Origin of the sequence: Gilliamella sp. Lep-s35, from assembly GCF_009795845.1 — a bacterium.
Classification (GTDB): domain Bacteria; phylum Pseudomonadota; class Gammaproteobacteria; order Enterobacterales; family Orbaceae; genus Gilliamella.
The window spans coordinates 1-47,881 of record NZ_WTEX01000018.1 but is presented as its reverse complement, the minus strand read 5'-3'; the positions used below and the strand labels follow the sequence as shown (position 1 = coordinate 47,881).

Sequence of the window (47,881 nt, the reverse complement as noted above, 5' to 3'; positions counted from 1 at the left end):
TAATTTATTTAATAAAATCCAAATTAAAAATCCTGTTTATGGTTTAAATAAAAAATAAACCCCGAATTATATCGAGGTTTGTCATTAATCTGAAGTGGCACTAGCCTTTTTTATTTCTTAGGCAATAAATTGTCTAAATAAGCTTTAGCATCTTGATCACCTTGCTCACTAGCTTTAGTAAACCAATAGACGGCGCGCTCTTGATCTTTATCAACGCCTTCGCCTTCTAGATATTTGATACCTAAATTATACTGAGCATCAACACTTCCTTGCTTTGCCGCTTTTAAATACCATTCAATGGCTCTTTTTTCATCTTTATCAACACCACCACCGACATCATACATTACACCAATATTATATTGCGCATCAGCATTGCCAGCTTCAGCAGCTTTAGTAAACCAATATGCAGCTTGTGTATTGTCTGGTTTAATACCTGTACCTGTTACATACATAATAGCTAAATTATACATAGCTGGTACGTGTCCATGTTCTGCCGCCTGTGCATAAAAATTGCTAGCAGCTATATAATCTTGAGTCAAACCTTCGCCATTTTCAGACATTAGCCCTAAATAGTATTGAGCTTCAGGAATATTATCTTTAGCGGCTTTACTAAACCAATCAGCGGCAGTCATTCGATCTCGTTTTACACCATCACCAAAAAAATATATCATGCCAAGATTCAGATAAGCATCATAAATACCTTCGTCACCAGCTTGTTTAAAATAGTCAATAGCAGTTAAGGTATTTTTTTCTATACCTTTCCCTTCTTGATACATTAAAGCCAAATTATATTTTGCCAAGGCATAATTTTGATCAGCTGCCAATTTAAAATATTTAACCGCTTCATTTAAATCTCGATGAGTGCCCAATCCACTTTGATACATAAATGCTAAGTTATTTTGCGCTTTGGCTAGTCCTTGTTCGGCGGCTTTTTTATACCAAAAAAAAGCACGAACATCACTTGCTTCAACACCTGCTCCTTGTTTATAGATACTTCCTAATGAGTACTGTGCTTCAGCGTTTCCTTTTTCTGCAGATAAACGTAAAGAAGGGAGCAATGAATCTAATTCTTGCAACTGTAATTGCGTGTTGTTTGGTTGCGCCTTATAATTTGTAGCTATTACACTATAAGAAATGGATAACAATAATACTAATAGAATTTGGATTTTTTTCATATTTGTTTAATTATAATGATATTAGTAATAATTATACATAATTGCAACAAAAGGGAATAGTTTTGTTTAATGTTTATCCTTTTGAAATTATGTTTTTATATCAAATTTTGTAATTTTTCCTCTAATTAACAATGCACTATAAACCAAGCTTTTCCCAAATCTCATCAATACGGTCGACGATTTTGGAATCTTTTTTAATTAATTTGCCCCATTCTCGATTAGTTTCGCCTGACCATTTATTAGTAGCATCTAGCCCCATTTTAGAACCTAAGCCTGAAATAGGCGAAGCAAAATCTAAATAGTCTATTGGAGTGTTATCAATAAATGTCGTATCTCGATGAGGATCCATACGAGTTGAAATAGCCCACATCACATCTTTCCAATCACGAGCATTAATATCATCATCACAAACAATTACAAATTTGGTATACATAAATTGCCGTAAATAAGACCAAACCCCCATCATAACCCGTTTAGCATGACCAGGGTATTGCTTTTTAATTGTAACAATCGCAATACGGTATGAACACCCTTCTGGCGGTAAATAAAAATCCACAATTTCAGGAAATTGTCTTTGTAAAATAGGAATAAATACTTCATTTAAAGCAAGCCCCATAACCGCAGGCTCATCTGGTGGCCTACCGGTATAAGTGGAATGATAAATCGCATCTTTACGGCGAGTTAAATGCGTCACGGTAAATACAGGGAATTGCTCGATTTCATTATAATAACCAGTGTGATCACCATATGGACCTTCTGATGCCAATTCATTAGGATCAATATAACCTTCAAGAACTATTTCTGCACTGGCTGGAACTTCTAAATCATTTGATAACGATTTAACTACTTCTGTTCGACTACCTCGTAATAACCCAGAAAAAGCATATTCGGATAACGTATCTGGCACAGGTGTCACTGCCCCTAAAATAGTTGCCGGATCAGCACCAATAGCAACACTAACAGGAAATCTTTCATTAGGATGAGCTTGTTGCCACTCAGCAAAATCAAGTGCACCGCCACGATGTGAAAGCCAACGCATAATTAACTTATTTTTTCCTAAACGTTGCAAACGATAAATGCCTAAATTTTGCCGATCTTTATAAGGACCTTTAGTTATCGTTAACCCCCAAGATAACAGTGGTGCCACATCATCAGGCCAGCAATGCATAATAGGTAAACGAGTTAAATCCACCTCATCATCTTTAAAAACCACCTCTTGGCAGGGCGCTGATGAACGGTGTTTAACTGGCATATTTAACACTTGTTTATATTTAGGTAATACATTAAAAAATTGTTTTATGCCTTTTGGAGGCTCTGGTTCACGCAAAAATGCCAATAACTCACCAATTTCACGCAAAGCTGAAGTATCTTCACGCCCCATTCCCATTGCAACACGTTTAGAGGTACCAAACAAATTGCATAAAACAGGCATATCATAACCAATTGGATTTTCGAATAATAAGGCAGGGCCTTCACGACGTAAAACACGATCAGCGATTTCAGTCATTTCAAGATAAGGATTAACAGGGAAAGTAATTCTTTTTAATTCACCTTGCTGCTCAAGATAATCTAAAAAATCTCTAAGATTTGAAAAATTCATTTATTATTACTCCCTGTTACTGATTGATTTTCAGCTAACTAGTCCAAAAATATCTTTTAATATTTACTCTTAACATCTCTTTGAATTTAACTAATCTTCATCAAAGTTTTCGCTATATATAGGTAGTTGCTTATTTTGATTACACTCAACAATTTTAGGCAACAAGGAATCAAATTGCTTTTGATCAAGATCAACAAAGCTATCTTGATCAACTTGATACAAAAGAAATTGCTCAGATTGATCATCAAACAAAAAAGAAGCTATCCAATCATTTCGATCATCGTTATTTTCATTAGCAAATATCTTAATGATACTGTTTTCTCGCTTTTCTGGTTGATTATGTAATTTATATTCAATTATCTTTTCAGCTATATTCGAATCGTACTCATCAAAAATAATATAATCATTTTGATTAGGTTGGCATTTTTTTACATTTACCTCAGCATGACTGGTTAAAACAAAACAACATAAACAAGACATAACAATCGCTGATAGACTCAATTTCATTTTCGGCCTCTCAATTAGATTTAATTAAATTATGAATTTTACCAATAGCTTCACTATTATTTGGTGATAAGGTAAGCTTGGCAGCGTCATGAATCGTTAGCCACTGATAAGCTAAATGTTCAGTAAGCATAGGCGTTATCTCATTAATAAGTGGCAAATAAAACCAATGTTCTTTATTTACCTTAACTTCTGGCGCATATTTATGTCTAAATTGTGGAAAGATTTCAAACTCAATAGAATGTTTTGCATCAATTAACTCAAGGTTTTGTTCAATAATATTAATGCCAGTTTCTTCGAAAACTTCACGAATCGCAGTTTGTTTTGGTAATTCATTAACTTCCATACTACCCGTTACTGATTGCCAAAAACAAGGATCATCTTGCCGTTGTAACATAAGGCAACGCCCTGTTGTCTGGCAGTATATTACTACCAGAACAGATTCAGGATTCTTAAATTTTTGCATCAAATATCACTACTTTTTACTGACTTCAATACCAAGTTCAGTTAATGCTGCCGCATTAGCTGGGCTTGGCGCATCAGTAAGTAAACAAGTTGCTGCGGTTGTTTTCGGGAATGCAATCACATCGCGAATATTATCAGTACCTGTTAGCAGCATTGTTAATCGATCTAAACCAAATGCTAATCCTGCATGAGGTGGTGTACCATATTTTAACGCATCAAGTAAAAAACCAAACTTTTCACGTTGTTCGTGTTCATTAATACCTAAAATAGAAAAAACAGCCTGTTGCATTTCGCTACGGTGAATACGAACCGAACCACCACCAACTTCATAACCATTAATCACCATATCATAAGCATTTGCAACTGCATTTTCAGGATTTTGGATAAGCTGTTCAGGTGTAAAGTCTTTCGGCGAAGTAAACGGATGATGCATAGCACTTAAACCTTCATCGGTTTCTTCAAACATAGGGAAATCGACAACCCAAAGCACAGCCCATTTACTTTCATCAGTCAAGCCCAAATCTTTACCCACTCTTAACCGCAACGCACCTAACGCATCACTAACAACCTTATAGCTATCGGCACCAAATAATAAAATATCGCCATCTTTTGCATTAGCACGATCAAGCAACGCTTCCATTTGCGACTCATTAAAGAATTTTGCAACAGGGCTTTGTACGCCTTCTAACCCTTTACTACGTTCGTTTACTTTAATCCACGCCATACCTTTAGCGCCATAAACAGAAATAAACTGAGTATATTCATCCAATTGTTTACGTGTTAATTGAGCGCCATTTGGAACACAAAGTAATGCTACACGTCCTTTTGGATCATTTGCTGGTGTTGAAAATACTTTAAAATCAACATCTTTAACTAAATCAGCCACATCAATAATTTCAAGCGGATTACGCAAATCAGGCTTATCACTACCATAACGGCGCATCGCCTCGGCAAAAGTCATAATAGGAAACTTACCTAAATCCACATTTTTAACATGTAACCAAAGTTCACGAATCATCTGTTCCATAATATCGCGCACTTGCTCGGCTGTCATAAATGACGTTTCGACATCAATTTGTGTAAATTCTGGTTGACGATCTGCTCGCAAATCTTCATCACGAAAACATTTTACAATTTGATAATAACGGTCAAAACCTGACATCATTAACAATTGTTTAAATAATTGAGGTGATTGTGGAAGCGCATAAAACTCACCTTTATGAATACGGCTTGGAACTAAATAATCTCGAGCTCCCTCAGGCGTTGCTTTGGTTAACATAGGGGTTTCGATATCCAAAAAGCCATGTTCGTTCATAAACGAACGAACAAACGCCGTAATTTTAGCTCGAGTTTTAAAAATAGCTGACATTTCAAGGCGACGTAAATCAATATAACGATATTTTAAACGCTGTTCTTCGCTATTATTTTGATTAAAATCAAGCGGTAAAACATCGCTACGATTAAATACCGTTAATTCTGTCGCCAATACTTCAACCTCGCCTGTGGCCATATCCTTATTGATTTGACCTTCAGGACGAGCTCTGACTTTACCTTTAATTTGGATACAAAATTCATTACGAAGTTCACCAGCAAGTTGATAGGCTTGTTGATAATCAGGATCGAAAAAAACTTGCACAATACCTTCACGATCACGCATATCAATAAAAATCATACCGCCTAAGTCTCGACGCTTATTGACCCAGCCACATAACGTAACTTCCTGATTAATATGACTTGCATTGAGTTGTCCGCAATAAATTGTTCTCATTAAAATACCCTGTAAACTATTAACAAAATGATAATTATTATAGAGCAATTTATCAGGGTATAAAGACCATGATTTAAAATAATTGTCATTTAATTTATTTATAGTTAGTTTTTGATAATAAATTTATTTTATGAAAGTTTTTATAAAATATAATTAAATTCAAAAAGATACTAATTACATCTTAATTTCATAAAAAAATAGCATCAGATTCCTCATTGAAAATGATGATGCGGCGTGTGATAATTATTGTTTAAATTAATTGATAATTAACCACGCCGTTTATTTCTATATTTGAAAGTGAATTACAGTTTACGGCTTTTTGGGAAATACGACGTCAACATTATTTAAATCTAGTTCGTATAAATCGATAGTATAAACCTCTAACTTTTCTAAACGAGTTTTATCTGATTCAGATGCTCTGTGTAGTCGAATTGCTCGATTAATGATTTCAATTTCTGTATTAGCTTCATTTAGTAAAGAGTCTCTAATAGTTACATTTTTTTGATTTTAAACTCTTGCATTTCTTCTTCATCTAATACCCATTTTTTGCCGTCCCATCTGCAAAATTCAAATGGTTCTAACAGTGTAAAACCATCTCCGAGATAAATTGTGGGTATTTTCCCTTCATTAGATGTAATGGGCTTTACTTTCAACTTCAATAATTCACCCGTTCGTACCACTGAAATTAACAACCAATTATGTTTTTTAGCTAATGACGTTTGTTCTATTCTTGAATATAAAAAACCACGCAGAGCAATAGAGTTACATTGCAAAGAAAAGGGTGTAACAAAACGGTACACCCTTACAAAAGGTGGTAATCAAGAAATGACTTATATTAGTGAGGCAAATTTATTTAGATTAATCATTAAAAGTAAACAAGAGAAAGCTGTTATTTTTGAAGAATGGGTCATGGAAGATTTATTATCAACAATCCGCAAGACTGGCAGTTACTCATTAACAATTAATAGTGAGCAACAACAAAATTGGCATTTGCTTTTAGGTGAGTACTGTCCGTATATAAAACCCGACCACTTATCAACCCTTTGGCAATGGCTTGCTCAACAATATTATCAAAAATCTGCTGATAAATTTCACTATCATTAAACCGACGGCGACGATTTTGGCTGAGTGCCTAGGCATCAATCACTTTTTCGGTTAAGCCCATTCCCAGAAACCAACGGTAAGCTAAATTGACCTGAATTTCCTGAACCAGACGACGCTCACTGGGGATACCAAAAAGATACCCCAATAGCATAATTTTAAACAGTCTGACCGGATCTTCTGCCGGACGACCGTTATTAGGCCAATAAAGTGGCGCTACCGCTTCTCGAATAAATTCAAAATCAATGACTTTAGCTATTTTACGAACAAGGCGATTTTGAGGGACAAGCGCATCTAACGAAATTTGCTCTATTTTTTCGGGTGTCGCTGGCGTTGGTTTTTTTAGCATAGAAGAATTCCTTTTAATAATGGACTCTTCTCTATTAGATCAAAGAACTCGCCAAAAAGCGAGTTCTTTGTCATCAATCTGAGCCCACTTTAGTGGGTTTTTTAATATCATTAAAATGACTGTACGCAAAGATCTTAAAGTGAACTTTAAGTTTGGAGCCTGTTTATTTCCATTCTGTATTCAATGAATTAAAACGGTTAGGAGAGTGGAACAAACCCAACCTTTTAGACAATATCAAGCAAATTAAAACAACCGAGCAAGAAATGACAACTTTACGACCGATCAAATTGATGCGGTACTTGTTGAATCGTCATTAAGTACCAATAAAGAATTGCTGTTAAAATGCACTATTATTGGTGTTTTAATGTATTGATTTATTTTTAATTTATTGCTTTTAAATATATCAGTCAAACATTGCCATTCAATCGCCACTAATATTATAAAAGTGGCGATTTTTATGTTAATTAGCCTTGAAAACGTTTTGCTTCAACAACATCGGGGAGTTGTTTGATTTTATTGAGTACTCGATTTAATGAGTCTTGGTCAAATATTTCCATATCGACATCGATTGTTGCTAGTTGTTGTTTCATATCTGAGCGACTAATTAGTCCTAGAACATTTACCTTTTCATTAGCCAAAACAGTAGTAATATCTCGTAATAAACCACTTCGATCGTTTGCAACAATTTGTACTACCATGGTGTAGCTTGAGTAGGTATTGCTGTTCCATACTGCATGGGTAATACGTTCAGGAGCATGATTTTTAAGCTCTTGCAACTGTTCACAATCAGCACGATGAATTGAGATTCCTCGTCCTTGGGTAACAAATCCTGCAATGGGATCACCAGGAATAGGGCGACAGCAATTTGCTATGGTGTACATTAAATTACCCACACCCTCAATAATAATTTCACTTCCTTTTTTATTATTAGTTTTATTGGTATTTTTAGTTTGTATGTTTGACTTTTGAGCAATTTGTTTTAATACCGCTTCGTCGGCTTCTTCAGCTGTCGGTTTATTAAATTGTGCATTGATGAAGTTAACTAATTGATTAATTCTTACATCACCACTACCAATACCAGCAAGCACTTCGTCAAACGAATGTGCGTTATATTTGTTGATTAGGATCTTTTCAACACTTTTTATACTAATATTTAAAGGTTCAAGCTCATGCTCTAAAATTTGTTGACCAGCGGCAATATTTTTATGTCGATCTTGTTTTTTAAACCAAGTTTGAATTTTAGCTCTGGCTCGGCTACTGTTAATAAATCCTGTGTTAGGATTTAGCCAATCGCGGCTTGGGTTAGGTTGTTTTTGAGTAATAACTTCGATTTGATCGCCCATTTTTAAGCGGTAGGTAAATGGTACAATTCGTCCACTAACTTTTGCACCAATACAACGGTGTCCAACATCACTGTGAATATGGTAAGCAAAATCAAGCGGAGTTGAATCTGCTGGTAAGTCAACCACATCACCTTTAGGCGTAAATACATAAACTCGGTCATCAAAAATTTGACTACGGACCGCTTCTTGGATTTCGCCGCTTTCTGACATTTCTTGTTGCCATGTTAATAATTTTCGCAGCCAAGAAATTCGCTGATCATAAGCGGTCATTTTATCCGTACTGCCTTCTTTATACTTCCAATGAGCGGCAACGCCAAGTTCAGCATCGTTGTGCATTTGTTCAGTACGGATTTGAATTTCAATTGTTTTATCTTGTGGACCATAAACAACCGTATGAATTGATTGATAACCATTCGGTTTAGGGTTGGCAACATAATCATCAAATTCTTTGGCGATATGTTTGTAATGACTGTGCACAATGCCTAATGCGTTATAACAATCTTCGATACTATCGCTGATAATACGCACAGCCCGAATATCATAGAGATCTTCGAACTTAAGGTGTTTATGTTCCATTTTTCGCCATATACTATAAATATGTTTAGGGCGACCATAAACTTCAGCACGAACGTGATCTTGGTTCATTAAATCTTGTAAATGATGAACAAATTGGTTGATATATAATTCACGATCTAGTCGTTTTTCATGTAATTTTTTAGCAATAAAATGATATTCGTTAGGATGTAAATAGCGGAAGCAAAAATCTTCTAGCTCCCATTTTAATTGCCCTATACCTAAGCGATTGGCTAAAGGTGCATAGATATTAAAACACTCTTTAGCCGCAAGCACTTGCTCTTCTTGCGGTGCATTGATTAAATTGCGCAAATAGGTAATACGTTCTGCCAATTTTATAATAACACTGCGAAAGTCATTTGCCATTGCCAGTAACATGCGGCGAATACTATCAATTTGTTCAGTGGTTGCACTGCCGTTACGAATTGCGCGTAGTTGACGAATTTCTTTCATTCTGACAATGCTTGAAATGATATGAGAAATTTCACGATCGAAATCTTCAGGAATATCTTCTCGACGAATTATTTTGCTATCAACAAAAGGAAGTAATAAAGCCGCACATAAGCTATTAATGTCCATATTAAGTGTTGCTAATATTTCGACCATTTCTATTGAATTTTGAAAACAATAGATTTGCTCTGGTGCACCTGCGCTACTTTCAAAACAAAAGTCCCAGACTTCTCTAAATTTTGTATAAGATGCGGGGTTAGTTAGTAATAACTCTTGTTTTGCCCATCGTTCAACATCAAACTGGGTAAGTGGATAATGTTCTTCGCTATGTTGGTGTGCGCCTCTAATCGATACCATAATTTATGTTCCTGATTTCGTTAACAACAACATTGATTCAATGTGCTTAGTTTGTGGAAACATATCTAAAATTGCAACTTGCTCAATTTGGTATCCTGCTTGGATAAGTTGTTTGCTATCTCGGGCTAGTGTTGCAGGATTACACGATATATAAACAATTTTTGAGGGAGCCAATTTTGCAATTTCTAGTGTTGCATTAAGTGCTCCTGCTCTTGCAGGATCTAATAATACCTTATCAAATTGTGATTGACACCATACTGAAAATTGTTGGTTATCATCTAAATTGCTAGTTAAAAAATTGGTTTCAGCACAAATTTTAGTGTTATTTAATAGAATATTTAATTTTGCTTTTGCAACCAGTGCATCAACCCCTTCAACTCCCGTTACAGTTTTACATAATGTTGCCATAGGTAATGAAAAATTACCCATACCACAAAAAAGATCTAAAACTTGATCTGTTGGCTTTAACGTTAGCCACTCAAGCGCCTGATTAATCATTTTTTGATTTATTTTACAATTTACTTGAATAAAATCGAGAGGGCTAAACGTTAATTTTAGGTTATTAATTAAATAAAAATGTTCAGTATTACCTGTAATATGCACTAATTCTTTGCCATGAAAATAAAGTGAAATATTGTTATCTTCGGCAAATTGTTTTAATAATTTACTATCATGTTCAGTTAATGGCATAGTGTGTCTTAAGACGATAATTATGCCACTATCGACTGAAATTAATTCAATATGACCAAGCGCTTTTTTCTGTTTGATGTGGTTTAGTACGCTTTGTAAAGGTGCTAGCAAGGAATCTAACTCAACAACTAATACAGGACAATGTTTAATATTGGTTATTTGGTTTGATTCAGCTTGACGAAACCCAATCACTAATTCGCCTTTTATAATATTAATCGAAAGCCTTGCTCGTCGACGATAATGATAAGGCTGATCGGCAATAATGTGTGTGGGATTTTGAGTAATATTGGTTAATGGTTGTCCTGTTTCTTTTTGTAACAGTTTGATTAATGCATCATACTTTGCTTGTTGTTGTAAATGCGGCGAAATATGTTGCAATTCACAACCGCCACATTTTTGATAATATTCACATTGTGGTTTGACTCGGTCTTTACTCAAATTATGATATTTAATAACTTTGGCTTTAGCATAATTTTTTTTATTTTCAGTTACTTCAACATCAATGGTTTCATTAGGCAAGGCAGATTTAACAAAAATTGTTTTACCATTATGATTAGCAACACCTTGCCCAAAAGTATCTAAGGATGAAACTGTTACTGTCAATTTTTGTGGTTTGAGCTTCTTTTTCTGTGGAGTGTAAAAATTAACCATATCCGTTTTTAACTTATGTTAAGCGCTTTAATAATTCTGTTTGAACATGCAAAGGAACTAAGTTTGAAACGTCACCACCATGGTAAGCGACATCCTTAACTATTGTTGATGAAATAAATCCCATTGCGATTGATGGCATTAAAAATATTGTATCTAAATCTGATTTTAACGCCCGATTCATTTCAGCCAATTGTCGTTCATATTCAAAATCATTTGTGGTGCGTACTCCACGAACGATAACCGTGGCATTATGCGCTAACGCAAAGTTAGCCATTAAATTGTTAAAACCGATAACTTCAACATTAAGTAAATGCTCAACAGCGGTTGAAGCTAAGTTAACACGTTTTTCTAATGTGAAAAGTGTATTTTTATTAGGATTTTCAGCAACGGCAATAATTAATCTAGGAAAGAGTAACGAAGCCCGAGTAATAAGGTCGATATGCCCATTAGTGATCGGATCGAACGTGCCAGGGAATATTGCGGTTAAAGCTTTACTTTTCATGAGTGATGTTATCCAGTAGGTTTGATTCTTATATGATACCTAATTTTATAAATGAATGTTAGTTTAACCTTATAAATTCCGCATTGTTTTGCTCTTAAATGCTTACTTTTTTGCAGGTGCAGGAAAACATCGTGTTGTTACATTTCATGATTAAAATCCCCTTCTAAAAACGCATAAGGTGTTTTTCCTAAAATTGCTTTATAGGTTTTAACGGTATTACAACAATTAATAAAGTGTTTAAGCTTCTGTTTTATCTCTTTTCAATCGCTAATATTGGCTGCTTATACCACATCTCAATTCAAACTCGCATCACGCTTTCGGTTTTTCCATTGGTTTGTGGACAGGTGATTTTTGTCGATTTTTAGTTGATATGCTGGTTATTACTCAGTTTATCTAAACAGATATTTTATTTAAATAAATAAAGACAGCGTCATTTTGTCAAAAAGTTTCAGGAGTGTACTACGTTTATGTAAAAAAACTAAAAAAATCAAATGAATGTGGAAAGGTAAATATTTTCTAGCTTTCTTTATGATATCAGCCCTTATCGTGTGTCTGTGATAGGGCGTTAATTTTGTTTTTTATGGATATTTATTACCGTAATTTCTCAAATTACGGTAAACAATGTGAGGAATTTCTACAGGTAAATTGATAAGTTGTTTGATGGCTATAAATCTGATTTGGTTGCAACCAACAACTTTCTTGTGGCCATTTAGGATGATGAGGGCTATCAGGTAAAAACTGCGTTTCTAACGCGATCCCTGCAAAGTTATCATATTCGCCGTTATGGCGATTTGGTGTATGTTGTAAAAAATTCCCTGTATATACTTGTAAAGATGGTTTGGTCGTTGTGATATTCATTGTCACTTTTTTATCAGATGAAACAAGCTTAGCGGCTATAGCTTGATTTTTATCCAATAAATAAGCATGATCGTAACCGCCTGTAATTTGTCGATCAAGACTTGCTAATAATCTATCAGATATTAGCCTTGGTTTACGTAAATCCATATCGTTTTTGGTGACACAAACTAAATCATTACTTGGTATGCCATTACTATCAACAGGTAAGTATAAGTTAGCATTAACTTGCAAGGTGTGGTTAAGAATATCTTTGCTAGTTTCTCCATCTAGATTAAAGTAAGCATGATTGGTTAAGTTAACAGGTGTTGTTTTGGTAGTTGTTGCTTTAAATTTGATAACGACTTTATTGTCATCAGTCAATTGATAGGTAACTTCAACATTAAGTTCACCAGGGAAACCTTGATCACCATCAGGTGATGTTAAAGTAAATGTGATTTGTTGATCAGATTGAGATTGAATGTGCCATAGTTGTTTATCAAAACCTAACTTGCCTCCATGTAACTGGTTTACACCTTGATTAGCCACAAGTGGGTAGTGTCTATTGTCAATATCAATTGTCGCGTTGGCAATACGGTTAGCGTATCGGCCAATTGTAGCACCTAAATAAGCATCTTGCTTTTCATATTGTTCGAAAGTTTGGCAACCCAGTAATACTTCACGGTTTTGTTCATCGACAGGCAATATACAAGAGAGCCACGTGGCTCCCCAGTTCGATAGTTTAATTTGCATACCGTGCTTGTTTGAAAGTGTGATTATCTGTTTTATAGGCATATCACGTTAGCTCCTTCACTTGGGTGGCAGATATAGAAGTCTTCTTTAATACCAAACTTTTTTACATAATTGTGGTTAACTATCGTTTTAACATCGTCAACTTTAGCTTTTGGCACTAAAGCGACCACACAACCACCAAAGCCACCACCAGTCATACGTACGCCACCTTGTTCACCAATAACATTGTGGATAATTTCAACAAGGTAATCAATAGCAGGTACAGTAATTTCGAAATCATCGCGCATAGAGTTGTGGCTTTGAGCCATTAGATTTGATAACAATTTGTAGTCACCATTAGCTAAAGCTTGAGCTGCTTTTATAGTCCGTTCGTTTTCAGTTATCACATGGCGAGCACGTTTATAAGCAATTGGATCGAGCGTACTTTCAATATGTTTTAAATCATCTAACGATGCATCACGTAGTGCTTTTACGCCGAGCGCCTTAGCTGCTGCCTCGCATTGCTTGCGTCGGGTATTATATTCGCTATCAACTAATCCGCGTTTGATATTAGAGTTAATAATCACAACTGCAAAATCTGTAGGAATTGAAACAGGTTTAACTTCTAATGATCGGCAGTCGATTAGCAATGCATGTTGAGCTTGCCCAAGGGCGGAGATCAGTTGATCCATAATACCGCAATTGCAACCAACAAATTGGTTTTCGGCTTCTTGACCGATCAATGCTAATTTAGTGCCATCTAATGGTAAATTATATAAAACCTGAAACATCTTTGCTACAGCAACTTCAAGTGATGCTGATGAGCTTAATCCTGCACCTTGAGGCACATTACCACTGATTGCCAAATCAACGCCGCAAATATTATTAGCATATTTTTTTAGGTGTTTTACTACGCCACGCACATAGTTTGCCCATTGATATTTGGCGTGTTTTTCAATAGGTAAGTCTAACGAAAATTCATCTTGTTGATTATCATAATCAACCGCAATAACTCGAACAAGATTATCTGAACGTTTGTGACAACTTATTATCGTTTGATAATCGATAGCACAAGGTAAAACAAAACCATCATTATAATCGGTATGCTCGCCAATCAAGTTTACACGACCGGGGGCTTGTATAAGTGTATCGGGTTTATAATCAAATTTAGATTCAAATGCTTGTGTCGTTGCTCTGATTAATGCGTTCATCTATTTATCCTTTTTGTCTTTATAATGCACATCACTAACGTTACGTAATCTTTCAGCTGCTTGCTCTGGGGTTAAATCTCTTTGTACTTCGGCTAACATTTCGTAACCTACCATAAATTTTTTTACTGTGGCGGAACGTAATAAAGGGGGATAAAAATGTGCATGTACTTGCCAATAATCATTTTTATCTTGCATAAATGGCGCACCATGCCAGCCCATAGAGTATGGGAAAGAGCAATGAAATAAATTATCGTAGCGACTCGTTAATTTTTTGAGCGCAATAGCTAAATCACTTTGTTGTTCGTCATTTAATTGGGTTAATTGTGGAATGTGAATTTTTGGTAATAATAAGGTTTCAAATGGCCATATTGCCCAAAAAGGAACAACGGCAAGCCAATACTTAGTTTCTACAACGATTCGCTCACGATTAATAAGTTCCTTTTCAGCATAATCAACCAATAAATTGCGATGGTATTTTTCAAAGTAATTACGCATATTTAGATCTTCACGCGCAATTTCATTCGGTAAAAAGCTATTAGCCCAAACTTGTCCATGTGGATGGGGGTTAGAGCATCCCATTGCTGATCCTTTGTTTTCAAATATTTGTACCCAAGGATAACGTTGACTAAGTTCTTGCAGTTGCTCGATCCAAGTTTTAATAACTCCTTCAATAGCGGCTAAATCAAGTTCTGGCAACGTTTTACTGTGATCAGGTGAAAAACAGATAACTCGGCTCGTTCCTTTTGCACTTTGCATTTGAAATAGTGGATCTGTACTTTGTGGTGATTCAGGCGTATCTTCTATTAATGCAGCAAAATCATTGGTAAAAACAAACGTTCCCGTGTAATTGGGATTGATATCACCTGTTACACGTTGATTACTTGGACACAAAAAACAGTTTGCATCGTAACTTGGTTTTTGTTCTTCGTTTAACGTTTCTTGTTGGCCTTGCCAAGGTCGTTTAGCTCGATGTGGTGAAACTAATACCCATTGGCCTGTTAGTGGGTTATAACGTCGATGAGGATGATCAACAGGGTCAAAATTAGCCATTTTTACCTCTTCTTTAATTTTGCTGAATTTATTGGTTTATATCATTTAATCAGGATAACCTTGAGGGTTATTTGATTGCCAATTCCATGAATCTTTTACCATATCATCAAGCGTGAGTTTGGTTTTCCACCCCAATTTTTGTTCCGCTTTTTTTGCATCAGCCCAAAAAGCGGGTAAATCCCCTTCACGCCTTGGCGCAAAATGCCAATTGAGTGGTTTTCCTGATGCTTTTTCAAAAGCGGTGATAACTTGTAATACGCTATAACCAACACCTGAGCCTAAATTGTAAATATGTACCCCATGTTGGTTATGATCGGCTTTGAGTGCTGCAATATGTCCATCAGCCAAATCAACAACATGGATAAAATCACGCACACAAGTACCATCCGTTGTTGGGTAGTCATTACCAAAAACGGCTAATGATTCACGTTTGCCAACAGCAACTTGAGTGATATATGGCATAAGGTTATTAGGAATACCTAGTGGATCTTCACCCATTAAACCACTTGGGTGAGCGCCAACAGGATTAAAATAACGAAGTAAAGTTAATGACCAATCAGGTTCAGCAACGGCTAAGTCCATAATACATTGTTCAACCATTAACTTACTTTTACCATACGGGCTAGTGGGTAAGCCTTGTGGTAAAGTTTCCACATAAGGAACTGGCGCAAGCTCACCATAAACCGTTGCTGATGAACTAAATACTAACTGTTTAACTCCAGCATTACGCATTGCCTTCATTAGTACAATACTGCCGTAAACATTATTTTCATAATATTCAAGTGGTTTGTGTACTGATTCGCCGACTGCTTTAAGGCCCGCAAAGTGAATAACTGCACTAATGCTATGTTCAGCAAATATTTTTGCTAATAATTGTGCGTCACAAACATCACCTTGATAAAAATCGACTTTTTTTCCTGTGATTGTTTGTATTCTATCTAATACCGAAGCCTTGCTGTTGAATAAATTATCAAGCACAATTGGCGTATAACCAGATTGAATTAATTGAACACATGTGTGACTACCTATATACCCACAACCACCAGTTACTAATATTTTCATAATAAAACCTTCATCTAATTCAATAATAGTTATAGTGAGTGTCTGCTAATCTTCAGACCTTTCACTGCTTTTATGTTTCCACAGATCCCATGGTCCACGCCCTGATAATGTGAAGGAAGAAATTAGAGTAAAACTAAATGCGATAAAACCAAGGACTAAATATGCTCCTTCAAAACCTATTTTAACATACATTAGGCCGGCAAATATGGACATAAACATAATCGATAGTTGTTTTGCAAAACAAAATGCAATTAAGTAAACAGTTGCAGATAAACGAATAGGGAAGTGTGTGGTAATATATTTAAATGCACCAACAAGTAGTAAAGGCGCTTCAAACATATGTAATGTTTTTAATATAACAACTTCGACTGCAGAGCTAGCAAATGCTGAGCCTGTGATACGAATAGACATAATCGTACCAGCAATGAGTAGGGTATTTTTACTGCCTATTTTCATGACAATCAGTGGTGCAAAAAACATTACTGTTGCATTTAAGAATTCGCCAAGTGTTGTGACATAGCCAAATGCTTCTCGACCCACTTGCTCACTAGAAAAAAATGAAGTAAAAAAGTTAGCAAACTGTTGATCAAATACATCATAAGTACAAGCAACCCCAATTATGTAAAGCATAAAAAACCAAGTTTTACGCATTTTAAGTAAATTAATAGCAAGTTTTAGATTAAATGGTTCAGGTTTGTTTAATCCCATTTGCTCAACAACTTCGGTCGTTGACGTTTTGGCAGGATCGGCAATTTTGACTAGAAATAGAAGAATCAATGCAAATCCAGAGCATAACCAATAAACAGCATTGACATTTTTAGAAATCATAATTCCAACAAATGAAGCACAAATTGCCCAACCAAAACAACCAAACATACGACTACGTCCAAACTCAAATCCACTGCGTCGACTTATTTTTTCAACTAGAGCTTCAATAGCAGGCGCTCCACCACTAAACACCATACCAAGATAAAGCCCACCAGCAATGGCGCCTAAAGTGACATTAAATTGAAGTAAAGGTCCTAAAACGAATATAAAAAATGGTCCAAATAATACAAGAAGTAGAGTGATAATCCAAAGAAGATGTTTTTTTAATCCTAATTTGTCAGAAATCAATCCAAACAAAGGTTGAAAAAAAAGCGCAAATAATGAAATAAATGAAAAAACGTATCCAGTATTTGCTTCATCTAGACCATTCATTTTTAACCAAACAGGAAAAAATGGGAAATATGCGCCCATAATAAAAAAGTAAAGAAAGAAGTAGATACTAAATACCCAATAATTCTTATTACTTAGTGATAATTTTATTTTTTGATTCATAATGAACTTCCTTTGTTAGGCTTTAAATGATTAACACACTCATTTAGAAATCGATTACATTCTTTTTAAGAATAGGAAAGTTATTTGTTAAAAGCGATAATAACATTAAAGAAGGTTGTAAAAAGTGATCTAGATAACACTTTATGAAATCGTTTACATTAAGTGTTATAATTGATTCTGTCAAAAACTTTCAGGAAAGGTATGTGTTTATGTATAATCTTAATCTTTTTATGATAATAACCATCATGATTTATGAGTGGTTTACTTAAAAAGAAGATTTAGGTTAATTAATTAGAATAGATTTTAGCCAATAAAACGCAATCTTTCTTAAAATCGATTACATTTCGTGTTTGTTTTATACTGAAACGGATACCTTTCCTGAAAGTTTTTAACAAAATTTTTGTTATTATAATCTTTGTTTGTTTATCGTTATTAGCTTATTCAATTTTAGGCGACATTGAATAATTTAACGATAATTAGTTAATTTTGAAAGATTTTATTCGTTCCTCAAAATCTGACCAACTATAATAACCCTCATTATTAATCGCTGCATTTTTCAGTTGTAGTTGATAATGCTGTGGTGGATTATCCGCGTTCAGTACTTGTCCGTTATGGAGTTGTTCAAAGCTTTGATAAATATATTCAGCTTTAAAAAAGTATTCTCCAGTAGATAAGTGTCTAAAACGTTGTAAAGCGACTTTTCCACCTATTGGTGTGCTTTCAAATTGCTTTGGTAGTTGATAAGTTTCAAACTCTAATGCCCCTAGCAATGATGCAATTGTACTATCGTGCCCTACAAGTAAGTTTACTGTATTATCTTGTTGCATAAGATTGTCTATAGTATTGATGATGGGCGTAGCAGAATGTTTTGCCAGTGTTTTAGTGTGGCATATTAAATTAATATATTGATTACGAAGCTGAACGATTTGTTGCCACTGGGCTAAGTCATTTATTCTTCCCCATGCAATATGTTCTTTAGGAAAAGCTGAATAATATTGTAATACAAAGGCATCAACCGCTGATGCGCCTATCGCTAGTGCGCCAAGTAATGCTGGCTCTTCATTTTTTTCCAGATGAAGCTTAAGCGGAATATCAGCTAATGGACATTGGTGTTTGGCATATAATGTTGAATGTCGATAATCTAAAATATCAGATAAAACTTCATAAGCGGGCGCTAAATTTTTAAAAATGGACTCAGCTTGATTGGTTTGTTCAATGTCATGTAATACCGCTTGTTTTAATTCTGGTGAATCATCCCGTAGGCTTGGATCAAAAATAGGATCCATCTTTTCGATTGGGTATTTATGGTTAATTGCAATATCATAACCAGCATAAGCACCAGCGATAATAAATTGTGCGGTTGCGACAGTTCTTTGTAGGCTATTAGCATAAACAAATATTTTTGGAGCAGTTACTGAAGGTTTTATGTTATGGGTTTCAAGCCATTGCGATAAATAGTGTCCAAAATAGACTTCTAAAGCACCTCCTCGCGTTGTTAAATAACCATAGGAATGTTGCCATTTAGGCCATTCAAATGGTGTTACTTGTTCAAGAAATTCAAGTGTATTTTGTAACGGTGTACGAATACCATGACGGCTTAATATAACAACTTTTTCTAATTGGTAGTGCTTGTTTATCATTTTTGAACCAACCTTATTTATGTAGATAATCTAAAATAAAACTACGCTACTTGAATAATCGATTATTTTTGCCAGTGTTAATGGGGTTGAGTTATAAGCTTCAACAGGGCGGCGGTAATAAATTAAATCAATTATTTCATTTTGTATAATGGTTCCTTAATGGATTGCTATTTATCCATTATTTTTTCATAAATTGCAAATCCCAAACACCATGACCAAGATTTTTCCCTCGTTTTTCAAATTTTGTAATTGGCCTATCATCTGGTCTAGGAATGTAATCTCCCGTTGGTGATAAATTTTCAAATCCTTCCGCTTGGGTTAAAACTTCTAACATATGTTCTGCGTAATGTTGCCAATCTGTTGCAAGATGCAAAATGCCACCTAATTTTAATTTTTGTCGAATTAACTGTACAAATTGGGGTTGAATAATGCGGCGCTTATTATGTCTTGCTTTATGCCAAGGATCAGGGAAAAAGATTTGTACTTTATCTAGTGAATGATTAGGAATCATATTTTCTAATACTTCTACAGCATCATGGCACATTACTTTTAAGTTTGATAATTGGTTTTCTTCAATTGCCATTAAACAAGCACCAACACCGGGCTTGTGCACTTCAATTCCTAAAAAAATTTTATTGGGTGCTTGTTTTGCCATTTCAACAAGCGAAGCTCCCATGCCAAAACCGATTTCTAGCACTATAGGTGTGTTTGTGTCAAAAGTAATGGGGGAATTTGCATTATATTCAATACCAAAGATAGGCCATAAATTGATTAATGCTTGCTCTTGCCCTTTGGTTAAACGTCCTTGCCTTAAAACAAAACTACGAATGGCTCTTTTGGTGTTGATATTTGGGTTATTAGTTTTTAATTGTTCATTCATTACATTATCTACTTTGCTTATGGAATTTCTACAGCTAATTGATAGTTTATTTGTTAGTTTACCCGATTTTAAGTTCACAACATATCAAAAATAATTTAGGAAATGAAAAAAGATAGTCAAGACTCAATTTACTGCACAGTAATTAGTTTTATTCAAACTTTCACTGCACAGTGAATTAGTTATTAAGGCTTAGTTTTATCTTTCAGTGCTTCATCTAATGTTGAATAGAACATCAGTTTATTAGAAATAGGAACTATTTTTGCACGAGCTAGTGTCTTTAGTGGTTGAAATTGTAACTCACAAATTGATAAATCAACATCTTCAGGTAGTTCATCAATAAAATGTATTAAAGCATTGAGCCCACCAGCATCAAGAATAGGTACAGCATCCCATTGTAGTACTATATGTCTATATCCATTAATCTTTTGATAGATTTCTAAAAATGTGCGTTCAGCAGCAGCAAAAAACAGTGGTCCATTAATGCGTAATGCTAAGATTTTATTATCGCTACGATTAAGTTCAACTAAGCGAGTCATGCGGGCAATACGACGCATAAATAAAATTGAGGCAAGTACAATCCCAAGTGTAATGGCAATCACCATATCAAATAGGACTGTTAACGACATGCAAATAAGCATAATTAAAATATCATCTTTAGGCGCGCATTTGATAATATAAATGACGCGTTGAACAGCACTCATATTCCATGCCACGATAAGTAATAATGCCGCCATAGCAGAAAGTGGGATAAATGATAATGCTGGTGCAAAGCAAATAAGAGCAAGTAAAACAACTAAAGAATGCAAAACAGCGGCAATAGGCGAAGTTGCACCTGCTTTGACATTTGCCGCCGACCGTGCAATAGCCGCTGTTGCTGAAATTCCACCAAAAAATGGTGCAATAATATTTCCTAAACCTTGACCAATAAGTTCACTATTTGAGTGATGTTTAGTGTGTGTCATTTCATCTAATACCACAGCACAAAGTAACGACTCAATTGCACATAACATTGCCATGGTCAGTGAAATTGGTAGTAAGGCAGTACATGTTGACCAATCCCAAGTAAACTCAGCATGCTGCCAAGGTAAAATAAACTCTGGTAGAACAGAGGGTATGCCATGACCTATCGTATTATCAGCTAGTGTATAGGTAAATCGTGAACCAATCGTTTCAATTTGATAGCCGAATTGATTAAAAATAAACATGGCAGCAATGCCAGCCATCAGTGCCGGTAAATGACCGGATATTTTAAGCCTAAGTTTTGGCCATACAATTAATACAATCAATGTTATTACGCCAACTATTGTGTCAGCAATATTAATGGTTGGTAGTGTTTGAGCGAGTTCAATAACTTTACTAATATAACTTTCTGGCATATGTTCAAGTGTTAGACCAAAAAAATCTTTTATTTGCATGGTCGCGATAGTGATAGCAATGCCTGAAGTAAAACCTAATACAACCGGTAATGGGATATATTCAATTAATCGACCTAATCGAATCAATCCCATTAATACAAGAAATATACCAGACAGTAATGTTGCAATAAATAACCCCGATAATCCATATTGTAATGACACAGGATATAAAATAACTACAAAGGCTGCTGTAGGCCCAGAAACACTAAACTTTGAACCACCTGTTAATGCAATTACAAATCCCGCTATAATTGCAGTATATAGGCCATGCTGAGGAGGTACACCACTAGCGATTGCCAGTGCCATTGCTAATGGTATTGCTATAATACCAACAGTTATTCCGGCAATTAAATCTTTGATAAAACGAGTAGTGTTGTAAGGGGTACTTATACATGCAGATATCAATGCACAGCTAATTTTAGTGTTAGAAAGGCCATATAATTTCATTTTTTAATCAATTAGGGGAAAATTATCTTAAGTGTCTAATAAGATAATCTTTTTTACAGAAAATAAAAGTGTGTTATGAAAATAAACCTCTTTTTATAGAATCTTTATGTAGATAAAGATTAATTACATTACTATCTAATAAATATAATTCATTTTTTTATTTTTTTATATGCAAAGTACAATACACAAATTTATTTATAAAATTAATATTGAAGATAAAAGCCGAGTAGATTCGTGGCGTTGCTAGCAATAAAACGTTATAATCAAGTTTTTATTTATCTAAAATCATATGGTCTAAAGATTGTGCAAATTTGTTAACAATCAAATGGTAATAAGTATATACTTAATTGCTTTTTAATTTATCAAAACACTATCTAGCTTTACAAGTAAAATATTTTGTTTAGTTAATAAGTTAAATAATTAAAATCAGTTAAGTATGTCAATAATACAAAAGTATGAGGTTTATTTTTTATGTTTTCTTGGTGGAGTAAAGTTTATTTTTTTCTTATCCAAATGCTGGTAAAACTTTTTGTTAAAAGTAAACCGATTCCTACTGATCCGATAACAGAATTAGACCTTGATATCGATAAACCCATTTTATATGTATTACCTTACAACTCTCAAATCGATTTGATGGTAATTCGGTCACTTTGTTTACAATTTAATTTACCCGATCCATTAATAGGTATCGACATCAACGGAAAAAACGTTCCAGCTTATATCTATATTGACAAAGGCCCTGGTATTTTTGCATCAAATCAACAAAAAAATAAAGCAATTGGTATTTTAAGAGATTATATTTCAGCACATCAACAAAATCATGATCTTGATATTCAAATGTTACCTGTTTCGGTCATGTTTGGGCGTCGACCTGATAAAGAAGGCAAAAAAAAGTTATCACTACAAGTGCTTGGTGCAACCAGTAAATTTTTAAAAATAATAACGTCAGGAAGAGACTGTTATACACGCTTTTCTCGTACTGTTTCGTTTAAAGATATCGATGTTGCAGAGCAAGATCTTTCAGTGTTAGCCCATAAGTTGGCACGAGTTGCGCGTATTCATTTTGCCAAACAACGTATGGCTTCAATTGGCCCTAAGCTGCCTGTTCGTCAAGCAATGCTCAATAATTTACTCAAAAAGCAAGTTATTTCAGAAGCCATACAAGAAGAAGCAAAAAGTAAAAATATCACTCTTGATAAAGCGAAAAAAAATGCATTAGCTAATTTAAACGAAATTGCCGCTAATTTTTCTTATCGTATGCTCAGAGTGACAGATTTTGTCCTTACTTGGGCCTGGCATCGACTTTATCAAGGACTAAAAGTGACCAATGCCGATCCTGTTCGTGAATTGGCACAAAATGGCCATGAAATTGTCTATGCACCTTGTCACCGTAGCCATATGGACTACTTATTATTATCTTATGTGCTTTATCGACAAGGTTTAGTTCCGCCACATATTGCTGCAGGTATTAACCTAAACTTTTGGCCTGCAGGTCCTATTTTTAGACGATTGGGTGCGTTTTTTATCCGCCGTTCGTTCCGAGGTAATAAACTCTACACTTCTGTTTTTCGTGAATATTTAGCCGAGTTATTCATTCGTGGTTATGCTGTTGAGTATTTTGTAGAAGGTGGGCGCTCGCGTACAGGTCGGTTACTCGATCCTAAAACGGGTATGTTAATGATGACCATTCAAACATTACTACGTGGTGATGCAAGACCTATTGCAATTGTTCCTGTTTATATTGGTTATGAACATGTATTAGAGGTCGCAACCTATGCTAACGAATTGCGTGGCGCAAAAAAAGAAAAAGAGAGTTTATGGCGTACTATCAAAGCATTTTTAAAACTCAAAAAATTAGGATTTGGTTATGTTAACTTTGGTCAACCTATTCCATTAAATCAATTTCTAAACCAACATGTTCCAGAATGGCGCGATGCTATCGAAGCAACAGGTACCCAACGTCCACAATGGTTAACACCAACAACCAACTTACTTGCTAAACAAATTATGGAGCATATCAATTCATCAGCAGCAATTAATGCAATGAACTTATGTTGTTCAATCTTATTAGCGGCTGATCAGCGAGCTTTAACCAAAGCCAGACTTTTAGAACATATTGATTACCTAATAAAATTATTAAATGCCATTCCGTATTCAAATTTAATTACTATTCCAGAGCAAACAGCAGAAGAATTATTTGAACATGCCAAAGATATGGGCAAATTCATTATTACTACTGATGAAGCGGGGGAAATGGTTGGTCTTACAAACGAACAAGCAGTATTAATGACTTATTATCGCAATAACATTCAGCATTTACTGATTATTCCTGCCATCATAGCCAGAATTATGCTCAAACATAACCCAATTTCACCTGATGAAGTTTTACAACAAGTAAAATTACTTTTCCCTTTAATTAAATCAGAGTTATTTGTTTATCATAATGAAGAACAACTTACTGAATATGTAAATAAAATTATTAATGCGTATGCTGAATTAAACTTTATCAACTATTCACACGATAAATTAACATTAAATAATTTAAAAATGTCCAGATTACAATTAATTGCGGCATCATCTAAAGATACTTTGCAACGTTATGCTATTGCGTTTTCTTTATTAAAAAAAGAACCAACAATTAGCCGTGCGATGCTAGAAAAAGAAGGTCGATTAATTGCTGAACGATTATCCGTTTTGCACGGCATTAATGCGCCTGAATTTTTTGATAAAGGTGTCTTTTCAACATTAGTTGCATCATTGCGTGAACAAGGTTATTTAGATGACCAAGGTGATGAAAACATACCCAAAATTGAAAAAATGAATGAAATACTTAAACCGCTTATTACTACAAGGATAATGCAGACTATAGATGAAATTAATCTGAGCGACTAAAGCAAAGTGCTAAAATTTGGCTGATATATACGGTTTAGTTAATAAGCTATTTTCAATAGAAGCGACTTTTATCCACTTTTGGGGAGAGGGCATTATAGATTACTAAAATAATAATTTGATTAATCAATTGTTTTTACTTAAAACCAATTGAGTATTGTGGATATATTGATAAAATAATTAAAAATCTTATTTGGTTTATTATGCAACTTCATTTAGTCGTTAATACATTTGGTTCCGATTTACAACGTCGTTATGGCGAAAAAATCTATAAACTTACTTTACATGGTGGCTTTAGCTGCCCTAATCGAGATGGTACTATTGGTCAAGGTGGTTGTACTTTTTGTAATGTTGCCTCAATCATTGATGAATCTATTCAGGTTAAATCAATTTCTGAGCAATTAACTTTGCAAGCCAAGCAAATGCAAAAATCTAAACGATACCTTGCTTACTTTCAGGCTTATACGAGCACCTACGCTGAGGTTGAAATTCTAAAAAATATGTATCAACAAGCCCTCAATAGTGCAGATATTGTTGGACTTTGTGTGGGTACTCGCCCTGATTGTGTTCCTGATGAAGCACTTGATTTGCTTGCGCATTATCAATCCAATGGCTATGAAGTTTGGTTAGAACTGGGTTTACAAACAGCCCATGATAAAACCTTACACGATATTAATCGAGGGCATACTTTTGATGATTACCAGCAAACCGTACAAAAAGCGCGCAAACTTGGTATTAAGGTTTGCACTCATTTAATTATTGGTTTACCGAAAGAAACCAAACAAGATAATTTCATAACCCTTGAGCGTGTGCTTGATAGTGGCGTGGACGGTTTAAAGCTGCATCCTTTACATATTGTTGAAGGTAGTATTATGGCAAAAGCGTGGCGGGCTGGGCGGCTTGCTGTATTGTCATTAGATGAATATGTTGATATTGCTGGCGATATCATTCGGCAAACTCCCGCAAATATTTTGTATCATCGCATATCAGCTAATGCCAGAAAACCAACTTTACTCGCTCCCGATTGGTGCGAAAACCACTGGCAATCGATGAATGCTGTTGATCACAATTTACGTCAGTTTGGCGCTCAAGGTAGTGCTATTGGTGATTGTTACTTTTTTAAATCATAATCGGATTTAGTGATTATGGAAAAAGCATCCTTTTCATTTATCTACTTCATTTTTTATTAATAGCTATCAATTTATTTTCAACTGATACCGATAAATATGGATGGGTGATTTTGATGGGGAAATACCACCAATCTTTGTCGGTTACCATTAGATAGAAAAATAGTAAAGATGTCTTAATTATCATCTCCATCTTAATTTTAGTCTATATGTAAAAACTCAAAGTTGTTACACTTCGTGATTAAAATAATTTTCTAAAAACTGATAAGGAATTTTCTTAGAAATAGAGTTATTTAATTACCAATTTAAGCTATAGCTAAAACTCAACAACCTATTATTTTTTTTTAAATTGGGCTACATTACCCTCTTTTTTATCATAGCGGTATTCGCCATGATTAAAAAGTAATGCCCAAATAAGGCATAATATAATGCTACTAACAACAATAGTTAAAATAGTTAAAAGGATTTTAGTTATATCAACATATTGAAATACATTTATATCCCATATTAATAATATTATCCCTAGTGACAACGTAAAAATAAAAGCAATAAGAAGACTGGCTAAAAATGTTTTCATTCTGTTATTCCTTAATTAAAGCTTATCAATATACTCTTTTTTCTTTGCATCATACTCCGCTTGAGTAATTACCCCGATATCTAACAATTGTTTTAATTTTGTTAACTTACTATATATATCATCGTTATCGATCTTTTCAAAGTCAGAAGAGCCTTGCTTATTATCAGTATCTGCTACATTTTGAGTGTAGATTTTTGATAATTCGGCACCTGCTACAAATTGAGCACCTAAACCTGCTATTCCCCCTTCATTTTTAGCCGCATCACGCATAGCTTGTAATTTTTCCATTTCAATATAACTTAAATTACCTTTGCTCGCGGCAATTGCATCGGCCGAAATGTCAGCTATTTTAGCAATTCTTTTTTCGGTTTCACTATCAAACTGAGAAGCCACAATACGAAAATCAGACAAAGTTAAACCTAACTTAACAAATTCATCAATTAAATGCATTTTAACATTTTCAGATAGTTCACTTAATTTTGAATCTATTTGCAAATAACTATATTGCACTTGAGCAAGTAAACTGGTTATTTCTTGAATAATACGATTTGAAATTAATTCTTTTGCTTCTTGAGTTGTATATTGATTACGTTGACCAATAATTTGTTGATAAAATTGTTGAATATTACCGATTGAAAAAGCATAGTTACCATTCATTTTAAGTTGAATTGGGAACTGATATTCTGGCTCTAAATACTTAATGGGTGATGCGGTACCCCATCCTTGATTAACGATATTGTTTTTTTTGAAAAAATAAATATAAAGTTTGTGTTCACTCTTAAAAGACTGCCTTATTTTTAGCATTGTTGTAATAAATGGATGGTTATCGGTTTTTAAATTATAGATACCAATGTCTTCAATTACATCGGCTATTTTACCTTCATAAACTAGCACTGCACCTTGCCCTGGAGCAACAATAAGCTTACTGGCATTGATAATTTGATCATTATTGCTAGCGGGAAACTGATACCACAATATATCAGTTGAATTGTCACGCCATTCTATAACCGAAGCTAATTGTTTTTTAAAAAAACTAAACATAATTACATTCATTCCTTATTACTGTCTAAAGACTTTGTATCTAAGATAAAATCTTGTTTACCATGATGATTTAATTGAATTAATTTATCTGCTGTCATCAATATAATGCGATCATTCAATATTTTTGCCTTAACGCTATTAAACGTTAAAGGAAAATTATAGCTCCAACGAATATCTGCATTTTTCGTATCTAATAATTGAATAACATAATTATCTTTCTTGACTGGTGATGTAGAAAAAGCAATTAGCACCGAATCACTATTATCATCGAGCAATTTAGGGAAGAAATAAACACGATCTGGGGTAAAATCTCGATATTTTAACGTTCTAGATGCTTTCTTTAGCCATGGTTCCAAAAGGACTTTTTCATAAGGCGTATCGCTGTTAATAATAACAATAGCTTGATTTTGTTTTGTATAGTAAAAATTTGACCATTTAAACCATGCCTCTTCACGTGGATAACCGGGTAAATACTGATACTCATATTGTATTAATCGACAATTTTCATCTGGGTAATCATCGCTTATTGTGCTAAAGCTAAAAGCTGTACGTACTGAGAAATTGGCAGGTAATGGCGTTGCTCCTGTTCTTGCTTTATAAAATTCATCATCTTTATAAAGTTTATCTATATTAGGGTAAAAATAAAAATGCTTCCCTTTATTGGTATACACATACAAACCGTCACCCCATTCTTTGCTTACAAATTTAATTTCTGCCAATCCTTGTGAAAACTCAGGTTGTTTTGCAAACATGGTATCATTAACATATTCAAAAATTTTATTATGCTTATTTAATCGATATAATTTTTGTTTATCAATCAACAATAAAAAATCATCGTTGTCCCATTTTCTTAATTCATAGGGAATAGGTTCTGAAAAATGACTTTTTTCATCAATAGGCAATTCAAATTGACCAACAAACTGATTTGCTTGGGTATCATAAATTTTAATGAAATGCTGTTCTTCTCTTCTTGAAAATGGATCGTCTTTTGATATTTTTAATTTACTTTTCATAATCAAATAAGGTGTATCTTTATACACAAAAATATCAATATTTTTATGAGTCCATTTTTCTTTATTAACCGTAGCTGGTGGATTTGTACGATTTTTATTTGATGTACTTTTTGCTGAATACGCTACGGGTTTAGATTCAAAAAAGCCTTCACTGCCTAAAACCTGCAAAACAGCTATAACGCCAAAAATCACCGTACAAAAAATCGCTGCACAAATTATAACTACAATATTGATTGTATTATTTTTTGACTGGATAGTTTTTGGGGGTTCAGATTGTTGATGATGAAAAACATGTACATCATTTTTATCAACAAAATAAACAGCACCACAACCTTCACACTGATATTTTTCATTGCCCAATGAACTATGTTTGATACTTCCACATTGTGGACATTTAATGGTTAATATATTTGAAGTCATTTTTAAAAATTAATTATATGATTGATTGTAAGTAATTTAGTTAGCTATATTATAAGCTATAGCCTTTTTTGTCGATAAAAAAGTAAAATCGTATAATTAAAACTCATTCTTTAAAAAATTCATAACGCGTTTAAGCTGGTGTTTTCTATCTTTTGTCGCACTAAATATTTGTTGATTATTCCACATCTCAATTCAAATTTCGTATTATTATTTTCATTATTTTAATCTCAAGACGGTATAGAATCCTGAATATTTTTTACAAAAATTGTATCAGCAACACTAATTTTTTGTTTGAAAATGTATGCTATTCCATCGCCGTTATTTTTGAAATATATGCTATAATGTCGCTTTATTTTTTAATCATAGAGAGTTTATTTTGCAGCAGTCGTTACAAGATTTTATTATTGATAAGATTGATGATCTAAAAGGCAAAGATATTGTTACCCTTGATGTTCGTGGCAAATCAAGCATTACTGATTATATGATTATTTGTACTGGCACTTCAAATCGTCATGTTTCCTCTATTGCTAACCATTTACTTGATGAAGCTAAAAAACAGGGGCATTTGGTATTAGGTAGTGAAGGAAAAACTGATGCCGATTGGGTTGTAGTTGATATGGATTCGGTGATTGTGCATATTATGCAAGAAGAGAGCCGTCAGCTTTACGAACTGGAAAAGCTTTGGAGTTAATGGCGTGAAAATTCAGCTTATTGCTGTTGGTACCAAGATGCCAAGTTGGGTTACAACAGCTTTTGATGATTATTGTGCTCGCTTTCCTAAAGATATGCCGTTAGAGCTTGTTGAGATCCCTGCAGGTAAGCGTACTAAAAATGCCGACATTGTACGAATTTTAGACAAAGAAGGCGAGTTGATGTTAAATGCCTGCGGTAAAAGTAATCGTATTGTGACACTCGATATTCCCGGTAAACCTTATACAACCCATAATTTAGCCGAGCAGTTAGAACGTTGGAAAGCCGATGGGCGAGATGTGAGTTTATTGATTGGTGGCCCTGAGGGGTTATCGCCTGCTTGTAAAGCGGCAGCCGAGCAGAGTTGGTCGCTGTCCCCGCTTACTCTTCCACACCCTTTAGTACGCGTGATTGTGGCTGAAAGCCTTTATCGAGCATGGAGTTTAACGACTAATCACCCTTATCATCGTGAATAATAACCTAAGGTAATCAAAATAGAATGAGCGCAATAATTTTAGATTTACAAATTGCTACCAAAGATTGCCAAAATCTGCCAACCGAGGCGCAAATTTTGCAATGGTTAGAGATTATTTTGCCACAATTTGTGGATAATGCCGAGCTAACTATTCGTATTGTTGATGAGCAAGAAAGTCAGCAATTAAATAATACCTATCGTCATAAAGATAAGCCAACCAATGTATTATCTTTTCCATTTGAGTCACCCATTGAAATTGATGTTCCTTTGCTTGGCGATTTGGTGATTTGTAAGCAAGTGGTTGAAGCGGAAGCAGATCAGCAACATAAATCATTAACTTCACACTGGGCACATATGATTGTGCATGGTTGTTTGCATCTATTGGGCTATGATCATATCCTTGACGACGAGGCCGAAGAAATGGAAAATATCGAAATTGATATTATGCAGCAGTTGGGGTTTGAAGATCCTTATCAACCCATTGATGAATAAAAATGTACGATAAGCCGTTTAGTTATATGCTATTTTGCAAACTTTTTTAGTAAGTAAATTAAGTAAACTAAGCCAAAAATAGTAAATTAATAATAAAGTAAGAAAGGAAAAGCACAAATGAGTGATGATAATCACCGGAGACCTAAAAAAGGGTTTGCATTATGGTTAAGTCAGTTATTTCATTCAGAACCAAAAGATAAAGAAGAACTGATCGAAGTGATCCGCGAAGCCGAAGAAAACGAGCTTATCGATCCCGATACGCTTGATATGATCGAAGGCGTTATGGATATTGCTGAACAACGCATTCGCGATATTATGATCCCCCGCTCTCAAATTGTTACCATTAAAGACAATTATTCACTTGATGAGTGTTTAGATATTATTTCTGAACATGGGCATTCCCGCTATCCTGTTATTAGTGAAGATCGCGATCATATTGAAGGGATTTTATTGGCAAAAGATCTGTTGATTTTTATTCGCCAAGGCGTCGATAATTTTGATTTGAAAAAAATCCTTAGACCAACCGTTGTTGTGCCTGAAAGTAAACGTGTTGATCATATGCTAAAAGAGTTTCGTATGCAGCGTTACCATATGGCAATGGCTATTGATGAGTTTGGCGGTGTGTCGGGGCTTGTGACTATCGAAGACATTTTAGAACTGATTGTTGGTGATATTGAAGATGAATATGACGAGGTTGAAGATCGTGATATCCGTCGCTTGTCCCCTTCGGTTTATACTGTTCGAGCACTTACACCCGTTGAAGATTTTAATGAAATCTTTGCCACTGATTTTAGTGATGATGAAATGGACACCATTGGCGGGCTTGTGATGCAGCATTTTGGTCGTTTACCTTTACGTGGCGAGAGTATTACAATTGATGGTTATCAATTTAAAGTAACCATTGCCGACAGAAGGCGTATTATTCAACTACATGTAACAATTCCTGATGGCGCAACAGCACCTAATTTAGAGTTACCTGAAAATGCTTAAGCCAATTTTATTAAGCTTGCTTTTAGGTGGTATAGCGGTTTTTAGCTATGCCCCTTTTCATATTTGGCCTTTAGCCTTTGTGTCGTTTGCTGGGCTATTATGGCTTATCGCCGATAAATCTAAAAAACAAGCCACGTTGCTTGGATTAAGTTGGGGTTTTGGCTACTTTTTAGCTGGCGTTCACTGGGTTTATATTAGTATTAAACAGTATGGAGAGTTACCGCCTTTTGTTGGCGTAATTATTCTGGGGCTTTTAGTTCTGTATTTGTCGATCTATCCAATGCTATTCGCCTTTTTATTGAGATTGACAAATCGGTTTGCTACGCCATTTTCGTTCAAACAGCTTGTGCTTGTAGCGCCAATTCTTTGGCAAGTGACCGAGTTTTTACGTGGCTATATTTTGACAGGTTTTGCTTGGTTACAATTAGGTTATAGTCAGCTTGATAGTCCTTTACGTGCTTATTTTTCTGTCTTTGGTATTGATGGTGTTAATTTAATTTTAGTGGTGTTATGTGGCTTGCTAGTTTATGGTATAAAATCCGCCACTGCAAAAATTCCTAAAAGGCACTCTTTTGGTGCATTTAATGCACTTATTACGATCTTTTTTGCACCAATTTCATTCAAAAATGTTGAATGGACAACCATCGATAACAGCCGTTCAGCTAATTTCGCCTTAATTCAAGGAAATATTTCACAGTCAATTCGTTGGACAAAAGAACAACTGAATAATACCTTACAGACCTATGCCAAGCTAACTCAAGATAACCTTGAAGAAAATAAGATCATTATATGGTCAGAAGCAAGCATTACCGATTACGAAATTAATCAGCAGTCTTTTTTACAACATTTGGATAATGAAGCCAGATCCCATAATGCTGAAATTGCTGTCGGTATTATTGATTATCGATTTGGTGAAGATGGTTATCAATCCAATGGTGATATCTATAATACACTATTAGTATTGGGTGAAAAGGAACCCTATCAATATCCGACAATAAATCGTTATCAAAAACACCATTTAGTGCCTTTTGGTGAATTTACACCACTAGAGTCAGTACTTGAGCCAATTGCTGAATTACTTAATGTTCCCATGTCATCAATGAAATCTGGCCAAGCAAAACAACCACAATTAGTTATAAAGGGCTTTAAATTTACGCCTGCTATTTGTTATGAAATTATTTTGTCAGATTTAATGCGACAAAAATTTACCCCTGATAGTGATTTTTTATTAACGGTGTCTAATGATGCATGGTTTGGCGATAGTATTGGTCCTAAACAGCATTTACAAATGGCACAAGCTAGAGCGCTTGAGTTTGGTCGGCCGTTAATTCGTAGTACTAATACAGGTATTACAGCCATTATTGATCAGCATGGAAATATTTTTAAACAATTGCCTCAATTCAAAACAGATGTTTTGTCAGCTTCTGTTTCACCAACAGTTGGGTTAACGCCTTATGCAAGATGGGGGAATATTCCTTACTTTGTTATTATGGCATTTATGTTTATCTCACTTTTTATAAAAAGACGTTCATAATTTATGATATTGGCATAATTTTTGCTTAAATATAATTAGGTTTAAGAAGTTTTAGTATAATCAATCATTAGCAAAAACACGCTGATTAGTGATTGTATCTAGCTCCGTGATAAATAGACAGTAAAAAGTACTTTTATGCAAAAAAATAAGTTATAATATACGGCCTTTGTAAAAATATTAAAATTATTTAATATGATACAAACTAAACAGTAGGAGATGAGTATGAACAAAAAGACAAAATTAACCAAATTAGTGTTATCATTTGCAATGTTAGGTCTAATGACTGGTTCAGCTATTGCAGAAGAGCTAAGCGGTACATTAGCCAAAATTAAAGATACAGGTGTTATTGTTGTTGGTCATCGAGAATCTTCGATTCCATTTTCCTATTATGGTGAAAAACAAGAAGTTATTGGTTATTCACAAGACTATTCTAATTTAATTGTTGATGCAGTTAAAAAAGAATTAAATTTGCCAAATCTTCAAGTAAAATATTTACCAATTACCTCTAAGACTCGTATTCAATTACTTAACAACTATACTTATGATTTCGAATGTGGTTCAACCACAAATAACCTTGAACGTCAAAAAACAGTTGATTTTTCAGACAGTATTTTTATTGTTGGTACGCGCTTCTTAGTCAAAGCAGATAGCAATATCAATAGTATTGAAGATTTAAAAGGCAAAAATGTGGTAACTACTGCTGGCACAACGTCAGAAATCCGTTTAAATCAAATCAACAATAAAGATAACCTAGGTATTCGTATCATTACGCCAAAAGATCATGGCGATGCATTCAATGCACTTGAAACGGGTCGCGCTGTGGCATTTTTAATGGATGATGCATTACTTGCTGGTGAACGTTCTCGTGCAATTAATCCTGCTGAATGGAAAATTATTGGTGAACCGCTTTCTTATGAATCTTATGGTTGTATGTTAAGAAAAGGCGATACTCAATTTAAACAATTAATGGATAAAACCATTGCTGATGCACAAAAGTCAGGAAAGGCATTAGAATCCTATAACAAATGGTTTACTCAACCTGTTCCGCCAAAAGGTGCAAATATGGGTCTTGAGATTTCACCAAAAATGGTTGAACTATTTGCCAATCCTAATGATAAAGCATTAGATTAGTACTTTTCTTGTCTTTCCATCCATGTACTGAATGTGACAGCATTTGGTACATGATCTAATTTAGCGAATTAAATATATTATGATTTTTGATTGGATACAATTTATTAAAGCATGCTGTATACGTGTTTTCGACTTCTTTGTAAACTTTAACTGGATGCTTTTTTTTGAACCAACTCCTTATGGTGATGGAATTTATTTAAACTGGCTTTTAGACGGTGTTATCGTCACGGCTTCATTAGCTTTTACTGCATGGATCATCGCTTTTGTACTAGGATCGCTTGTTGGGATATGTAGAACATTAGATAATAAATTTTTAAATAACTTTGCAGCAAGTTATATTCAGCTATTTCGTAATATTCCATTACTTGTACAAATGTTTTTGTGGTACATGATACTGCCTGTAATATTAAGTGGCCGTATAAAAGTTTGGTTTATATCTGATTTATCGCCCAATGTAAGCGCATTTATCACTGCGGCAATAGCACTAGGTTTGTTTACTTCAGCACGTATTGCTGAACAGGTAAGAACTGGCATTCAAACGTTACCAAAAGGTCAACGCTATGCCGCTATTGCTCTAGGTTTAACGAATCGACAAGCTTATATGTATGTTTTATTACCAAACGCTTATCGACGTATTATTCCACCATTAACATCAGAAATGACCAATATTATTAAAAACTCATCGGTCGCTTCAACAATTGGGTTAATTGATTTGATTGGTCAAATCGATCGTATCAATGAGTCAACTAATAGCATTATTGAAATATTGTTGGGTGTGACTATTACCTTTATGCTGATTAATTATTTGGTAATTACTGTGATGCGAATTGTTGAAAAGTACACTCGCTTACCTAACATGAGTCATGGAGGATAATATGCAGTTAATTAATTGGATTGCAAATATCCCTTCATTAGTATTAGATAATTATGAATTATTATTAAGTGGATTATGGCTAACAACTAAAATCACTTTCATCGCAGTTGCTTTTGGCATTGTTTGGGGAACCGTACTGGCGTTAATGCGCTTATCTAATATTAAAATATTAAATATTTTTGCAAAAAGTTATGTTACTTTATTTCGCTCAATACCTCTTTTATTAGTGTTATTATGGTTCTATTTAGCACTACCACAAGTGATTAAATATGTATTTAACTTACCACCTTATGCAGATGTACGTATTGCATCAGCGATGATTGCTTTTGCACTATTTGAAGCTGCCTATTATTCTGAAATCATTCGTGCGGGTATTAATGCCGTTGCAAAAGGACAATACCACGCTGCTTATGCACTAGGAATGACTAAAAGCCAAGCAATGCGTTTAATTATTTTACCGCAAGCGTTTAGATCAATGGTGCCATTATTATTAACCCAAGGTATTATCTTATTTCAAGATACGTCTTTAGTTTATGTTATGGGGTTAATAGATTTATTTGGCGCAAGTGTAACTCAAATTGGGGGCACCCAAGGCGGTACAGATAAATATTCAATGATTATTTTTGCAGCAGCAAGTTATTTTGTAATTTGTTTTACTGCTTCATGTTTAGTTAATTATTTTAAAAAAGGGATAAATCGATGATCTCCTTAGAAAATATATCAAAATGGTATGGACAATTTCAGGTATTAAAAAACTGCACCACGCGAGTTGGTAAAGGCGAAGTTGTTGTTGTGTGTGGTCCTTCAGGTTCAGGTAAATCAACACTGATAAAAACCGTTAATGCTTTAGAGCCTATTCAAAAAGGTAAAATTGTTATTAATGGTACAGAAATTACTAACAAGTCAACAAATTTAGCAAAATTACGTTCTAAAGTGGGCATGGTGTTTCAACACTTTGAACTGTTTCCACATTTAACTATTTTAAAAAATCTAACACTTGCACAAATTAAAGTGTTAGGTCGAACAGACGAAGAAGCTCGAGAAAAAGCGCTTAATCTTTTAGAGCGTGTTGGTTTACTTGCCCATGCAGATAAATACCCTGCTCAGCTCTCTGGTGGTCAACAACAACGTGTAGCGATCGCTCGTGCATTATGTATGGATCCTATTGTTATGTTGTTTGATGAACCAACCTCAGCACTCGATCCTGAAATGGTTAACGAAGTGTTAGATGTTATGGTAGAGCTCGCTTATGAAGGTATGACCATGATGGTTGTTCCCCATGAAATGGGCTTTGCTCGTAAAGTAGCCCACCGAGTTATCTTTATGGATGCGGGCGAAATCATTGAAGATACATCAAAAGAACAATTCTTCACCAATCCACAATCCGATCGTGCTAAAGACTTTTTAGCTAAAATCATCCACTAATAAAATAACAGGGCTTAACTGTCCTGTTTTTATTTGTTAAGCTTTAATATGCTTAATACAATACATTTAATGATTATTCTGTAATAAATTCACCAAACCACTGTGCCTTTGAGTTTGACTTTTGACTGCTTGTAATAAAATCGGTTCAGTGGCATAAATAGAAACTGTTTTTTTAGCGCGAGTAATAGCGGTATAAAGCAATGAACGATTTAGCAGTGGCGAATAATCAGTTGGCAGGATAATATTGACATGATCAAACTCTGAACCTTGCGATTTATGGATAGTCATGGCATACGCTGTTTCATGTTCAGGTAAGCGAAATGGTGAAAATCCTTTAATCGAACCGTCAGCAAATGGAAAATATACCCGCAATTTTGAGCTGTCATGCTCAGCCATTAATGTAATGCCAATATCGCCATTATAGAGCCCTAATGAAGTGCTATTACGCAAAATCATAATTGGTCGCCCAACATACCATGTTTCTTTGTTTTTTAATTGAATCAATTTATTTTTGGCTAATAGTAATTCAATTTGTTTGTTTAAACCTTCTACGCCAAAGTGGCCTTCTCTTACTGCGCAAAGTAAGCGGTATTGGGCAAATTTAGCTAAAACTGATGCGATATCGTTAATGCCAGTTTGTTTAATCGCATTTAAATAATGTTTATAGTGGTGAATGCTATCATGTAAAACATCTTCATAAACTTGTTGAGATGATAGCGGATGATATTGGATATCGTTTAGTGGCTGCTCATCTGTTAATAATTTTTTAACGGCATTTAAGCGCCCTTCTTTCACAGCATTAGCTAACAAACCAATGCCTGATGATTCGTTAAAACGGTAACTCTTTTGTAATAAACAAATACTGTCGGTAATTGTTGCTGTTTGTTCACAAGCTGGCACATTATAACCAGTTAATTGGCTTAGCTCTTTTGCCCTAGGTTGACTATAACCTTGAGTAATAAAAGTACAAAGGTCACCAAATACAGCTCCAGCTTCAACAGATGAAAGCTGATCTTTATCACCAAGCAGAATCAAGCGTGCTAAAATAGGTAACGCTTCAATCACTCTTGCCATCATGTTTAAATCAACCATAGAGGCTTCATCAATAACTAACACATCAATATGTAAAGGATTATTTTTGTTGTGCGTAAATGAGCTGTTATCAGCTTTTGCACCTAATAAACGGTGTAAGGTGATTGCTTCGGCCTTTAGGTTTAATGATGCAAAATTGAGTTGTTCTATTGTTCGACTCAGTGATTCTGTTAACCTTGATGCCGCTTTACCTGTTGGCGCTGCCGTCACAATTCGAGCATTAGGATTGGTTAATAAAACTCCTGCTAAAATCTTAGCTACAGTTGTTGTTTTACCTGTGCCAGGCCCACCCGAAATAATCGCTACTTTGCGTGTTAATGCCGCTGCAACAGCTACTTTTTGCCAATCAGTTTGAGATTGTTGCTGAGTAAAAAGCTGATTTAGTATAGTGCTTAAATCAGGATAATAACTTGGTTGTTCACTAAAAGTTGTATGATTAAAATATTGTGCGACATTCGTTTCGTCCAACCACATTCGTTGAAAATAAAGTTTATTTTCAATAAACACAAGGGGAGACAAGTTTGTGCCATCACTCACAACCTGATTATGGCTTGCTTGTTCAAGAGTGAGGCGCCAATCTTGTTCGTTTGGCGAGGCTAAAGCTAACCAAAGTGATGTATCAATAGCCGGAGGGGTTAAAAGTGTTAGATCAAGACAAACATGTCCCGATCTAACCTCTTTACTTAGTGATAGAACCAAAAAACTAAAACGTTTGGTAGTAATATCATCATTTAACATTGCTTTATTCGTCAAAAACGTTGCCAAATGAATATCTAGCAAACTAATTTGGCTATCTTGTTTAAATTGGTTTAACCACTCGTTTAACATATTTTATTTCTGTTATTCACTTATTTATAAACCAATTATATCGTTAACTTTATCTTTTGGATAAGTTAGTTTAAAACTTAAATTAAGATTTTTATTTTCGCTTGGGTTTAACTTAAATTCCCATATTAATTCGCCAGTTTCTTTATTATAGGTTGCACCATCATATCTAGCATCATCAAGTGAAACGGATTTATTAACTATTATCGGCAATTGATCATAAACAACAAGATCAATCGGTAATGTTTTGGCATTTTTTACGTCAATGGTGTAAGCATATTTTTGTGAAATATCATTACCAAATAACGATGGTTTTGATGTTTCATTAACATTACGATTACGCGCAATAAAGATATTTTTATCTTTTCCTAAAGAGATATCTAACGTCTCTTTTAAATCTTTAGTAGTAATAAAGCTTTCGCCAATATAATTACCATTAAAAAATACCGTTGACTTACCTGGTAAAAGGTTAAGTCTATCCCAATCAACAATTTGCGCTTGTAAGTACACACTGCTATCTAATTTAGGAATAGCAATATAATGATATTTTGCCTCCACTTCTTTATTTTGTAATGTAAGGATATTATTATTGCTATTGGATTTAATCGTATAAGGTAATTTAACCTCGAAGCGAGTATTAATATCTGATGTATTGGTTAATGCATTATCATTATTATCATCGATATAGACATCTGCATCAATATCGAAGGCAACTTTTGACTTTTTAGCGCTCATGTTACCATCATTTTTCAACAATCCGTTTTTTTGGGTATATATATCAATATACCAAGGAACTAAATTTGGGGCGATTACTCCTTCACTTGGATTCGAAGTCGATAAACTAAAATCAACATTTTGCCAATCTAAACCTGTATTTTGATAAATATCCGCTTTATAAGTTAACTGTAACGGCGAATTAATATCAGCAACACGCACATCATAAATTGGTGCCCAACCCGCTTTATTAGTAACATAGGACAAGGTAACAGGCAGAGTAATATCTTTATTAGAATAAACTTTTACGGTAATTGCATTTGTTGTATTTTTTGCTGATGCTTTCTGTTTATCGATCTTATCTTGGCATTGTAGTATCTGCTCATCTATCTGATCGACTTGTTTTTGTAGTTTGTTTTGTTCGTTTAATACTGTAACTAAATTAGTTTTAATAAAATCTAATGCACTTTGCATTCCATTTAAATCATCATTAGCACCTTTAACTAACAAATCTAAACGATTCCCTTGTAAAAGAGTAACTTGTTCTGATACTGCTTTTAATTCAATTTCGATTGTATCGTGTTTTTCTTGTAAATTTTGTAATTCTTCAAATAAAGATTGAATTTCTTGGTTTTCTTTACTATTGTCAATATAATTATCATTGAATGATGTTGATAATACTTTCACGTTAGCATCATTGCCAAATCCAACATTAATGGAATTAGCTTTAACGCCATTGGCAATTCCAGTCAATAAAATTTCACTTTCGCCTTTCGTCAACGATACCGTTGATTGCCCTTGTAATTCGGCACCTTGCAAAAAAAGCGTTACTTTATTAAGTGTTACATTATTGTTCGCAAAAACACTGCTAGAAGCAAACGCAATAAAAAAAGCTAATTTTTGAATTTTCATACCATTCCTCTTAAATAAATTATTTAAATTAAAAATTTGAATATAAATGACTGATATCTCAGTTAAAAATAATGCGATTTAATATCATTAATAACAAATAAGTATTCACTATTTTAAAGGTAATTTCTATAAAATTTAATCAATTAATATAAAGACAAATTATTTTGGTTTAATATGTTGAACAAAAATAAAATTTATTATATATTTCGTTAAAGATAAAAAACAAAAATAAGGGGACTTTTATGAGTAGCTTTAGTTATTTAAAAAAAACAATCAAACGAAAAAATTTGTCATTACAAACTGTGGCTGATGCTTGTCAAATGACTAAAGGTTATTTAAGTCAGCTTATTAACGATAAAATTAAAAACCCTAGTGCTCAAAAATTACAATCACTCCATCAATATTTACAAATCGAACAGCCGTCCAAAGATAAGAAAGTAGGTGTTATTTTTGGTAAATTTTATCCTTTACATACTGGGCACATTTACCTTATTCAGCGTGCAATTAGTCAAGTTGATGAGTTGTATGTAGTACTTTGTTCTGATACAACTCGAGATATGGCATTATTTGAGCAAAGCGCTATGTCTCGCCAACCAACAATTAATGACCGTATTCGCTGGTTATTACAAACGTTTAAATATCAAAAAAATATCCACATTGAATTATTAGAAGAAGACGGCATCCCTGCTTATCCTAATGGTTGGCATGAGTGGAGCGCACGAGTCAAAAAATTGTTTCAAGAAAAAGGCATAAATCCCGATTGTGTTTACTCAAGCGAACCGCAAGATGTTGCGATGTATAAAGATTTATTTGATTTAGATACCGTGCTCATCGATCCTAAACGCCAATTTATGCAAGTCAGTGGTACACAAATCCGTCAAGCACCACTTAAAAATTGGCAATATATTCCAACAGAAGTTAGGCCATTTTTTGTTAGAACGGTGGCTATTTTAGGTGGTGAATCAAGCGGCAAATCAACCTTAGTTAACAAACTTGCTAATGTATTTAATACTACCAGTGCTTGGGAATATGGCCGAGACTATGTGTTTTCACATCTTGGTGGTGATGAACGAGCTTTGCAATATGCCGATTATGACAAAATCGCCTTAGGCCATGCACAATACATTGATTTTGCAATAAAACATGCCAATAAAGTTTCGTTTATTGATACCGATTTTGTGACAACTCAAGCTTTTTGTAAAAAATATGAAGGTAAAGAGCATCCTTTTTTACAAGCGATGATTAATAACTACCGTTTTGATTTAGTGATTTTATTAGGCAATAACACCCCTTGGGTCGCTGATGGGTTACGCCATTTGGGTAGCCCTAAGCAACGCAAAGACTTTCAGCAATTACTCATTTCGATTCTTGAAAAAAATAATATTAATTATATTCAAATCGATTCGCCTGATTATGAAGAGCGCTATTTGCGCTGTATTGAACTCGTTAACCAACTTATTAACAATGAAGAGTATTAATTATGAATAAATTAAGCGACATTATTATTTTAATCGGACGCAATAAATTCTATCCATTATTTTGTATATTATGTGTAACATTGGCATTTTTATACACGAATCCATTAACTAAATTTGATTTACGCTATACGGTTTCTTACATAGGCTCTTTTTGCGGTCTAATCTGTGTTATTTTATTAGCAAAGCGTAAAAACGTAGGTAATATATTAGGCATGTTTGCTGGTGTTGCTGAATGTTCTGCTAATATTCTTGGAGGCAATATTGGTGCTGGATTACCATCAATTTACTATTTTTGTTCACATATCTATGGTTTACTTACATGGAAAAAGAACATAGATAATAATAAAAATATTAAAGTCCGTTCACTAAGTGAAACTAGCTTTTTATATACTCTCATCTTTCTGATTGTTGCTGCTTTTATCAATGTTTATCTAACGGATAAAATTGGTACACCTAATACAACTTACCAACTTGTTATTAATAGTTTCATCTTTGGATTAGGTTTGGTTGCTCAGTTATTACTGATGATGAGATACTCTTTTAACTGGTATGTATGGATAATATTAAATGTATTGGTTATTATTTTAAATATCTATACCAACAACATTATTATCGCAACACAATACTTAATTTACCTATTTAATGCCATTTATGGAATTTGTGAATGGAAGCGTTCTGAACAAAAAGAGTAGCTAGACTAGATTTTGTAAAAAAGTTTCAGGAAAGCCCCTTGTTTCAGTATAAAAATAGGAAATAACCTTTTTATTTCCTATTTTTTATTTAAGATAAACACTGATCTTCATCATCAAATATTAAATACTCCTATAATTAATGCAAAACGGAAGTAAAAAATTACGCAGTGTAGTTAGTGTGTTATATTTTAAGGGGAATTATTTCATGCTTCATGAAGTATTTTTGTGTTATAAATGGTTAACTATCATTATTACTTTAAAAAAATTCACACAATAGATATTAAATTTCTTTAGATTTACCAACGATATGGTAATATCTTATCCTTTTTAATATTATAAAAACACTTATTATGATGAAGAAAATAAAATACTGTTTACTATTAGCTTATAGCCTTACACTTGTTGGTTGTTCTGAACCTAGCTCCATTGAACGTTGGATTGACAACCCCACCAATAACGAAATCAAAGTCGCTATTGATGGAAACGAACTAACCATCCCAGCAAAATCAGGCGTTAATTATACATTTGAATATGGCAAACATACCTTATCGTATAATGATGACAACTTCAATTTTGTCGTAAAACCAGCTCAATTTGGAGACTCAGGTCTTGTTAACCCAACACAAAGTAACTATTTTTTATACACTGCTATCTATTCAACAACCGATATCAGCGATGAAGAGGCAACTAAAATATTAAAATCCAAAAAAGAGATTAATAACATTCCGGTCATTATTAATGGTGAAGAATTTGAAATAGAGGTTTCAGCAAAATTAATTAATGATGTATTGATTGAAAAAAGTAATTATCATTGGGATTATTCTTATGATCAGCCTTTTCCAGAAGAAATAACACAAAATCTAAGATTAAAGAAAAAACAATCTTATCACGAACGGTTAAAAAAATTATACCGTGAAAGTGATTTTATTGAGTATTTAAAAGGAGATTCTGGTGAAGAAAAAATTGGTTTTACTTATAACCCTAAAAAGTTCAGTAATATAAATCAATATGTTATTCCTAATATTGATTTAAATAGCATAAAATGTAAAGAAGGTCGCCAATATATGGAAAGTCTTTTAAATGATTGGAATCACCTTCTTACCTTAAAAGGTAGTGATTTTACAAAACCATACAATAATTTAGCATCCAATGATGCAATGGCTAAAAGCTATAACACAGAAAGCCAATGTACAAAAGAAAACGATCCAGAGCAAACTTATAGTAAAGTATTAAGACCATTTATTGATGCTCTTCGAGATACTCGTGACGTCAATTTTTATGTAATCAAATAATATTAGTATTTCATAAAAAAGAGGCTGTTTAATAGCCTCTTTAAAAATATAACAATTTTATCAAATTCACGTTCAATTTAGGATTAAATAGCCTTATCTAAAATAAACCACGCGCAATATTACTTTATAAATAATTGCTTTTCAATCCATTAAAAATTCAAATGAAATCAATTGATTTTTTTAAACAATTTTGGGGATCTGTTTGTTTTTATTTAATAAATAAAAACCCTAGATTTTCTAGGGTTTTTGATTAGGTTTATTTGTCTAATTATTTATTTTTTGCTTTATATTCCGCATAATATTCCTCGGCTAATTTACGCATTGATAAGCCAATTGCGGCATATTGGTACTCATTTAAATTCGCTAACGAGGCTCGGGCTGATGGGTGTTGTACGGCAAATCCTTTACCTGGTAATAGCACTACACCCGCTTCGTCGGCAATTCTAAATAGCATTTCAGATGGATTTTTATTTTTTAGGATCCATTTTGCGAATTTGTCGTCATATAACTCTCGGCAAATATGCTCTAAGTCAACTAATGTGTAGTAATCTACACTGTTTTCATCCGTTTTATGTTGCATACCTAAATGTTGATAAAGTGATGCTGCACGGCGACGGATTAATGATTTTAATGCGTTTTTATAACTTTGATCGCTATCCATCATTTCGCATAAGGCAAATAATACCATCTGTACTTGTTGCGGAGTTGAAAGCCCTGCAGTATGGTTTAAAGCAACCGCACGGCTATCGGCCACTAAACGATCAATAAATTTTAGATTTTCAGGTTCAGTAACAATTGAGCTGTAGCGTTTGTTTAAGATCTGTTTGGTTTTATTTGGCAGTGCTTTAATGGCTTTGTCTATCACATTATCGCGTGCCGTTGCAATAACACCTAAACGCCAACCTGTTGCTCCAAAATATTTCGAAAATGAATAAACTAAAATGGTATTTTGAGGGCAGATTGCAAATAAAGATTGGAAATCATCAGCAAATGTACCATAAACATCATCAGTTAGAATAATTAGTTCAGGGCGTTTTTTGACAATGTCGGCAATGATTTTTAAGCTTTTATCATCAATTTTAACTGATGGTGGGTTTGATGGGTTAACAACGAAAAAGGCTTTGATTGATGGATCTTCTAATTTTCGTAGTTCTGATTCAGGATACTGCCAATTTAAGTTAGGATCAGAATTGATTAACACTTCAACAAGTTGGTAATCGTTAAGTTCAGGAATTTCAAGATAAGGTGTGAATATTGGTGCACCAATGGCTATTTTATCACCCTTTTCAATTAATCCGTTTTCTTTCATTGAATTAAAAATATAAGCCATGGCTGCTGTGCCACCTTCAACAGCAAAGAGGTCAATATTATCACGATCTAAATATTGAGCCCCCATTTGTTGTAAAACATAGGATTTTACGACATCTTCGCTAAAGTGTAGCATTCTATCTGGTACAGGATAATTACAGCCTAAAATACCTTCGATCATTTCTTGTAGAAAGGCGTTTTCATCAAGTCCAAGTTGATCACGAATATAAGAAAACGCTTTACCTAAAAATGCCACTCCAGGAGTGTTGTAATTTTGGCGAACAAAATGTTCAAAGCGACCTGTTAAACCCGCTTTGATTGGCATGCCACCAACACCTTCATTTAAATATGAAAATGACATTTCAGATTCTTGGGTGGCAAAAATGCCTAGTTGGAAAAAGGCTTGACGTGGCCATGTAGCAAGAAAGTTAGGATTGCCACGACCTGCATTTAGCATAGCGCGATCAGCATGGCTTTGTGCTAACTCGATTAAACTATCTTTAAGTTCAAAAGGGCTTAAATTGGCGTATTTTGCATATTCTGTTTTGTTTTTCATAATCTGTATCCTGTATATTTCAATTAAACGAAAGCGATAACCAATGGGCCTAATAATGTTAGGAACACATTAGCTAGTGCATAGGTAATGGCAAAAGAGTTAGTAGGTGTTGAGTTGCCTGCTTTGTTAAGTACTTCACCAAAAGCAGGGTTAGCGCTACGCGCGCCAGCTAAAGCGCCAGCAAATACAGCGGTATTTTTATAACCGAGTATGTATTTACCAAAGTAAATAGCAAGTAGCATTGGCAATAACGTTACAACAACACCAATTAAAAACAAAGATAAGCCTTGTTCTTGGATAGTATGAATTGCTTGAAGACCTGAACTTAAGCCAACAATAGCAACAAAACCAGCTAAACCAAAATCTTTTAGTAGCTGTACAGCACCGGTTGGAATATTACCGACAGTTTGATGAAGTGAGCGATACCAACCAAATAATAGACCTGATAAAAGCGCACCACCACCAGCACCTAAGGTAATTGGAATATTGCTGACACGAATCACAATTAAACCAATAATTAAACCAACAACAAGCCCTAAACCATGGAATATCCAGTCAGTTTTATCGCTTTTGGCGATCGGTGCCCCGATTTTATCAACAACACGTTTAAGATCACTTGTGCTACCATATACTGTAATCACATCACCAAGTTTTAAGTTAATATCGTTATTAAGTGGTAGTGGCATGCCATCGCGGTGAATTGCGATTAAGTAGATGCCGTGTTTTAATTTCATCACTTCGTCAGATGATAAAACGTTAGATAGGTTTTGCCCAACATAACGTGTGTTACGCATTTCGACATCTTGGGTGCTCATCACAACATCCATACCTGATACTGAGTTAATTTCTTCACCAAGTAGATCGCTAGCGCTAATCATGGCATCACGGTGACCAACAACCAGAATGATATCTTTTGATTTGAGTAAAGTATCAGGCGTTGCTTCAATTATTTTATTGCCGCGTTTGATACGTTCAATGCTAATCCCATTAATTGTTTTTTCAATATGTTCGACGGTTTGATTGATTTTATTGGTGATACGATATAAGCGGCCAGTGACATCCGATAAAGCTAAATTCTGATCGCTACCTAATAAAAGTGAACCGTGAAGTTGTTCGGCCTGTGCTTTCATTGCGTCATCGCTAATATCACTCCCCATAATTTTAGGTAGAATGTTAACGCACACAATAATGGCACCAAGCGAACCAAAGATGTAAGTAACAGCATAACCAATGGTGACATTTGCCTGCATTTTGCTTAACTCTTCAGCACTCAAGCCAAGTTGACTTAATGCATCAGATGCAGTACCCATAATAGCCGATTGCGTTAATCCACCTGCAGCTAAACCAGCAGCAAGTCCTTTATCTAAATTAAATAATTTAGACAATACAACAACAGTGATTAACCCTGCAACAGCAATAAAGAGTGCTAAAAAGATTTCGCGTAAGGTCTTAACACCTAGCGAACGGAAGAACTGAGGGCCACTTTCAAAACCAACAGCATAAATAAAGAGAGCAAAAAGTACTGCTTTAACACCAGCATCAATGCTAACGCCAAAAACACTTAATGCAACAGCAACAAGTAATGAACCAGCAACGCCACCTAGTTGGAATTTTCCAATTCGAATAGCGCCAATTAAATACCCTAAACTTAAAGATAGAAATAAAAGAATTTCTGGTGAGTGTTTAAGCCCATCTAAAATCCATTGTGAAAGCCATTGAAACATAATAATTGTCCTTATAGCGCAATGATTTGTGATTAATGAATTTGAAAAGATACATTTGGCATTTAAATAATATTCATAAAATATTATGAATACTTTTACATGTTAAACCGCAAACTAAAGAATAGATATTCAGTTTTAACGATTAATATCATTGTTAAAAGGGAGGTGTAATAGTTAAAATCGTTAATAAAAACTATAATGTATTAATTGGGTTTTATGCATAACACAAAAAAGGGCTATTTACAGCCCTTTTCAGATTAATGACAAACCTCGATATAATTCGGGGTTTATTTTTTTATTTAAACCATAAACAGGATTTTTAATTTGGATTCTATTAAATAAATTAAAAAATGGCCTAAAAAAACGTAACAAAAATAGCTTTATCGCTATTTTCTTGATATTTTGTGCCGTTGCGGCCAATAAACACTGCATTTGAACCTGTGCTCTTCCCCTAAATCTTGCATAGCGATGTCCGTGGTGTTGTTTAGCAT

The 47,881-nt window shown here is 34.2% G+C and carries 39 protein-coding genes and 2 pseudogenes; 15 read left to right on the top strand and 26 right to left on the bottom strand.

Annotated elements, in window-relative coordinates:
- Window positions 1-110: 110 nt before the first annotated feature.
- From GQ590_RS08790 to GQ590_RS12920, 6 genes are all read right to left on the bottom strand, one after another.
- On the bottom strand, window positions 111-1,175 hold the full coding sequence (locus tag GQ590_RS08790) for an SEL1-like repeat protein (RefSeq protein ID WP_160408209.1): 1,065 nt from the start codon (window positions 1,173-1,175) through the stop codon (window positions 111-113).
- 136 nt (window positions 1,176-1,311) lie between these two features.
- Window positions 1,312-2,775 (bottom strand): 4-hydroxy-3-polyprenylbenzoate decarboxylase, encoded by a 1,464-nt coding sequence (gene ubiD, locus GQ590_RS08785; protein ID WP_160408210.1) that lies wholly within the window; start codon window positions 2,773-2,775, stop codon window positions 1,312-1,314.
- Window positions 2,776-2,865: 90 nt separating this feature from the next.
- A complete protein-coding gene (locus tag GQ590_RS08780; protein ID WP_160408213.1) occupies window positions 2,866-3,282 on the bottom strand; it encodes a hypothetical protein in 417 nt (138 codons plus the stop codon).
- 10 nt (window positions 3,283-3,292) lie between these two features.
- Window positions 3,293-3,745 carry a dihydroneopterin triphosphate diphosphatase gene (gene nudB, locus GQ590_RS08775; protein ID WP_065636959.1) on the bottom strand — a complete coding sequence of 151 codons (453 nt, stop codon included), beginning with the start codon at window positions 3,743-3,745 and terminating at the stop codon, window positions 3,293-3,295.
- 9 nt (window positions 3,746-3,754) lie between these two features.
- A complete protein-coding gene (gene aspS, locus GQ590_RS08770; protein ID WP_160408215.1) occupies window positions 3,755-5,512 on the bottom strand; it encodes an aspartate--tRNA ligase in 1,758 nt (585 codons plus the stop codon).
- Between the two features lie 309 nt (window positions 5,513-5,821).
- Complete coding sequence (locus GQ590_RS12920; RefSeq protein WP_160408272.1) at window positions 5,822-6,001, bottom strand: tail fiber assembly protein; 180 nt, start codon at window positions 5,999-6,001, stop codon at window positions 5,822-5,824.
- 147 nt (window positions 6,002-6,148) lie between these two features.
- On the opposite strand from GQ590_RS12920, the pseudogene GQ590_RS12480 reads away from it, so the two are divergent.
- A pseudogene (locus tag GQ590_RS12480) lies at window positions 6,149-6,424 on the top strand (Bro-N domain-containing protein); the annotation flags it as partial.
- Between the two features lie 70 nt (window positions 6,425-6,494).
- Here the strand turns inward: GQ590_RS12480 and GQ590_RS08755 are convergent.
- From GQ590_RS08755 to dauA, 12 genes and pseudogenes are all read right to left on the bottom strand, one after another.
- Window positions 6,495-6,962: pseudogene (locus tag GQ590_RS08755) on the bottom strand (transposase); the annotation flags it as partial.
- Window positions 6,963-7,426: 464 nt separating this feature from the next.
- Window positions 7,427-9,685 (bottom strand): GTP diphosphokinase, encoded by a 2,259-nt coding sequence (gene relA, locus GQ590_RS08750; protein WP_160408217.1) that lies wholly within the window; start codon window positions 9,683-9,685, stop codon window positions 7,427-7,429.
- 3 nt (window positions 9,686-9,688) lie between these two features.
- On the bottom strand, window positions 9,689-11,026 hold the full coding sequence (gene rlmD, locus GQ590_RS08745) for a 23S rRNA (uracil(1939)-C(5))-methyltransferase RlmD (RefSeq protein ID WP_160408219.1): 1,338 nt from the start codon (window positions 11,024-11,026) through the stop codon (window positions 9,689-9,691).
- Window positions 11,027-11,039: 13 nt separating this feature from the next.
- On the bottom strand, window positions 11,040-11,528 hold the full coding sequence (coaD, locus tag GQ590_RS08740; protein WP_160408221.1) for a pantetheine-phosphate adenylyltransferase: 489 nt from the start codon (window positions 11,526-11,528) through the stop codon (window positions 11,040-11,042).
- A 609-nt stretch (window positions 11,529-12,137) separates the two neighbouring features.
- Window positions 12,138-13,157, bottom strand: coding sequence for a galactose-1-epimerase (gene galM / locus GQ590_RS08735; protein ID WP_160408223.1), 1,020 nt, complete (start codon window positions 13,155-13,157; stop codon window positions 12,138-12,140).
- Window positions 13,148-14,305, bottom strand: coding sequence for a galactokinase (gene galK / locus GQ590_RS08730; protein WP_160408225.1), 1,158 nt, complete (start codon window positions 14,303-14,305; stop codon window positions 13,148-13,150). Before galK ends, galM begins: the two co-directional genes overlap by 10 nt.
- Window positions 14,306-15,355 (bottom strand): galactose-1-phosphate uridylyltransferase, encoded by a 1,050-nt coding sequence (galT, locus tag GQ590_RS08725; RefSeq protein WP_160408227.1) that lies wholly within the window; start codon window positions 15,353-15,355, stop codon window positions 14,306-14,308.
- Window positions 15,356-15,400: 45 nt separating this feature from the next.
- A complete protein-coding gene (galE, locus tag GQ590_RS08720; protein ID WP_160408229.1) occupies window positions 15,401-16,417 on the bottom strand; it encodes a UDP-glucose 4-epimerase GalE in 1,017 nt (338 codons plus the stop codon).
- Between the two features lie 45 nt (window positions 16,418-16,462).
- Window positions 16,463-17,737: an MFS transporter gene (locus GQ590_RS08715; RefSeq protein WP_160408231.1), complete on the bottom strand. Its 1,275-nt coding sequence runs from the start codon at window positions 17,735-17,737 to the stop codon at window positions 16,463-16,465.
- 476 nt (window positions 17,738-18,213) lie between these two features.
- Window positions 18,214-19,377: a histidine-type phosphatase gene (locus GQ590_RS08710; RefSeq protein ID WP_160408233.1), complete on the bottom strand. Its 1,164-nt coding sequence runs from the start codon at window positions 19,375-19,377 to the stop codon at window positions 18,214-18,216.
- 178 nt (window positions 19,378-19,555) lie between these two features.
- Entirely contained in the window at window positions 19,556-20,257 is a 702-nt protein-coding gene (gene trmB, locus GQ590_RS08705; RefSeq protein ID WP_160408236.1) for a tRNA (guanosine(46)-N7)-methyltransferase TrmB, read from the bottom strand.
- 182 nt (window positions 20,258-20,439) lie between these two features.
- On the bottom strand, window positions 20,440-22,119 hold the full coding sequence (gene dauA / locus GQ590_RS08700) for a C4-dicarboxylic acid transporter DauA (protein ID WP_160408238.1): 1,680 nt from the start codon (window positions 22,117-22,119) through the stop codon (window positions 20,440-20,442).
- 471 nt (window positions 22,120-22,590) lie between these two features.
- On the opposite strand from dauA, the gene plsB reads away from it, so the two are divergent.
- Window positions 22,591-25,011, top strand: coding sequence for a glycerol-3-phosphate 1-O-acyltransferase PlsB (plsB, locus tag GQ590_RS08695; protein WP_160408240.1), 2,421 nt, complete (start codon window positions 22,591-22,593; stop codon window positions 25,009-25,011).
- Between the two features lie 200 nt (window positions 25,012-25,211).
- Window positions 25,212-26,138 (top strand): TIGR01212 family radical SAM protein, encoded by a 927-nt coding sequence (locus tag GQ590_RS08690; protein ID WP_160408242.1) that lies wholly within the window; start codon window positions 25,212-25,214, stop codon window positions 26,136-26,138.
- 331 nt (window positions 26,139-26,469) lie between these two features.
- On the opposite strand, the gene GQ590_RS08685 is transcribed toward GQ590_RS08690, so the two are convergent.
- The 3 genes from GQ590_RS08685 to GQ590_RS08675 are packed head-to-tail and all read right to left on the bottom strand — an operon-like array spanning window position 26,470 to window position 29,126.
- Window positions 26,470-26,712 carry a hypothetical protein gene (locus tag GQ590_RS08685; protein WP_160408244.1) on the bottom strand — a complete coding sequence of 81 codons (243 nt, stop codon included), beginning with the start codon at window positions 26,710-26,712 and terminating at the stop codon, window positions 26,470-26,472.
- A gap of 15 nt (window positions 26,713-26,727) precedes the next feature.
- Window positions 26,728-27,753, bottom strand: coding sequence for an SPFH domain-containing protein (locus tag GQ590_RS08680; protein WP_202112943.1), 1,026 nt, complete (start codon window positions 27,751-27,753; stop codon window positions 26,728-26,730).
- An 8-nt stretch (window positions 27,754-27,761) separates the two neighbouring features.
- The gene (locus GQ590_RS08675) at window positions 27,762-29,126 is read right to left on the bottom strand and encodes a hypothetical protein (protein ID WP_160408248.1); all 1,365 of its coding nucleotides are present in this window, start codon (window positions 29,124-29,126) and stop codon (window positions 27,762-27,764) included.
- Between the two features lie 433 nt (window positions 29,127-29,559).
- On the opposite strand from GQ590_RS08675, the gene rsfS reads away from it, so the two are divergent.
- The 9 genes from rsfS to GQ590_RS08630 all read left to right on the top strand — a co-directional run bounded on the left by rsfS (window position 29,560) and on the right by GQ590_RS08630 (window position 36,797).
- Window positions 29,560-29,877, top strand: coding sequence for a ribosome silencing factor (rsfS, locus tag GQ590_RS08670; protein ID WP_091346127.1), 318 nt, complete (start codon window positions 29,560-29,562; stop codon window positions 29,875-29,877).
- A gap of 4 nt (window positions 29,878-29,881) precedes the next feature.
- Window positions 29,882-30,352: a 23S rRNA (pseudouridine(1915)-N(3))-methyltransferase RlmH gene (gene rlmH / locus GQ590_RS08665; RefSeq protein ID WP_065636208.1), complete on the top strand. Its 471-nt coding sequence runs from the start codon at window positions 29,882-29,884 to the stop codon at window positions 30,350-30,352.
- 23 nt (window positions 30,353-30,375) lie between these two features.
- Window positions 30,376-30,843, top strand: a complete 468-nt coding sequence (gene ybeY / locus GQ590_RS08660; RefSeq protein ID WP_160408250.1) for an rRNA maturation RNase YbeY — start codon at window positions 30,376-30,378, stop codon at window positions 30,841-30,843.
- A gap of 117 nt (window positions 30,844-30,960) precedes the next feature.
- Window positions 30,961-31,833 carry a CNNM family magnesium/cobalt transport protein CorC gene (gene corC / locus GQ590_RS08655; RefSeq protein ID WP_160408252.1) on the top strand — a complete coding sequence of 291 codons (873 nt, stop codon included), beginning with the start codon at window positions 30,961-30,963 and terminating at the stop codon, window positions 31,831-31,833.
- Window positions 31,826-33,367 (top strand): apolipoprotein N-acyltransferase, encoded by a 1,542-nt coding sequence (gene lnt / locus GQ590_RS08650; protein WP_160408254.1) that lies wholly within the window; start codon window positions 31,826-31,828, stop codon window positions 33,365-33,367. The genes corC and lnt overlap by 8 nt, the downstream gene beginning before the upstream one ends.
- A gap of 222 nt (window positions 33,368-33,589) precedes the next feature.
- A complete protein-coding gene (locus tag GQ590_RS08645) occupies window positions 33,590-34,498 on the top strand; it encodes a glutamate/aspartate ABC transporter substrate-binding protein (protein WP_065560951.1) in 909 nt (302 codons plus the stop codon).
- 154 nt (window positions 34,499-34,652) lie between these two features.
- Window positions 34,653-35,372 carry an amino acid ABC transporter permease gene (locus tag GQ590_RS08640; RefSeq protein WP_202112942.1) on the top strand — a complete coding sequence of 240 codons (720 nt, stop codon included), beginning with the start codon at window positions 34,653-34,655 and terminating at the stop codon, window positions 35,370-35,372.
- A 1-nt stretch (window position 35,373) separates the two neighbouring features.
- Entirely contained in the window at window positions 35,374-36,075 is a 702-nt protein-coding gene (locus GQ590_RS08635; RefSeq protein WP_065636212.1) for an ABC transporter permease subunit, read from the top strand.
- A complete protein-coding gene (locus GQ590_RS08630; RefSeq protein WP_160422578.1) occupies window positions 36,072-36,797 on the top strand; it encodes an amino acid ABC transporter ATP-binding protein in 726 nt (241 codons plus the stop codon). The genes GQ590_RS08635 and GQ590_RS08630 overlap by 4 nt, the downstream gene beginning before the upstream one ends.
- Window positions 36,798-36,863: 66 nt before the next feature.
- Here the strand turns inward: GQ590_RS08630 and recD are convergent, their stop codons facing one another.
- Window positions 36,864-38,717 (bottom strand): exodeoxyribonuclease V subunit alpha, encoded by a 1,854-nt coding sequence (recD, locus tag GQ590_RS08625; RefSeq protein ID WP_160408258.1) that lies wholly within the window; start codon window positions 38,715-38,717, stop codon window positions 36,864-36,866.
- Between the two features lie 24 nt (window positions 38,718-38,741).
- Window positions 38,742-40,340, bottom strand: coding sequence for a mucoidy inhibitor MuiA family protein (locus GQ590_RS08620; RefSeq protein WP_160408260.1), 1,599 nt, complete (start codon window positions 40,338-40,340; stop codon window positions 38,742-38,744).
- A 242-nt stretch (window positions 40,341-40,582) separates the two neighbouring features.
- Here GQ590_RS08620 and nadR point away from each other — a divergent pair, with 242 nt between their 5' ends.
- The 3 genes from nadR to GQ590_RS08605 all read left to right on the top strand — a co-directional run bounded on the left by nadR (window position 40,583) and on the right by GQ590_RS08605 (window position 43,802).
- Window positions 40,583-41,818, top strand: a complete 1,236-nt coding sequence (nadR, locus tag GQ590_RS08615; protein WP_160408262.1) for a multifunctional transcriptional regulator/nicotinamide-nucleotide adenylyltransferase/ribosylnicotinamide kinase NadR — start codon at window positions 40,583-40,585, stop codon at window positions 41,816-41,818.
- A 2-nt stretch (window positions 41,819-41,820) separates the two neighbouring features.
- Window positions 41,821-42,510 (top strand): nicotinamide riboside transporter PnuC, encoded by a 690-nt coding sequence (gene pnuC, locus GQ590_RS08610; protein WP_160408264.1) that lies wholly within the window; start codon window positions 41,821-41,823, stop codon window positions 42,508-42,510.
- Between the two features lie 350 nt (window positions 42,511-42,860).
- Window positions 42,861-43,802 carry a hypothetical protein gene (locus GQ590_RS08605; RefSeq protein ID WP_160408266.1) on the top strand — a complete coding sequence of 314 codons (942 nt, stop codon included), beginning with the start codon at window positions 42,861-42,863 and terminating at the stop codon, window positions 43,800-43,802.
- A 268-nt stretch (window positions 43,803-44,070) separates the two neighbouring features.
- Here GQ590_RS08605 and GQ590_RS08600 read toward each other — a convergent pair whose 3' ends face one another.
- The 3 genes from GQ590_RS08600 to GQ590_RS12475 all read right to left on the bottom strand — a co-directional run.
- Window positions 44,071-45,666 (bottom strand): bifunctional aspartate transaminase/aspartate 4-decarboxylase, encoded by a 1,596-nt coding sequence (locus GQ590_RS08600; RefSeq protein WP_160408268.1) that lies wholly within the window; start codon window positions 45,664-45,666, stop codon window positions 44,071-44,073.
- A 23-nt stretch (window positions 45,667-45,689) separates the two neighbouring features.
- Entirely contained in the window at window positions 45,690-47,390 is a 1,701-nt protein-coding gene (gene aspT, locus GQ590_RS08595) for an aspartate-alanine antiporter (protein ID WP_160408270.1), read from the bottom strand.
- A 252-nt stretch (window positions 47,391-47,642) separates the two neighbouring features.
- Window positions 47,643-47,881: transposase (locus GQ590_RS12475; protein WP_337189579.1), on the bottom strand; the 239-nt coding region annotated here is incomplete at its 5' end.

Bases quoted from the DNA above. Each gene is read 5' to 3' on its own strand.
- GQ590_RS08790 (WP_160408209.1), bottom strand. From the start codon at position 1,175: ATGAAAAAAATCCAAATTCTATTAGTATTATTGTTATCCATTTCTTAT.
- ubiD (WP_160408210.1), bottom strand. From the start codon at position 2,775: ATGAATTTTTCAAATCTTAGAGATTTTTTAGATTATCTTGAGCAGCAA.
- GQ590_RS08780 (WP_160408213.1), bottom strand. From the start codon at position 3,282: ATGAAATTGAGTCTATCAGCGATTGTTATGTCTTGTTTATGTTGTTTT.
- nudB (WP_065636959.1), bottom strand. From the start codon at position 3,745: ATGCAAAAATTTAAGAATCCTGAATCTGTTCTGGTAGTAATATACTGC.
- aspS (WP_160408215.1), bottom strand. From the start codon at position 5,512: ATGAGAACAATTTATTGCGGACAACTCAATGCAAGTCATATTAATCAG.
- relA (WP_160408217.1), bottom strand. From the start codon at position 9,685: ATGGTATCGATTAGAGGCGCACACCAACATAGCGAAGAACATTATCCA.
- rlmD (WP_160408219.1), bottom strand. From the start codon at position 11,026: ATGGTTAATTTTTACACTCCACAGAAAAAGAAGCTCAAACCACAAAAA.
- coaD (WP_160408221.1), bottom strand. From the start codon at position 11,528: ATGAAAAGTAAAGCTTTAACCGCAATATTCCCTGGCACGTTCGATCCG.
- galM (WP_160408223.1), bottom strand. From the start codon at position 13,157: ATGCCTATAAAACAGATAATCACACTTTCAAACAAGCACGGTATGCAA.
- galK (WP_160408225.1), bottom strand. From the start codon at position 14,305: ATGAACGCATTAATCAGAGCAACGACACAAGCATTTGAATCTAAATTT.
- galT (WP_160408227.1), bottom strand. From the start codon at position 15,355: ATGGCTAATTTTGACCCTGTTGATCATCCTCATCGACGTTATAACCCA.
- galE (WP_160408229.1), bottom strand. From the start codon at position 16,417: ATGAAAATATTAGTAACTGGTGGTTGTGGGTATATAGGTAGTCACACA.
- GQ590_RS08715 (WP_160408231.1), bottom strand. From the start codon at position 17,737: ATGAATCAAAAAATAAAATTATCACTAAGTAATAAGAATTATTGGGTA.
- GQ590_RS08710 (WP_160408233.1), bottom strand. From the start codon at position 19,377: ATGATAAACAAGCACTACCAATTAGAAAAAGTTGTTATATTAAGCCGT.
- trmB (WP_160408236.1), bottom strand. From the start codon at position 20,257: ATGAATGAACAATTAAAAACTAATAACCCAAATATCAACACCAAAAGA.
- dauA (WP_160408238.1), bottom strand. From the start codon at position 22,119: ATGAAATTATATGGCCTTTCTAACACTAAAATTAGCTGTGCATTGATA.
- plsB (WP_160408240.1), top strand. From the start codon at position 22,591: ATGTTTTCTTGGTGGAGTAAAGTTTATTTTTTTCTTATCCAAATGCTG.
- GQ590_RS08690 (WP_160408242.1), top strand. From the start codon at position 25,212: ATGCAACTTCATTTAGTCGTTAATACATTTGGTTCCGATTTACAACGT.
- GQ590_RS08685 (WP_160408244.1), bottom strand. From the start codon at position 26,712: ATGAAAACATTTTTAGCCAGTCTTCTTATTGCTTTTATTTTTACGTTG.
- GQ590_RS08680 (WP_202112943.1), bottom strand. From the start codon at position 27,753: ATGTTTAGTTTTTTTAAAAAACAATTAGCTTCGGTTATAGAATGGCGT.
- ybeY (WP_160408250.1), top strand. From the start codon at position 30,376: ATGAGCGCAATAATTTTAGATTTACAAATTGCTACCAAAGATTGCCAA.
- corC (WP_160408252.1), top strand. From the start codon at position 30,961: ATGAGTGATGATAATCACCGGAGACCTAAAAAAGGGTTTGCATTATGG.
- lnt (WP_160408254.1), top strand. From the start codon at position 31,826: ATGCTTAAGCCAATTTTATTAAGCTTGCTTTTAGGTGGTATAGCGGTT.
- GQ590_RS08645 (WP_065560951.1), top strand. From the start codon at position 33,590: ATGAACAAAAAGACAAAATTAACCAAATTAGTGTTATCATTTGCAATG.
- GQ590_RS08640 (WP_202112942.1), top strand. From the start codon at position 34,653: ATGCTTTTTTTTGAACCAACTCCTTATGGTGATGGAATTTATTTAAAC.
- GQ590_RS08635 (WP_065636212.1), top strand. From the start codon at position 35,374: ATGCAGTTAATTAATTGGATTGCAAATATCCCTTCATTAGTATTAGAT.
- GQ590_RS08630 (WP_160422578.1), top strand. From the start codon at position 36,072: ATGATCTCCTTAGAAAATATATCAAAATGGTATGGACAATTTCAGGTA.
- recD (WP_160408258.1), bottom strand. From the start codon at position 38,717: ATGTTAAACGAGTGGTTAAACCAATTTAAACAAGATAGCCAAATTAGT.
- GQ590_RS08620 (WP_160408260.1), bottom strand. From the start codon at position 40,340: ATGAAAATTCAAAAATTAGCTTTTTTTATTGCGTTTGCTTCTAGCAGT.
- nadR (WP_160408262.1), top strand. From the start codon at position 40,583: ATGAGTAGCTTTAGTTATTTAAAAAAAACAATCAAACGAAAAAATTTG.
- pnuC (WP_160408264.1), top strand. From the start codon at position 41,821: ATGAATAAATTAAGCGACATTATTATTTTAATCGGACGCAATAAATTC.
- GQ590_RS08605 (WP_160408266.1), top strand. From the start codon at position 42,861: ATGATGAAGAAAATAAAATACTGTTTACTATTAGCTTATAGCCTTACA.
- GQ590_RS08600 (WP_160408268.1), bottom strand. From the start codon at position 45,666: ATGAAAAACAAAACAGAATATGCAAAATACGCCAATTTAAGCCCTTTT.
- aspT (WP_160408270.1), bottom strand. From the start codon at position 47,390: ATGTTTCAATGGCTTTCACAATGGATTTTAGATGGGCTTAAACACTCA.